Below are 44,013 nucleotides of genomic sequence, written 5' to 3' on the forward strand. Positions count from 1 at the left end.
CCAACCCGCCCCGCCGCGGCGGTTTGGCGCTGCGGTGCCGGCCCGTCCCCCCCCCCCCCCGGGGCCGGGGCCTGTCTCCGCGTGTGACTCTTTTCGCTTTTGAATTCGCGGAGAGAGACCCCTCATCCGGCGCTTCGCGCCACCTTCTCCCACAGGGGGAGAAGGGAAGAGGCAGCTACACCGGTATCCGCACGCTCGCCCTTAATCCGCCCATCGGACTGTCGCCAAGCGTAATGTCGCCGCCGTGCGAACGGGCGATGTCGCGGGCGATCGCGAGGCCAAGACCCGTGCCGCCTTCGTCCTGGTTGCGGGCGTTGTCCAGCCGCAGGAACGGCTTGAACACCTCTTCGCGTAAGTGCGCGGGAATACCCGGGCCGTCGTCGTCGACTGTCACGGTCAAATAACGGTGATCGCGCTGGCCGGTGATAGCGATGGCCTTGCCGTAGCGGGCGGCGTTGGTGACGAGGTTGGCGAGGCAGCGCTTGAACGAGGCCGGCTTCACCGTGACCACGGGCAGCCCGTTGAACGCGACGGTCGCAATGTGGCCGTGGCGTTCGGCGTCGCTGCGCAGCTCCTCGAGCGCCTGCGCCATGTCGGTCGGCTGCGACTGCTCGCCGGAATCGCCGCGGGCGAACGCGAGATAGTCCTCCAGCATCATCGACATCTCGTCGACGTCCTTGCGCATGCCCTCCATTTCGGGGCTGTCGCCGATCAGCGCCAGCTCGAGCTTGAACCGCGTCAGGATCGTGCGCAGATCGTGGCTCACGCCGGCGAGCATCGCGGTGCGCTGCTCCATCGTCCGCTCGATGCGCGACTTCATTTCGAGGAAGGCGACCGACGCGCGCCGCACCTCGCGCGCGCCGCGCGGACGGAAATTCGGCGCCTCGCGGCCCTTGCCAAAACTTTCGGCAGCGTCGGCAAGTCGCAGGATCGGCTTGATCTGGTTGCGCAGGAATAGCACCGCGACGATCAGCAGGATCGAGGACGTGCCGACCATCCAGAACAGGAAGATCTCCGAGTTCGAGGCATAAGCCGCGCTGCGCTGTGCGAACACGCGCATCACGGCGTCGTCGAGCTGAATCCGGATCTCGACCAGGTTGGAGCGGCCGACCGTATCGATCCAGAAGGAGCGCCCGATCTGGCGGCCGAGCTGCACTGACAGCGTCTGGTCGAGCAGCGAGAAGAACGGCTTGGGTCCCGGCGGCGGCATGTCGCCGGCCGGGAGGAAATCGACGACGAGGCCCAGGCGCTGCTGCGCGATGCGGCGGATCTGGTCGCGATCCTTGTCTTGCGGATAGCCCTTGTAGACGTCGATCAGCGCGGCGATGTCTTGCACCACCGCGGCCGACAGGCGCCGTGTCACCGTGTTCCAGTGCCGCTCCATGAACACGAAGGCAACGACCGATTGCAGGATCACCATCGGCACGATCATGATCAGCAGCGCACGCGCATAAAGGCCGGTCGGCATCCAGCCCTTGAACGCATTGCCCATCCAGCCATTGGCGGCGGAGACGCGGCCGGCGGCGCTCTTCAAAAGCGTCAGGCCGCTATCGATCGTGCTCATCGGTGGCGCTTTACTGCTTTATGGCGAGGCTACCAGCCGGTAGCCAATCCCGCGCACGGCCTGGAGGAACAGCGGATTGGCGGGATCGGTCTCGATCTTGCGCCGGAGGCGGTTGATCTGCACGTCGACGGCGCGCTCGTTGACGCTGCCATTGCCGGTGAGCGCGCTGCGCGGCACGGTCTCGCCCGGTGTCTCCGACAGGATCCGCAGCATCTCGCGCTCGCGGTCGGTGAGGTGAATGACGTCTTCGCCCTGGCGCAATTCGCCGCGCTCGAGGTGATAGATGTACGGGCCAAACGCGATCTTCTCCACTGCAGCGGCCTGCGGCGGCGGCGCAGCGCGCTTGAGGATGTTGTTGATGCGCAGCGCAAGCTCGCGCGGCTCGAACGGCTTTGCGACGTAATCGTCGGCGCCGATCTGCAGGCCTTCGATGCGCGCTTCGGCTTCATGCCGCGCCGTCAGCATCACGATCGGCACCGAGGACGAGGTCCGGATGAAACGGGCGAGATCGAAGCCGGTCTCGCCGGGCATCATGACATCCAGGATCAAGAGGTCGAAGTGCAGGCCCAAAAGCTTGGAACGGGCGTCGCTGGCGCTCGCGGCGGTCGAGACGCGATAGCCTTCGCCGGCAAGGAAGCGCGAGAGCAGATCGCGGATGCGGCGGTCGTCGTCGACCAGCAGGAGATGCGGGGCATCGTCGGCGGGGCGTGCCGGCGGGCGTGCGAGCGTTGCAGCGAGCGGCACGGTCACTCCTTGTCCTGATTGACGGTGGCAAAGATCGTCTCCAGCACCTTGTCCGGATCGTCGCGGTCGATCATCGCGCGCAGGAAGCGCTTGACGGTCTCGGCATCCTGCGGCGCCATCTCGGCGAGTGCCTTGGTGATGCGCGTGGTCTGCAGGCCGGCGAGCTTCTGCACCAGCGCCTCGCCCTTCGGTGTCGCAAACAGCAGGCGTTGGCGGCGATCATTGTCGCCGGTCTTCTGCACGATATAGCCCTCGTCCAGGAGCTGCTTGAGCACCCGGCCGAGCGATTGCTTGGTGATACGCAGGACGTCGAGGAGGTCGGCGACCTTGAGGCCGGGATAACGATAGACAAAGTGCATGACGCGGTGATGGGCCCGGCCGAAGCCGAACGCCTCCAGCTCCTGGTCGGGATCGCCGACGAAATCGCGATAAGCGAAGAACAGCAGTTCGATGATATCCCAGCGCAAATTGCCTCCGTCGTCTGCGGCCGGCCGCGGCCCGGCAGCGTCTTGAGAAGGAGTCGCGAAATTTATGTCAGGCATATTGACGTATCTTGGTCTCAATGTTACAAAACGATCAGCCCGCACGAAATTTTAGATCGTTTCGCGTCGGGTGGGCATCGAAGCAAGGCCGCCGCAGTGGGCCGGACGGGCGGCGACGGCCGGAGCAGATCTACCGTGCGATTGTCGAACGGCATTTCGGCAAAACATACTGGACTTCCGTCTTCCGCAAAAGCATGTCCTCGGTGACATGCTGGCCACGGAAACCGGCCGTAACAAGGCTGGCGGCGGTCCGGCCAGAAACCAATCGAGCCAGCCGGGCCCAAATCAGGGCAGGTGGGTGCCACAACGGCACCGCCACCGGCAGCGGGAGGCAAGGACATGAGCATGAAATTCGACATCCAGCCCGCATCCAATCCGACCCCCGAGAAGGATCGGGTCGCCAAGCTGGTCGATCCCGGTTTCGGGCGCGTCTTCACCGACCACATGGCGGTGGTCCGCTACAACCAGGCCAAGGGCGGCTGGTACGAGGCGCGTGTCGAGGCCCGCGCCAATTTCCAGATCGATCCGGCCGGCGCCGTCCTCCACTACGCCCAGGAAATTTTTGAAGGCCTCAAGGCCTACAAGCGCGACGACGGCGGCGTGAACCTGTTTCGCCCCGACGCCAATGCACGGCGCTTCAAGGACTCGGCGGACCGCATGGCGATGGCGCAGCTCCCCGAAGACGTCTTCATCGAGGCGGTCGAGCAAATCGTGCGCATCGACCGCGCCTGGATGCCGGGCGGCGAGGGCAGCCTTTACCTGCGCCCCTTCATGATCGCGAGCGAGACCTTCCTCGGCGTCAAGCCGTCGTCCGAATACATTTTCGCGGTGATCGCCTCGCCGGTCGGCTCCTACTTCAAGGGCGGCCCTGCGCCGGTCTCGATCTGGGTGTCCGAGAATTACACGCGCGCCGCGGTCGGCGGCACCGGCGCCGTCAAATGCGGCGGCAACTATGCCGCGAGCCTGCGCGCCCAGGCCGAAGCGATCCAGCACGGCTGCGACCAGGTCGTGTTCCTCGATGCGATCGAGCGCCGCTATATCGAAGAGCTCGGCGGCATGAACGTGTTCTTCGTGTTCGACGACGGCTCGCTCTCGACCCCGCCGCTCGGCACCATCCTGCCCGGCATCACCCGCGATTCCATCATCGCGCTGGCCAAAGATGCCGGCAAGACCGTGCGCGAGGAGCCGTACTCGCTCGACCAGTGGCGCAAGGATGCGGCAAGCGGCAAGCTGAAGGAAGCGTTTGCCTGCGGCACCGCCGCCGTGATCTCGCCGATCGGCACGGTGCGCTCGGTGAGCGGCGATTTCGAGATCAGCGGCGGCGCCGCGGGCCCGGTCGCCATGGGCCTGCGCAAGCAACTCGTCGACATCCAGTACGGCCGCACCAACGATCCGCACAACTGGATCCGCAATCTGTCTTGATTTTTGCCCTCTCTCTCCCCGCGCGCGGGGAGAGAGAGGCGCCATGAACGCGACACGATGATCGTGCGACAAAGTCCGAGACCTCGAATACCTGGACATCGAGTCATCCGGACATTGCGATCATGACCTCCACTCTTCCCCAGCCCCTGAAATGGGTCGTTCTCGCCGCAATCACCGGCGTCACCGTCTTTGGCATCCTGACCATCGGCCCCAAGCCGGATGTCTCCGCTGAGAGCCGTTCGCCCGTCGTCGACGTGCGCACCACCGATCCGGAGATGAACACCGCGATCGCGCGCGCCCGCGGCACGCTGCCGACATTCTGGGCCTCCTACGAGGCGCCGAAGCCGTCGGAGACGGGGCATGCCCTGAAGGTGCACTTTTCGACCCGCAAAGGCGGTGAGCACATCTGGATGGCCGAGGTGAAGAAGCTAGCAAACGGGGCTTATTCCGGCCTCTTCGCCAACGAGCCACGCGATCTGCCCGGCAAGCGGGCAGGCGACAAGGTCGAATTCACCGAAGCCGATATCTCGGACTGGATGTTCATGCGCAACGGCAAGATCGTCGGCGGCGAAACCATCAAGCCGACGCTGAAGTCGCTGCCGAAAGCGGATGCGGACGCGCTGAGGGCGCGGATGGAGCAGCCGTAGGGGCAAGCCGGCAGTTGCCGCTTCGCGCGTCGGCTGGTAAATGCCGCGCATGGCCGAAAAACCCAAAAAATCGCAGAAACTGAAGGCGCGCCTGCCGCGCGGGCTGGAGGATCGCGATGCCGCCGCGATCCGGGCGACGCGCGAGATGGTGGAGAAGATCCGGACCGTCTATGAGCTCTACGGGTTCGAGCCCGTGGAAACGCCGGCGATGGAATACACCGATGCGCTCGGCAAGTTCCTGCCCGACCAGGATCGTCCGAACGAGGGCGTGTTCTCGTTCCAGGACGACGACGAGCAGTGGATCAGCTTGCGCTACGACCTGACCGCGCCGCTCGCGCGCTACGTTGGCGAGCGCTACGGTACCGACGGTCTTGTATTGCCCTATCGCAGCTATCGCGTCGGTTACGTCTTCCGCAACGAGAAGCCCGGCCCCGGCCGATTCCGCCAGTTCATGCAGTTCGACGCGGACACGGTGGGCTCGGCAACACCGGCGGCCGATGCCGAGATCTGCATGATGGCGGCCGACACGATGGAGGCGCTGGGCGTTGCGCGCGGCTCGTATGTCGTGAGGGTGAACAATCGCAAGGTGCTTGACGGCGTTCTGGAAGCAATCGGGCTCGGTGGCGAAGAGAACGCAGCACGCAGACTGACCGTGTTGCGCGCGATCGATAAGCTCGACAAGTTTCCCGCCGAGGAAGTTCGCAAGCTGCTCGGTCCCGGCAGATGGGATGGCGGCGAAGAAGGCAAGGGCGACTTCACGAAGGGCGCCAATTTGAGCGCGTCGGAAGCTGACGTCGTTCTCGCCATCACCAAACCGCACGACGACTGGAAAGAGGCGATCGCCGCGGCGGAAACCTATCTCGCCAAGAGCGAAGTCGGTCAGGCCGGCGTGAGCGAGCTGGAAGAAATCGCCAAACTGGTGACGGCTTCGGGATACGGCGCAGACCGCATCCGCATCGATCCCTCCGTCGTGCGCGGCCTCGAATATTACACCGGCCCCGTCTACGAGGTCGAACTGCTGCTCGAGACCAAGGACGACAAAGGCCGTCCGGTCCGGTTTGGCTCGGTCGGCGGTGGTGGCCGCTATGATGGTCTGGTCTCGCGCTTCCGCGGCGAGCCGGTGCCGGCGACCGGATTCTCGATCGGCGTGTCCAGGCTTCAGGCCGCGCTGACGCTGCTTGGCAAGCTCGACACGAAGCCAGAGTTCGGCCCCGTCGTTGTCACCGTGTTCGACCGCGACCGCGTCGCCGACTATCAGAAGATGGTCGCATCGTTGCGAACCGCCGGCATCCGTGCCGAGCTCTATCTCGGCAATCCCAAGAACATGGGCAACCAGCTCAAATATGCCGACCGCCGCAAAGCGCCCTGCGTCATCATCCAGGGGTCGGATGAAAAAGCGCGTGGCGAAGTGCAGATCAAGGATCTGATCGAGGGCGCGAAGGCGGCGGCCGCGATCGCTTCCAACCAGGAATGGCGGGAGAGCCGCCCGGCGCAGTTCTCGTGCAGCGAGGCCGACCTCGTCGCCAAAGTGCGCGAGGTGTTGGCGCGCCATGACGTGAGCTGGGGCTAGCTATTCGCTGGTGCGCCATGCCCGGGCTTGTCCCGGGCATCCACCTCCTGTTTGATGACGACCGTCAATGGCCGGTGTGCGGCCCAAGGGAGAGAAAAAATGCCTGAGATCACTGTCAGCATGGCCGTGGGCCGCACCGACGAGCAGAAGGCCGGCATGATGCGCGACATCACCCAGGCGCTGGTGAAGAATCTCGGCGTCGATGCCGACGCCGTCGTCATCCAGATCAACGAAGCCCCGCTCGCCCATAAGATGAAGGGCGGCAAGACGTTCGTGGAGCGCGCGGCGGCTGCGAAGAAGTAGCCATCGCTGTAGCTGCAAACGCAACTGTCGTCCTGGCCTAGTGCGCAATTGCGCACGGGGGCCAGGACCCATTACCCCAAGCGGCAGTTGTTGCAGCAGGTCGAGTTCAGACCGCGCATAAAAATGTTGTGTCGGGGTAATGGGTCCTGGATCGGCGCTCGCTTTGCTCGCTTGTCCAGGACGACGGGGGAGGCCCCATGGACGCACGCGACTTCATCAAGGCCGGCATGAGCGCCGAGCGCACGCTGGTGGTGCCGGTGGAGCGCACGGTCGGGCATTTCGTGCCCGGCATGCCGATGGTCTATGCGACGCCGATGATGATTCTGGAAATGGAGATGACGTCGGGCGATGCGATCCGTAGCGTCCTTCAGCCCGGCTGGGTCACCGTCGGCACCGAGGTCGACATCCGCCATCTTGCAGCAGCTCTCGTCGGTGCGACGGTGCGGACTACCGCGAAGGTGGTCGCGGTCGAGCGCCGCGTCATCCGCTTCGAGGTCGAGGCCTTCGAGGGCTCGCGAAAACTCGGCGAAGGCCGCCACGCGCGCGGGCTCATTAATGTCGCGATGTTCAACAAGCGGCTGGCTACAGGCTCGAAATCGTAGGGTGGGCAAAGGCGCCTAGCGCCGTGCCCACCATCTTTCCGCGGCTGCATTCGAATTGGTGGGCACGCTTCGCTTTGCCCACCCTACGGCACTTCCTTACTTCGCCAATTCCTTCGACCGTTTCGTCGCCGCCGCGATCGCACGGATCATCAGATCGCGCAGGCCGGGCTCGCCCATCAGCACGCCGAGTGCCGCAGCCGTGGTGCCGCCGGGCGAGGTGACGTTCTGGCGCAGCGTGCCGGAGGCAAGCTCCGACTGGTGGAGAAGTTCACCGGAGCCGGCGACGGTTTCGCGCGCGAGTTTTGTCGCGAGCGCCTCGGGCAATCCCGCCTCGACACCGGCGCGCGCGAGCTCTTCGGCCAGCAGAAACACATAGGCCGGGCCCGAGCCGGACACCGCGGTCACCGCGTCCATCAGGCTCTCATCGTCGACCCATTCGACCGAGCCGGTGGCGCGTAGCAGCGCATCGGCCACCGCGCGTTGCTGTGCGCTGACATTGTTCGCGGCGACAGCCACCGTGATGCCGCGACCGATCGCGGCCGGTGTGTTCGGCATCGCGCGCACCACCGCGCCGCCGCAGACCTCCTCGAGGGAGGCGATCGTGGTTCCCGCCATGATCGACACCACCGCGGTCTTGTCGGAGACGAATGGCTTCAGCTTGGCGCCGGCCTCGCGGAACATTTGCGGCTTCACCGCGACGATCAGCGTCTCGACCTGGCCCGCCGTCGTCACGTCGGGATTGAGCGCAATCCCCTTGGCGGCAAGTGCGGTGATCTCGGCCGAGATGTGAGGATCAATCACCGCGACGCGGCGCGGGTCGAGCCCACCCGAAAGCCATCCGGTCAGCATCGCGCCGCCCATCTTGCCGGCGCCGGCGAGCAGGATGGTGCCGGTGATGTTTTGGAGAGTGCTGTTCGCCATCGCTGTCGCCACCGCCGTCGTCCTGGCCTAGTGCGCAATTGCGCACGGGGGGCCAGGACCCATTACCACGGCTGGTTCTAGTGGAAGGATGGCAGGGCAACAAGCACCGCGAGACACGGAGAGACCTCGCGATATGGTCCTGGCTTTCGCCAGGACGACGATGAGGAGGGAGGTGTGGCTCCCTCACTTGCTGAGAGGCCTTAAGCCTCGCCCACCGTGTCGAACATGGCCGCGTCCATGGCTTCCGCCGTGGACTTGCCGGCCCACACCACGAACTGGAACGCCGGGAAATAGCGTTCGCAGGCGTGGATGGCGCCGGCGAGCATGGCTTCGCACTGGCCGGTGGAGGCGATGAGCCCGCCCGGCAGCACCAGGGCCTGCCGGTGCATGATCATGCCGGTGGTGGTCCACAGGTCGAAGTGCCCGACCCACAGCTGCTCGTTGACCGCGGCGACGAGCCGCTGGACCTCAGATCGCCGCGCAACCGGAATCTTCATGTCGAATGCGCAGGCCAGATGCAGCGCCTCGATCTCGCCCATCCAGGTGAAGGAGATCTGGTAGTCGGTCCATTGTCCCTTGGAGACAATCGTGAGTTCGTCTTCGCCGGAGCGTTCGAACGGCCAGTTGTTGCTGGCAGCGATATCCTCGACCACCGCGAGCGGATGGTTTTTGGAATCGATAGTGCCTTCGAGCAGGGACATGCCGTCTCGACCTCTTGCCTTTTTGTTGTCTTTGATACGCACGCGGTTGGTCCGGCGCGCGCTCCCTTAAATTTGCTAAGGCGATCCGTTCGGATCAGCGCGGGCTTGTCGCGGATCAACTGATGTGATTTGCGGAATCTGCGCAACTGGCTGCCGAGTCCGTCCACAAGTCAGGACTCGTTCGTCCACAGCTCATCTCGGCCACAATTATTAACGGGAAGAACAAATCGGAATCGGATTCGGCGGCCGCCCCCGATCGTTAATTCCGCGGCGTGCCCCCTGGACCGCCTTCGCGGTATGGGACCATGCGATTTTCCCATGCGGAACCCGCTTGCCGCGGCCCCGAACCGGCGTCATATTTCGGTCAGGCCGTTCATTCCGGACGGCCGATGTTCTCAGGGCGGGGTGAAAGTCCCCACCGGCGGTAAGGGCCGTAAGGCCCAAGCCCGCGAGCGCCTTCCTCAAAGCCTGTTGCTGCGGGGAAGGGTCAGCAGATTCGGTGCAACTCCGAAGCCGACGGTTAAAGTCCGGATGAAAGAGAACGGTCGGTGGCAGACGCATCGCAGGATGCGGCTGTTTGTCGTTCCGTGTGCCCTGATTCTGGTCCTTAACTGAGGAAAGCCATGAATCAGATGTTGCAAGATCCCCAAGCCGAAACCTCCCAACCAACCCAAACGCCACCGCCGGTTCCACAGGACCCGGCGCCCGACCACCCGCGCTTCGCGAAACCGCAGCGGGTGGCCTTCGTGCAGGCCTGCTGGCACCGCGACGTGGTCGAGGAGGCCCGTATCGCCTTCGTGAAGGAGGCAGAAGCGCGCCACCTCAATCATGTCGACGTGTTCGAGGTGCCGGGCTCGTTCGAGATCCCGCTGCATGCGCAGATCCTCGCCAAGACGCGGCGCTACACCGCGATCGTCGCGGCCGGCCTCGTCGTCGACGGCGGCATCTACCGCCATGAATTCGTCGCCGACACCGTGATCAAGGCGTTGATGGACGTGCAGCTGCGTACCGAGGTGCCCGTGTTCTCCGCGGTGCTGACGCCGCAGCAATTCCACGAGACCGAGGTGCACTACGATTTCTTCCGCAGGCATTTTGCGATCAAGGGCGTCGAAGTGGCGGCCGCCTGTGCGGAGACATTGCTCGGGCTCGAACGCCTGCGCGGCCAGGTCGCCGCGGGAATCGTGTAACGCCGCGCAACGACCATCCCTCATCCCGAGGGGCGCGAAGCGCGTCCCGAAGGATGAGGGGTGATCGCAGCCGTCATCACCCCAATGACACGCCCGCTTTGGCGCGGCTGATTCCGAGCGCCAGGATGCGCTGCAGGAGAGCCGGATATTTCAGCCCGTCATGTAGAGCGGCCGTGGCGAATTCCTGGCTCTTGGCGATCTCGGGATTTGGATTGGCTTCGATGAAATACGGCGTGCCGTCGGCGGTGAGACGAAAATCGATACGAGCGTAGCCGTCGAGGCCAAGCACCCGGTAGATGCGTTTCGCGGCCCGCTGGATCCTGGCGGTCACTTCCGGCGCCAGATCCTTCGCAGGCCCGTCGACGATGCCGACCTTCTCCTGATAGTCGGTGTCGTGCTTGGCTTTCTCCGTGGCGATGTGCCGTGACGAGCGGCCGCCCATGCTGCCGAATTTCAACTCCCAGACCGGCAGGACTCGTAAGCGGTTGTTGCCGAGCACGCCGACGTAAAGCTCTCGTCCTTCGATGAACTGCTCGGCGATGGCGGCGGATTCGACCCGTTCGTGGATGAAGGCGACCCGCTCGGCCAGCTTCTCGTCGGTGTCGACGATCGATGCTTGCGAGATGCCGAACGAGCCATCCATGTTCAGGCTCTTGACGATCAGCGGCAGCGCAAGACGCGTCGGGCGTTTCACCTTGCGGCGCATCGGGAAGACGGCAAAGGCCGGCGCGGCGATCCGGCGGTGATGCACCAGCGTCTTGGACAGATCCTTGCCGCGGGCCAGGGTCAGGCCGCGCGGATTGCACCCGGTATAAGGGACCTTCATCAGCTCGAGATAGCTCGCGATGTGCTGGTCGAAGGCCACGTTGTTGTGGAATTCCTCCAGCAGCGTGAAAACCACGTGCGGCTTGAACTCCTCGATCGCCTCGCGCACCGGCTTGATTTCCTCCTGCGCGCCTAGCGGGCGAACCTCATGGCCGGCTGCGCGCAAGGTGCTCACCACGTCGTATTCGGTTTTCCACGCATTGATTTCCTGCGCGGTGTGCCCGTCGCTGGAGTCCGGCGGCACGAAGTCCGGATGCATGAGCACCAGAATGCGCAGACGTCTCATAGCGCGATCCATTTTCGTCGAGATGGGCCAAACATCGTGTGCATCGTCTTGGCGGTCACGAGGACGATGAAGTCGAGAACGAGCTTCTGTTCAGGACCGACGGCGCGCAGGTCGAGCTCGCGGCAGCGGGAGATCATCTCGTCAAGCACGGCATCGAGCGTAAGCTGATTCTCGCCGGTCCATCGCGCGACCAATTGCCTGATCTGGGAGCGGTGGCGCCTGATCAGGGTCGAAGCCGGCTTTGAGCGGTGATGCCGCGGATCGGCCGAAAACAGCCGGGAGAGATCGCGGTCGTAGGTCTTGGGAGGCGTGAAGGCGTAGAACGCCTGCTTCTTCTTGTAGTGCTCTTCGAGCGTTTGGCTGAGCCGACCCAGCGGATCGACACGCTCCCGCGTCGTGATCGGCGGCCGCTTTCCCGCGATCTCGCCCATCAGCTCGTCGACATATTCGAGCTTCTTCAGTGCCGGCCAACCAGCGTATCGCGTCCGCCAGTTCGAACGGGGCCGTAGCCACACCGCAAACGTCTCGGCGAAATCCTCGTCCGGATGGCTCTGCGCGTACCAGAGCCGCAGATGCTGGACATAGCGCCGGCTCGCCGGATTGGGCCGGTAATAGCGCGGATAATGTTTCGACGACGGGCCGAACAGTTGCTGCCAGCGCCGGCGGCGCTGCAACTGGTAGCCGTGCTGTATGGCGTGGCCCGCTTCGTGACGGAGGATGGCCATGCATTCGCGCCAGGTTCCGCCCTCGACGTCGAACATCATCTTCTTCTCGAGCTTCATCAGGCGGGGATGAGCGAGATAGAACGGAATGGCGATGCCGGGAACGCCGCCCGGGCTGAACCATTCGCTCGACATCCAGGTGTGCGGCCGCAGCCGGATGCCGCGCTCCTCGAGCTCCTCGTACAGCGTGCTGACGCAATCCTCGAGCCAGGTGCCTTCGACCGTAACCCTCAGGCTGGAGAGGCGTTGCTTGAGCAACTCGTCATCCGCCAGCTTCTCCCAGGCAAATTTCCGGCGTGGCATCGGGCATCCAGAGGGCAGAGATGACTCGGGATTCGGATGATGTCATGGGCGGTCGTTGGCAACAATGGGGAGCGGCGGCGCGTGAGGGAGCCGTAGGGTGGGTTAGGCGCAGCCGTAACCCGCCTCTTACTTTCCGCGGGGGTAGAAGTGGTGGGTTACGCCGAGCGGTCTGCGCTTCGCGCAGTCCGCAGGGCTAACCCACCCTACGAGGTCAGCGTGCTCAGTCGAACAGGCTCGACACCGACTCTTCCGCGGCGGTGCGCGCGATCGCGTCCGAGATCAAGCTGGCGATCGGCAGCGTGCGGATGTTCGGGGCCTTGCTCACCGCCTCGGTCGGCAGGATCGAATCGGTGATCACCAGTTCCTTCAGCCTGGAGTTCGTGATCCGGGCGGCCGCGCCGCCGGAGAGCACGCCGTGGGTGATGTAGGCGTAGACGTCCTTGGCGCCCTTGGCGATCAGCGCGTCGGCCGCGTTCACCAGCGTGCCGCCGGAGTCCACGATGTCGTCGATCAGGATGCAGGTGTAGCCGGCGACGTCGCCGATCACGTTCATGACCTCGGATTCACCCGCCCTCTCGCGGCGCTTGTCGACGATCGCAAGCGGTGTGTTGATGCGCTTGGCGAGACCGCGTGCGCGGGCCACGCCGCCGACGTCCGGCGAGATCACCATCGTCCTGGAGAGGTCGAACTTGTCCTTGATGTCGCGCACCATCAGCGGCGCCGCGTAGAGGTTGTCGGTGGGGATGTCGAAGAAGCCCTGGATCTGGCCGGCATGCAGGTCGAGCGTCATGACGCGGTCGACGCCGGCCTGCGTGATCAAATTGGCGACGAGTTTAGCCGAGATCGGCGTGCGCGAACCCGATTTGCGGTCCTGCCGGGCGTAGCCGAAATAGGGCAGCACCGCAGTGATGCGGCGCGCCGAGGAGCGGCGCAGTGCGTCGGTGATGATCAGCAATTCCATCAGATGGTCGTTCGCCGGGAACGAGGTCGACTGGATGACGAAGGCATCCGAGCCGCGCACGTTCTCCTGGATCTCGACGAAGATCTCCATGTCGGCGAAGCGCCGTACCACCGCCTTGGTCAGCGGCAGGTCGAGACCTTGCGCGATGGCCTGTGCGAGAGCCGGGTTGGAGTTGCCGGCGACGAGCTTGATGGAGCCGTTCTTGGCCGACATGGACGCTTCCTCCCGCGCTTTGCTGGACACGATGTTCAACATCAAACAATACCCACTGGAAGCACGGTTACGACGGGCGAGGAAATATCAGGCCGGGGGCTGCAATGGCAACCCGGGACGCTACGTTTTCCCTGCGAAATCCCGAATCCGGCCAACGGTTTGGCCGGAAGTTGGGGCCGTGGTTTCGCGGGGGTTATCGCTCGGCATAGCCCAGCGCCGAGGCCGGCATCCCGGTCGCCGGAGCCTCCGGGATCACGCTCGCCACAGCCGGCCCGCGCAAGCCGGGAGCCGAGTTCGGCGCATCCGGCGTACCGTTGATCATGTTGGAAAGTCCGCTGAATCCGGCCTGGGCGATCTTCCGCAGCACGAGATCGTCGGCAGCTCCCCAAGGATCCCGGGCAGCGTCGCGGCCGCCCTTGGCCGCCGTAGGTTCCTCGCCGGAAAGGCGCAGCGCCCGCTGCTGGTTGGCGTCGTAGACGTCCCAGACCCAGGCGATCACGGTCTTGCCGCGCACGATCTGGGCGGAGAGGTAGCTGCGCACGCGGTAGGCAGCCGTCCCCTCGCGGGAGACCACGGACAGGCTGCGCAGCTTGGATTCGGTGTCGAGCACGCCGACCATGCGGTCGAACACTTGCGGCGGCGGCCCGTCGATCGATTCGAACGCGACTGTCGCCCCGGAGCCGGCGCTCGGCGCCATGGCGTAGGAGTTTGCGGCACCACCGCCACCGGCACAGCCGCCAAGCGCGGTCGCAGCCGTCAGCAGCATGACCGCCAGCACGCGCGAACCTGCGCGGCGCAAGATGAATGACGCGTCCCTCATTATGGAGGGCAGCGATATCGTTAAAACGCATTAACGTCTAGGGCGGGGGCGCCACAGCCCACTGTCATCGCGCGCAGGCATAGCCCCGGAATGACACGGGGTTGCCTTTGTGTTCACGCTTCGAGCGCGATCGCGTGAACGTGGCGGCCGTAATCCGGCTCGTTGCGATGCACCGAGCGGCGGTAGCTGAAGAAGCGTTCGTCGGCGTAGGTGTCCAGACCGAGATCGTCGATCATCAGGATGCCCGCGGCTTCCAGACGCTCGCGGATGAAGCCGGCGAGGTCGAACATCGCGTGTCCCTCGCGCACCGATGGGATGAAAAACATCGTGTTGTCCGCATCCGCCTCGATGAAGCGCGCCACGAACTCGTTGCCGACTTCATAACTGTCCTGGCGGATCAGCGGGCCGATCGCGGCGATGATGCCGCTCCGCGAGGCGCCGAGTTTTTCCATCGCTGAAATGGTCTGCTCCAGCACGCCGGTGAGCGCGCCCTTCCAGCCGGCATGCGCGCCGCCGATCACGCCCGCATTGGGGTCGACGAACAGCACGGGCCCGCAGTCGGCGGTGGAGACGCCGAGCGCGATGCCGGGCACCTTCGTCACCAGCGCATCGCCCTTCGGTCGCGGCCCGCTCGGCCACGGAGCGTCGGCCACTAGCACGTCGGGCGAATGGATCTGGTGCAGGCTGAGAAAGCGTTCCGGCGCGACGCCGACATGCTCGGCCATGCGGCGGCGGTTCTCCGCGACAAGGGCCTGATCGTCGTTGGAGCCGAGCCCGCCGTTAAGCGCGGAATAGATGCCGCCCGAGACGCCGCCCTCGCGGGTGAAAAAGGCGTGGCGCAGGCCGGGCACCGCTGAGAGCAGCGAGGAGGCAAGCGTCATGAATGGTCTCCGGCGCGTTCGAGATCGCTCAGTCCCGCAAGGCCCGTCAAGCGCGGCTCAGAGATGCCGAGCACCTTGAACATCGAACCCATGCCGCTGCGCCCGGTTTCAGTCAGGCGCTTGAGCGCGATCGAAATGTCGGTGGCAACGTCGGGCGCCGCCTTCTGCATCAAGGCGGCGGCACGGGTCTCGATGCCGACGCGCTTGAGGAAATCGCCCTGCGTCACCGGCCCGTGCACGCGGGCGCCCACGTCCTCCGCCCCGCGCGCGAGCGCCTGGAAGTCGACATGGGCCGTGACGTCGGCTTGGCCCGGCGCCTTCAGGGGATCGGTGAAGGTGTGGCGCGCGATCGCCTGGAAGGTGTCGCCGGCATCGCTGCGCAGATGGCCGTAATCGATGATCAGCGCCGCGCCGTCCTGGTCGCGCACGCGGCTGGCGAGCTTCATAATCTCGGCATCGGGCCGCCACTCGAACACGGCCCCGACGGGCGCGGCGCGCACCAGAGGCGGCAGCAGCACCTCGAAGCGTGGGGTCGGCTCGGCCGCCGCGCCGAATTGAAGTTTTCCGTTGGCGTCCACCTCGATCACGCGCTCGTGCCAGCCGTTCTCGTGACGGACCATCTGGTGGATCGGCAGCACGTCGAAATATTCGTTGGCGAGGATGATGCTCGGTCCGTCCGGCACGTCGTCGATGCTGTCGTGCCAGGCAATGTTGCGCACGCCCGACAGCGTCGCACTCTGCCGCTCGCGCAGGACCGGATTGACCTCGACCATGTGGATGTGGAGCGCCTGGTAGAGCGGCGGCAGCACGCGGAGCGCACGCAGCGCATCGGCCATCATGGTGCCGCGGCCAGGACCGAGCTCGATCAGCCGCAGGAATTGCGGCGAGCCCATCTGCTTCCACACCGAGGCGGTCCATAGGCCCAACAGCTCGCCGAACATCTGGCTGACCTCGGGCGCGGTGGTGAAGTCGCCTTCTCGTCCCAACGGATCGCGCGAGACGTAATAGCCATAGCGCGGATGCATCAGGCACAGTTCCATGTACCGCCAGACCGGCATGGGGCCTGAGGATTTGATCAGCGCCTTGATCTCGTCGAGTAACGGCTGGTCGGTCACGGCCTATCTTCTCAAAAGGAATTAACGAATAGCCCCTGCGGGCTCGGGCGCACCGCGCCTCACTGCCAATACAATAAGTATGCCGCCCACAATAAGCATCGGAATCGACAACAGCATGCCCATGGTTAATCCGCCCCAGAGGAAGCCGAGCTGGACGTCCGGTTCACGGAAATGCTCGCCGGCGATCCGGCTCAGACCATAGATCAGGATGAACGCGCCGAGGATCATGCCCGGCCGCTTCAGGGCGCCGAAGCGGATCATGATCGCGAGCACCGTGAACAGCAAAATGCCCTCCATGCCGGCCTCGTAGAGCTGGCTCGGATGACGCGGCAGTTGGGTGGGATCGTTGGGGAAGATCATCGCCCAGGGCAGCTCCGGCCCGGCGGTGCGGCCCCACAATTCGCCATTGATGAAATTGGCGATGCGGCCGAGCAGCAGCCCGACCGGGGCGACGGCGGTGGTGATGTCGCCGAGCGACAGGATCGAGATGCGGTTGCGATAGGCGAACCACATCACCGCGACGACGCAGCCGAGGAAGCCGCCGTGGAAGGACATGCCGCCTTCCCACAGCCTGAAGATCGCGGCGGGATGGTCGATGAAGAAGGGCAGATTGTAGAACAGCACATAGCCGGTGCGGCCGCCGAGGATGATGCCGAGCGTGACCCACAGAATGAAGTCGTCGATCTGCACCAACGACATCGGCGCCGGGCCGCCCCACAGCCGCTCTTTCTTCAGGAGCGAGCGCGCATAGAGCCAACCGAACACGATGCCGCAGATATAAGCCAGCGCATACCAGCGGATCGCGAACGGACCGATCTCGATCGCGATCGGCTTGAAGGCGGGAAAGTCGATGAGCAGAAAGGGCATCGCGCCTTCTATGTCTAGACGAGATTGCGGCGATAGAGCGCCAGCAGACGCTCCCAATGCCGCTCGGCGGCGTCGCGGTGATAGACCGGACGCTTGGGGAAGGCGAAGCCGTGATGGGTGTCGGGATAGATCTCGACTTCGGCTTTGGCGCCGCTCATGCCCTGCTTCACCTGCTCGATGATCTCGGCCGGTGCGTAGATGTCGGTCTCGGCGCAGGCGAAGTAGAGTTCGGCCTTGGTCTTGGCGGCCGCGAGATGCGGGCTGTCGTCCTGGTCGGTTGCGAGTTGCGTGCCGTAGACCGAGGCAGCGGCTTTGACGCGATCGGGAAAATGCGTGGCGGCGTTGATCGCGTAGCGGCCGCTCATGCAGTAACCGACAGTGCCGATCAGTTTGGTGTTCGCGGCCGCCTGGCCCTCGGCATAGGTCAGCAGCGCCCGCGTGTCGTCCATGATCATGGGGATCGTGAGCGATCCCATCAGCGCAAACATGCGCTTGCGTTCCGGAGCGTTCGGATCGGCCGGCAGCGCGCCGAGCTCCATCACGCCGGAACGGTAATAGAGGTTCGGCAGCATCACGTAATAACCCGATGTCGCGAGCCGGCGTGCCATGTCGCGCAGCTCCTCGCGGATCGCCGGCGCGTCCATGTAGAACAGGACGACCGGAAACGGCCCGCCGCGTTCGGGATGGCTGATGAAGGTTGCGGTGTGACCGTCCTTGGTGGGGATCGCGATCTGCTGGTCGATCATCTCGAGCGCCTTTTGTGATTCTTCTTATGCCGGGACGTTGAATACGATTGCAAGGAAACCGGGGCATGACAAGGATACCGCCGATCGGCCCTTGAACCGGCCCCATCGGATTGCCATTGTCTCCCCGCGCGTTCGCGCAGAGTTCATCGAAAGCCGCCAGGAGACCGACATGACCCAGACCAACAACCGGTTTTTCGACGAGATCGGCCGCCTGATGAACGACGCCGCCGGTGCCGCGCAGGGCGTCAAGCGCGAGTTCGACACGGTGATGCGCACCCAGGCCGAAAAATTCCTGCGCGACATGGACCTCGTCAAGCGCGAGGAGTTTGAGGCGGTCAAGGACATGGCGCGCCTGGCGCGTGAGGAGAACGAGGCTCTGAAGGCGCGCATCGCGGCGCTGGAGGCCAAGCTCGGCGGCTAACTCCGCCGGCTCCATCCGGGCGATCCGGTTCCGCCCGGCGGCCCATTCTCCTTGTCATTTCCGCGTCTTCCGGGTAAAAGCCCGCCACGTCCGCAGCCCCCGCACCCCTGGAGGCTTGCTGCGGCGTATGCCATGGGCCGCGTTGCGGCCCATTAACTTTTGCAAAAACAAGGACTTAACGTTATGGCGACCGTCAAGGAATTGAAGGCGACCGCACGTCCGAAGAGCGGCAAGGGGGCCGCCCGGGCTGAGCGTCGCGCCGGGAGAGTGCCCGGAGTGATCTATGGCAACAACCAGCCCCCGCTGACCATCTCGGTTGACGATCGCGAACTGCGCTCGCGCATCCTCGCCGGCCGGTTCCTGACCACGCTGGTCGACATCGACCTCGAAGGCAACAAGCACCGCGTGATTCCGCGCGACTACCACCTCGATCCGGTCAAGGACTTCCCGATCCACGTCGACTTCATGCGGCTCGGCGAAGGCGCCACCATCCGCATCAGCGTTCCCTTGCACGTGGTGAAGGCTGAAGGTTCGCCCGGCGTGAAGCGCGGCGGCGCCGTGAACATCGTTGCGCACGCGATCGAGCTCGAGTGCGGCGTGGAGAACATCCCGCAGTTCATCGAGGCCGACGTCGGTTCGCTCGAGATCGGCCACTCGCTGCATCTCTCCGACATCAAGCTGCCGGCCGGCGTGAAGGCGCTGACCTCCGAGGACGCGACCCTCGTCACCATCGTGCCGCCGTCCGGCTACGCCGAAGAGCTGAAGGCCGCGGCTGCTGCTCCTGCTGCGGGTGCTGCTGCTCCGGCGGCTGGTGCTGCTCCGGCTGCGGGTGCTGCTGCTCCGGCAGCGGCTGCCAAGGCCCCGGCTGCCAAGGCCCCCGCCGGCGGCGACAAGAAGAAGTAATCTCTCAAAGCTGGCGCGCGGTCCCTGACCGCGCGCCGAGCGAGGGGCGCGCCGCGTCATGCGACTGTTTGTTGGGCTCGGCAATCCCGGCCCGAAATTCGCACGTAACCGGCACAATGTCGGCTTCATGGCCGTCGACGAGATCGCGCGGCGTCATGGGTTCGCACCCTGGCGCCGCAGGTTTCAGGGCGAGACCTCGGAAGGCACGCTCGGCACCGAGCGCGTGATCCTGCTCAAGCCGATGACCTACATGAACGAGTCCGGCCGCAGCGTTCAAGAAGCGGCAAGCTTCTTCAAGATCGCGCCGGGCGACGTCACCGTATTCCATGACGAACTCGAACTGCCGCCGGGCAAGGTGCGGGTGAAGATCGGCGGCGGCATCGCCGGCCACAATGGCCTGCGCTCGATCTCCGCCCATATCGGCAACGACTACCGCCGGGTGCGGCTCGGCATCGGTCATCCCGGCGTGAAGGAATTGGTGCACGGCCACGTGCTGTCGGACTTCGCCAAAGCGGACAACGACTGGGTGGCGACGCTCTGCGACGCGGTGGCCGAGCACGCGGCACTGGTTGCCAAGGGCACGGACGCGACTTTCGCCAACAGGGTGCACCTCGCCATGCAGGCGAAGGGATTTTTGACCAAGGACGACAACGGCAAGGATTAACGCTCGTGGGATTTAAATGCGGGATCGTCGGATTGCCCAATGTCGGCAAATCGACCTTGTTCAACGCGCTGACCGAGACGGCCGCGGCGCAGGCGGCGAACTATCCGTTCTGCACGATCGAGCCGAATGTCGGCGAGGTCGCTGTGCCGGATCCGCGGCTCGATAAGCTCGCAGCGATCGCCAAGTCGGGCCAGATCATCCCGACCCGGCTGACCTTCGTGGACATCGCCGGCCTCGTGCGCGGCGCGTCCAAGGGTGAAGGCCTCGGCAACCAGTTCCTCGCCAACATCCGCGAGGTCGACGCCATCGCGCATGTCGTGCGCTGCTTCGAGGATTCCGACATCACCCATGTCGAGGGCAAGATCGCCCCGCTCGCCGACATCGAGACCATCGAGACCGAGCTGATGCTCGCCGATCTCGACAGCCTCGAAAAGCGCGTCGACAATTTGGCCAAGAAGGCCAAGGGCAACGACAAGGACGCCAAGGAGCAGCTCGACCTCGTCAATCGCACCCTGGTGCTGCTGCGCGAGGGCAAGCCCGCGCGTCTTGTCGAACGCAAGGCCGAGGAGGAGCGCGCCTTCGGCATGCTCGGCCTGCTGTCGTCCAAGCCCGTGCTCTACGTCTGCAACGTCGAGGAAGGCTCGGCCGCATCAGGCAATTCGTTCTCGAAGGCGGTGCAGGACCAAGCCGCCAAGGAAGGCGCCATTGCCGTCGTCATCTCGGCAAAAATCGAATCCGAGATCGCCACCATTTCGCGTGACGAACGCGCCGACTTCCTGGAGACGCTGGGTCTCGAAGAGGCCGGCCTCGATCGCCTGATCCGCGCCGGCTACACGCTGCTCGACCTCATCACCTATTTCACGGTGGGCCCGAAGGAAGCGCGCGCCTGGACCATCTATCGCGGCACCAAGGCGCCGGGCGCGGCCGGTGTGATCCACACCGACTTCGAGAAGGGGTTTATCCGCGCCGAGACCATTGCGTATGAAGACTACGTCGCGCTCGGCGGCGAAGCCGGCGCCCGCGATGCCGGCAAGCTCCGCCTCGAAGGCAAGGAATACGTCGTCGCCGACGGCGACGTGATGCATTTCAGGTTCAATACGTAAGACATCGATAGGTTCGTAGGGTGGGTTAGCGCAGCGTAACCCACCATGCCTCCTCTTTTGCCGAACGGCGCCGGTGCTTGCCTCACCGCACCCCGCCGCCCTGATCCCTGATCGCGCCGAGGTGCTCGTTGATGCGGAAGATGATCAGGATCAGCTCCGCGATGATGCGCGAGAACACGATCCCGACGACAACGCTCGCGATCGACGACAGCAGCATCAGGAAGCCGCCGAACGGGCTGATCGCCATCATCGCGAGGCCGGAGAAGATGCCGGAGAGGCCGAACAGGCAGATCAGCGCGATCACCAGCCAGTAGAAGGTCTTGATGATCGTCGGCGTGATGAAGCGGTCCCATTGAAACAGGTCGCTGAATGAAAACATTGCTCTCCCCAGGGCAATTCGGGTGTTGTCGGGCCTTGCAAATGGATCGTGGCCCCTGATCGATCCGACTCAAGACCGACGCCGGCGCGCCGAATGTAGCACGAGCCATGCGGGCCGGCGGGTTGAGATTGCCGTAAAGTGCGGCCACAATCTGTCATTCCCTCAAACCTTTCCCAAGATGACCCTGACCTTCGAAGATTTCCCGCCCGGCCGGTTCGGAACATTCGGCCCGCGCCATGTCACGCGCGACGAGATCCTGGCCTTTGCCGCCGAGTTCGATCCGCAGCCGATGCATCTCGACGAGGAGGCCGCCGGCAAAAGCATGCTGCGCGGCCTGTCCGGCTCGGGCTGGCATCTCTGTTCGCTGATGATGCGGATGATGGCCGACGGTTTCATCACCCGCGCCGCTTCGCTGGGATCTCCCGGCGTCGATGAAGTGCGGTGGTTGTCGCCCTTGAGGCCAGGCGACGACCTCATGCTCGATGTCGATGTCGTGGAGGCCCGCACCTCGAAGAGCCGCCCGGAGCTTGGCATCGTCAAGTTCAAATGCACCGCGCGTAACGCCGGGGGCGATGCGCTGTGCGAGATGACGTCGCCGATCCTGATCAAGCGGCGCGAGGGGGCGGTCTGATGCCGTTTTTCGAGGAGATCGAGATTGGGCATCGCCGCGAGATCGGCGCCTATACGTTCACGGCGGAGTCGATCAAGGCATTCGCCGCAAAGTTCGATCCGCAGCGTTTTCACCTCGACGAGGAGGAGGGCAAGAACTCCTTGTTTGGCGGGCTCGCGGCCTCGGGCTGGCATGTCGGCTCGGCCTGCATGAGCCTGCTTGTCGCCGACGGCCAGCGTCTGGCGCGGGAAGCCGTTTCGCGCGGCGAGGAGGTCGCGGTGTGGGGCCCGTCGCCCGGCTTTCGCGATTTGCGCTGGATCAGGCCGGTGCTCGCCGGCGACATCGTCACGTATGCCAATGTCGTCATCGACAAGCGCAGCTCCGCCTCGCGACCTGGCTGGGGCATCCTGACCGCGCGCACCACCGGCACCAACCAGCGCGGCGAGGACGTCTACGCCATCACGGCCAGCGCCTTCGTGCCGATGCGTGGGAACGGCGGTTAGATTCGTTCCAGGATGAACGACGAAAACAGCGCGCGAGTGTTGCCTCCGCGCTATGGACGCGATTCCGGGTGGCTGCCATAAGCCTGCGCAACATGGTTTGCCCGCGAAGCAGTTGGCGGAACCATCGAGTTGCTAACCAATTATGAACCTGTCGCTGTCTATTTGAACGAACTGGGCAGAGTACAGGGGACGAGGACCATGGCAGACCGCGGCGCACTCAAGCTGGTCGGATTCATCTTTGCTACCGCCACGCTGGCCGTGATGCTGGTCGCCGGCATGGTGGTGAAGGGCTATGCCGATGGTGCCTACACCCTGGAAGCTTCGACCGTGGAAGCCGCCCGGTAAGACTTCGTTAACTCTGCGGGGCCGCAACGCGGCCTCCGCCCTCAGCGGCTATAGACGAACGCCAATATCGCGATCGCAACCGCCAGCAATCCGACAAAACGCAGCATGATCGTGCCGAACTGGTTCGGCGCGGGCCGCAGCGGTATCGGGTCGGTGGTGTCGGGCCGAATGCTTTCCATGACATGTCCCCGGGCCCGCCGCGATGGCAGGAGCGCTTGGCGTTAGTCGTCGGGGCAATGCGGAAAGTTCAAAATCCTCCGCTGTCATGCTCCGCGAAAGCGGGGCATCCGGTACGCCGCGGCGTCTCGGTTCCAGCCTCGCTGCCTCTGGAATACCCGATCACCCGCTTTCGCGGGTGATGACACTTTTCATGGGGCGCGTGCGCACTCCTTACACCCCCCAGAATCAAAACCGCCGCGCCCCTTTCGGAACGCGGCGGCCGGTGATGCGTGATGTCAGCGATCAGCTGTTGCGCAGGCCGTCGGCGGCGCGCTTCCACTGCGAGACGTTGTCGGCGATCATGCGGGTCGACTTCATCGCGGCCTGGCTGAGCTGGGCGTAGCCGGAGATCTCGCGCTGGACGCGCTGGCCTTCGGCGTGGAGCAGGTCGCGCAGGCTCTCAAGCTCGGAGATCAGATTCTCGATCTCGGCGAGCGAGGTGCCGGCGACGCGCTGGATCAGCGAGTTGACGTTGGTGACGGTGGCCTCCGCGCTCGGATCGAGCGGCGGCGCGTCCGTGGCGGTCGCTGCCGGACGGCGCAGATAGGCGATGTCGTTGCGGACGAAGTCACGGATGCCGGCTTCGACTTCCGTCACGGCGGCGAGGTTGGTGTCGATGGTCTCGGTCTCGGTGGTTTCGGTCTTTTCCGGACGCATGGCGTTCATCGTTATTCCCCTGTTCGCGTTGAGCGCAGCGCGAGTGTCCCCCGCACGACGACGTCAGCCTGGGACTAGGGCGTCGGATTTTGGCCGCAACTTGGCCGAGGTGCGGCAAGGGCGGTCCATTCGGGGGCTTTGCCGTGGCGTATGGTTACGGAAGTCTGAACGCGGCCGCACCGGCGAACTTTGTACCTCCTCATGGTGAGGAGCGCGAAGCGCGTCTCGAACCATGCAGGCCCAACTGTAGCAGCGGGGGCCTCGATCCTTCGAGACGCGCGCAAGAGCGCGCTCCTCAGGATGAGGAGAAAGATTAGCGCCCAACTACCAGCTCTTCTTGAAACCCGCCGTCAGGCTCTTGTTGATCGCCCCTTGCGAGGTTTCGCCGACCGAGCCGGAGACGGTGACGTTGTCGAACAGCTTTTGCTCGGCGCCGACCTTGCGCAGCCATTTGTCGTCGGTGGTCGACAGCGACTGGCCCGCGGTGATGCTGGTGCCGGTGTCGGTGAGAGTGACCTTGGCCGACTGCTCGGTCTCGTAATTCCGCGTGATGTGACCGCCGACTCCGGGGAGCGCCGTGGTGCCCTGCTGGTTGACGCTGTAGCCGTTCTGGAGCGTCAGCGACGTGTCGCCCGATAGCGGCACCGATTTGATCAGCGCCGCCCCGAGTTTGCTCTGTTCGGCGCCGGGATCGACGCGGGCCTCCACCGCGGTCTTGTCCCAGATCGCGCCTGCGCCCGGCGCGGTCGCAGCCGCCCAGGCGCTGCCGGACGATTGAGGCACGTTGCCGCCATTGGTGGCCTTCTGTGCCAGCAGCTCGGACATCGTCCGCGGCTCGCTCGTCACCGTCATGTCGGCGCCGATGCGGGCGTCCCAGAATGAGGATACCGACTGCTTCACCGTCACGGCCGAGGTGCCGTTGGCGTTGGCGTTCGTCGCCCAGTTCAGCCCGTCCTTGGCGGCGGCCTGCGCGCGCTTCTTGGCGGCGATGATGTCGTTGAGCGTGCCGGCGTCGATCGCGAGCTGGCCCCAGTCGAGCTTGTCGACGTCGATGCCGCGGAGCACGTCGGGATCGTTGACATCAGGGGCCTCCGCCGTCTCGGCCTCGTCGTCGGGCGCTGCGGCCGGGCCGGGGGAGAAGGGCGGAATGATCTGCGCCGACACCGTCAGCACCGATCCCAAGATGAAAGCGGCCGCCAGCATCGGCAGCCTGGTCCAGCCAAACCCTGTCGAGAATTCCATCGTCCTGCCCGTCAGCCCAGTTCTCGCCGAGGATGCGGAACCATCGTCGCGAAATTGTGGCGGCTCCATCAAGCGCGAACCAACGGGCCGCGCGAAAGGCGCGCGCCCGATGACGAGCTTCTCCACGATTGCATCCGGCGGGGCTGGAGGCCAGGACGCGTCGCGGGGAGCATCAGCCATCGGTCCCGAAGTGCGGGGCCCGTTGGTGTTCCGTTCAGCCGACGCCGGTCATCTTCGGCAGATGAATGGCGCGGCCGAGTGCCTGCTCGACCAGATCGAATGTATCGATCAGCACGCGCATGCTGGTGAGTTTGCCCGCCTTGAACTGGGCGAACTGCGCCACCCGCAAGCTGATCGGCTTGTTGGAATCCAGCGCGGTCAGCGAATAGCGCAGCATCGAGGCGGCGGAATCGACGCCGAGCATGATGCTCTCGCGGTCGAAGCGGCGGACCTGGAAATTGTCGGCGAGTTGGTGGATGACATCGAGCACGGCGTCCTTGCCCTGGCGCGCGCCGAGGAACGGAAACATGTCGATCGGGCCGTACAGCGCCCATTCGACGTCGTCGTCGATCAGGGCCTCGATGTCCTCGAAATGCCGGTCGTTGATCGCGCGGTGCAATGCGCGCGAGAAACGCCAGAGGCTGTGCTCTGTCATCTTGGGCAGTCCTGAAAGCTGGCTTGCGAAAAAACGAAAAATAACCCCAAGCGCACAGGATAGGTGCCGCGGGGTCGCTCAACTCATTTGTATACGAACAAAATACGCCAATTCGGCCAAAACGCAATTCACGTTTTCGCAATGCACAATTGATCCCGGCGTGTGAGATTTACAATAGAACTCCGTATTTTCCCGGTCCGGGCCGGTTTTTGGAGAGAGCTAGCCCCCGTCCGCCCGCTCGCCCACGATCAGCGGGCCGATCTCACGTTCCAGCACCTGCTGCACCAAATCGTAGGAATCGATGATCTCGCGGATCTGCGCCACCTGGCCGTTGCGGAAAGTGTAGAATATGGCCATGTCGACCTGAATGGTGCGGTCGTGGCTGCGCTTCCTGAGGAACACGCGCAGATAGGCCGCGACCGTGTCGCCTTCGGCGACGATCTGCGGCACCTCGTAGCGGATTTCGGCGTATCGCTCCTGTACGGTGCGCCAGAATTCGCCGAGCTCCTTCTTGCCGTGGCAGGGGCCCATGTCCGGCAGCACGTCGATCGGCGCGTGGGTGAGAAAGTCGACGTCGTCGGTGCAGCAAGACAGCGCGGCCTCGAGATCGCTGCGCCCGATGGCGTCGAGCAGGTGCAGCACGCGCTGGCGATTGAGCTTCTCGACCGTCATTCCGCCCGTCCTCATTGGCCGTGTGGAGTTTGCGCAAGGCTAACGCGCGGCTTCGGACACCGGCAATCCGCAAAACCACAGGGGACGTTGCAGACCATTTGACGCGCAAACGCAATGCCAGGTTCACGGCTGCAACTGGCGGTTGAGTTGCCGTGCGCCTGCACGAATTCGCACGGCGTTCGGCTGCATGGGCTCGCGCTGCCCAACGCGCGGCAGCGAACACGGGAACAGGGACGGGTCCGTGCCCGTTGAGATTGCGACACCGATCCGGAGACATCGATCCATGAAATCCCTCGCCGCAATCGCCGCCGCACTTCTCATGGTTGGCGCGACCTCCGCCGCCAATGCCAAGGGCTGCATCAAGGGCGCCGTCGTCGGCGGCGTCGCCGGCCACTATGCCGGCCATCACGGCGTCCTCGGCGCCGCCGCCGGCTGCCTCTACGGCCGCCACCATGCCAAGGAGCAGCAAGAGCAGGAGAGGCAGCGGCAACAGCAGAGCCAGGTGAACGGGCAGGGCAAGCTGTAACGGCACGGAAAACTGTGCTCCCGCCGTCTTCTATCCGGCATGCTTCGATGGTAAATTCCATTCGCGAACGCTGGGATTGAACCAGGCGAGGGAACGATGGACGTCGGGAAGTCCTTGTGGGGTTTAGTCCTCGCAATCCTGTTCCTGTATTTCGTCGTCGCTTTCGTGGGGAAGGCTTCCCGTTCTGCGGGCGTCAAGTACAATTGGGTCGGCGTTCTGCTGTCATTCTCGACGATCGGCCTCGCCATCTATCTCGTTTTCTTTCGCCAGCTTTGAGCCGGTCCCGGCTGCCTCACGTCCCGGGCTCTCGGACGGGCGTGAGCCAGCTCACATCGCGCGCCTTCCCCTGTGGCTATCGTCCTCCCCATGTCATCAGGGAGACGCGCCATGGCCGCCATCGCCACAGTCAGAAAGTCCAGCCTGCACAACGCGCTTGAAGGCCTCGCGCTGACTGCGACGCTGCAGAGCTTCCCGACCTTCGCCGCCGCGGCTTTCCTGCTCAAGCTGGTCGGCAATCACGACCTGGTCGGCGATCCCGGCGTCGCCATCTTCGTCGCCATCGCCTCACTCGCCCACGCGCTGCTTGCGGTGACCTTGGGGCCGAACTTCCCGCATTTGTTCAAGACCGTCTACGAGCCGAAGTTCTTCGAGGCCCATCTGTCGCTCACTGAGAAGATCACGGCATGGCGCACCCAGCCGGTCGCCTCGCTCCAGCTCATGACCATCGTGCTGCTGCTGTCGGTGATGGCGGTGGTGACGGCGAGCGTGGGGTGATCGCATCATGCCCTTCGTCACCGCGTCGAAATCCGGCCCGCTCAACTGGCTCGAAGGCTTTGCCCTCACCACGATCCTTCAGGGCTTCCCGATCTTCGCCGCGGCGTCGCTGATGGTGAAGCTCCTGGGACATGACCGCGGTGGCAGTCACGCACTCACCATCGCGATGGCGTCGATCTTCTACAGCTGTCTCGCCATCTGGGCCGGATCGACATTCCCGGGATTTGCAAAGAACGCCTACGAACCGCTGTTCTTCGACGCCAGCCTGTCCTTCTCCGAGAAGATCGCCCGCTGGCGCGCCAAGCCGGCGACGTCGATGCAGCTGGTGGCCTCAGTGCTGCTGCTGTCGCTGCTCGCGGCGAGCGTGGAGTGAGTGCGCGTTCTCATCATTCTCGGATGCCGCCATCAATAACCATGGGCGGCGCCGGCGCTCCGCGCCCCCTATCTCTTCTTCCAACCACCTCTATGCCCCGGCGCCCCTCCGCTCGACCGCGGCGATGGCCCAAACTCCGGGCCTGACTGCCGCGAATCCGTCGGCTGGATGATGCGGCTTTCGCCGCCGAACGGTTTTGAGGGCAGCGCGCGGTCGCCCCGATACGGCAACGACTCCGGGCCGTGCATCTCGTCGAGATGCGGCTTGTGGATTCGCGAGCCCTTGCTGCCGCTCGCCTTGAGTGCCGTGGCAGCGCTCTTGTTCTTCAGCGCGCTGACCGGCAGGTTAGCGGCGTCGCCGTATTTCTTCGCGCCCGCATAGGCGCCGGCTTTACCCTGCACCGTGCGCTGCTTGACGGTGGGATCGTCGACCACCGCGAGTTCGGTGGCGCGCAGGCGCTTGACCTCGTCGCGCAGCCGGGCGGCTTCCTCGAAGTTCAGATCGGCGGCGGCCTCGCGCATCCTTGTTTCGAGATCGCCGAGCACGGCCTCGAAATTGTGGCCGATCGAGATGACGTCGTCGGTCATGTCATGGCCGCCGATCTCGACCAGCACATGATCGCGCTCGTAGACGCTGTTCATGATGTCGCCGATCGACTTCTTGATGCTCTCCGGCGTGATGCCATGCGCCGTGTTGTACTCGACCTGCTTCTCGCGGCGGCGGTCGGTTTCGGCGATGGCGCGCTCCATCGAGCCCGTCATCTGGTCGGCATAGAGGATCACCTTGCCGTCGACGTTGCGCGCGGCGCGGCCGATGGTCTGGATCAGCGAGGTCTCGCTGCGCAAAAAACCTTCCTTGTCGGCGTCGAGGATCGCAACCAGCGCGCATTCGGGAATGTCGAGGCCTTCGCGCAGCAAATTGATGCCGACCAGCGCATCGAACGCGCCGAGGCGCAGATCGCGGATGATCTCGATGCGTTCGATGGTGTCGATATCGCTGTGCATGTAGCGGACGCGAATGCCCTGCTCATGCAGATATTCGGTCAGGTCCTCCGCCATGCGCTTGGTCAGCACCGTGATCAGCGAGCGATAGCCGGCCTGGGCGGTGGCGCGGACCTCGCCGACGAGATCGTCGACCTGGGTGCGGGCGGGGCGGATGTTCACGGGAGGATCAATAAGCCCGGTCGGCCGGATCACCTGCTCGACGAACACGCCGCCGCTCTCGTTGATCTCCCAGGCGCTGGGCGTGGCGGAGACCGCGATCGTCTGCGGCCGCATCATGTCCCATTCCTCGAAGCGCAGCGGGCGGTTGTCCATGCAGGAGGGCAGCCGGAAACCATATTCGGCGAGCGTCGCCTTGCGGCGGAAGTCGCCGCGGAACATGCCGCCGATCTGGGGCACGGTGACGTGGCTCTCGTCGGCGAACACCAGCGCGTTGTCGGGCACGTATTCGAACAGCGTCGGCGGCGGCTCGCCGGGCAGGCGCCCGGTGAGATAGCGCGAATAGTTCTCGATGCCGGCGCAGCTTCCGGTCGCCTCCATCATCTCGAGGTCGAACGTGGTGCGCTGCTCCAGCCGCTGCGCTTCCAGCAGGCGACCCTGGTCGTGGAGCTGGTCGAGCCGCATCTTCAATTCGGATTTGATCGACTTGATCGCCTGCACCAGCGTCGGGCGCGGCGTCACATAGTGCGAGTTGGCGTAGATCTTGATGAATTCGAGCTCGTCCTGCTTATGCCCGGTGAGCGGGTCGAACTCCTCGATGGTCTCGACGGTGTCGCCGAACAGATTCACCCGCCAGGCGCGGTCTTCATAGTGCGCCGGGAAGATGTCGATGACGTCGCCGCGCACGCGAAATGTGCCGCGGGTAAAATCGGCCTGGGTGCGCTTGTATTGCAGGGCGACGAGGTCGGCGATCAGCTGGCGCTGGTCGATCCGCTCGCCCTTCTTCAGGGCAAAGGTCATCGCGGTGTAGGTTTCGACTGAGCCGATACCGTAGATGCACGACACCGAGGCAACGATGATGACGTCGTCGCGTTCGAGCAGCGCGCGCGTCGCCGAGTGGCGCATGCGGTCGATCTGCTCGTTGATCGAGGAATCCTTTTCGATGTACGTGTCCGTGCGAGGGACATACGCTTCCGGTTGGTAATAGTCGTAATAGCTGACGAAATACTCGACCGCGTTGTCGGGGAAGAAGCTCTTGAACTCGCCATAGAGCTGGGCGGCGAGCGTCTTGTTCGGCGCCAGGATGATGGCGGGGCGCTGTGTCGCCTCGATCACCTTGGCCATGGTGTAGGTCTTGCCGGAGCCGGTGACGCCGAGCAGCACCTGCGAGCGGTCGTTGCGGTTGATGCCCTCGACCAGCTCGGCGATCGCGGTCGGCTGGTCGCCGCGCGGCTCGTAATGCGACTTGATCTCGAAGCGCACGCCGCCTTCGGACTTTTCCGGGCGCGGCGGCCGATGCGGGGTCCACACCCTGGTGGAGCCGTCGTCCTTACGGAACTCCGGCCGGCCCTCGCGGATCAGCGATTCCAGCGCGTCGGCGGTCGCCTTGACGCCGAGCGCCTCCATCTTGCTGCGCGGCGGGCGCGCCAGGGCTTCGGCATCGTCCTCTTCGGTGGGAAGGCCGAGTTGACGCGCCAGTTCAGGATCGAGCGTCGGGATCGTGGCCGCGGTTCCGTAATTGGCCTGCGGCGCCTCGCCAAGACCTTCGGCCTCTCTGCTCCCTCCCCCCTTGTGGGGGAGGGTCGGGGAGAGGGGTAAGCCGCGAGTCGCGCTGCCCGTTGCGGTGTCCTGCGGAAACTCCTTCGGCGTCGAAGCGCGCGCGCGATGCGCGGCAGCCTCGCCCCCGGAGCGGCGGTCGCGCGAATTGTCCGGCGGCGGCTGCAGGCCGGTGCCCGATCCGAGCCCGGCATCGCCGCGATTGATCGCGGGATTGAGCAACTCGGCCAGCGCCGGCCCGATTGGCTGCACGTCCGGGCGTGACGCCTTGGAGTTTGGCGCCTTCGCGTTCGGAGCCTTGGCCTTGGGGGATTTGCCGGATTTTTCGGGGGATGCAGGTTTCTTCGCCATGCTCCGAATATGGGGCGAGTCCGCCTCGCAATAAAGGGCGAATGCCCTTCCCGGATCAGACTGCTGACAGCAGGTTGGCAGCAGGCCTTGGGATCACGGCAGGCCTTGAGATCCCGGATCTCGCGATTAGGCCGCCGGCGACGGTCCCTCATCGTCCCCGGCTGCCTGATGCGGCTCGAGGATGTCGAGATGGATGCCGCCGCAATCGGTGCAGCGCATGGCCCAATACTCGCTTCCGGCACGGCCGCCGATCACGCGGAGCACGGCGAGATCGCCGTCGCATTCCGGGCAGCTGGACAACACATTGCGGGTGTAAATCCTCGGCCGCGGCGTGTCTTCGAATTCGATGACTGACATGATCGATTGCCCCCTTTGACCCTGCGCCGTTCCTTGGTCGCCTGCAGTCCCGCTCGCTTATTCGTCGTCGCTGTCGTCGGCCCGCCGGCGGAAGCGATCGATGTGATGCTTGGCATGGGCAATCGCGGCATCGGGATCGGGCCAGGCGAAGCCGACTTCCATGGCCGGAAACAGCACGCCGTCGATGGCAACCGGGCTGAAATCGGCACGCCTGATACGGGCGTGCCACAGCCCCTGGCCAGCTTCGAAGGATTCGATGTCAAAGCCGTCGTAGAGGGTCGTCATTGCAGTCCCCAAAATGTTTTGTTCGAGCGCCTTGTTGGAGGGTCAGGGGACCACGTTTGCGGATTTCAGAATGTGAAGCCGTTCACAAGCGGCGGGCTTTTTTGTCTGCGGACCAATGAATTCGGTTCCGCAAACCCGGTGCGCTCCCTCTCCCGCTTGCGGCGAGGGTTGGGGCGGGGGTGTTTCCACAGAGAGATTCCCCAACGTGGAGGGAACCCTCACCCGGCGTTTCGCGCCGACCTCCCCCGCAAGCAAGCGGAGAGGTGCACCGCATTCCGGGCGCGCGGCTTCAGCAAACCTGTTCGTGTGGATGATCAGTTCCGCGGGCTGGTGCGGCCGGTCCGCCGGATGGGACGGGCGGCCGGTTCCGACGCCGCGCGCATGATCCAGCGGCGGAACGCGGCAAAGTCGCGCTGCTCGGTCTGGAAGCTGCGATAGAGCAAATACCAGCGCATGCCCTTGGGCACCGAGAGATCGAATGGCGCGACCAGCCGGCCGGCGGCGAGATCGTCATCGATATAGGGCCGGATGCCCATGGCGATGCCGAGCCCGTCGGCGGCAGCCTGAAGCGCTTGGCCGTAGAACTGGAACTCCGGACCCCGCGCGTTGATGCGCGCGAGGTTCGCGGCCTTGAGCCAGATCGGCCAGTCCTCGGGCGAATGCGCGACGCGGATCAGGCTCGGTCCCCTAAGATCGGCCGGGCGCTTCAGCGAGGACGCGAGGCGGGGCACGCAGACCGGTGTGAGGTCGCCGGCGAACAGCGGCTCGGCGACCAGCCCCGGCCAGTCGCCGGTCCCGAGCTGGATGCCGCAGCTCCAGTCCTCGCCGAACGGCACCGACGCGCCGCCGGTGGTGAAGCGCACCTCGATGTCGGGCTCCTCGTTGCGAAACTCCGACAGGCGCGGGATCAGCCAGCGCATCGCAAAGGTGTGGCCGATGCCGATGGTGAGCACGCGGACGCTCGAGGGCGCCGTCACCTGGGCGGTGAGGCTTGCGAGCGCGTCGAAGATCGGCGTCAGCCCGCTCTGATAGGCGCGGCCGGCCTGCGTGAGCAGCAGCTTGTTGGCCTTGCGCTCGAACAGCGCGACGCCGAGCCGCTCTTCCAGGATGTGCACCATGCGGCTGACTGCGGCCGCCGATACGCTCAGCTCGAGGCCGGCCGCGGCAAAGCTGCCGGCCCGCGCCGCGGCTTCGAATGCCTTGATGCCGTTGAGAAACAGCAAGCGCCGCAAATGACCGACCCTCAGGAAAGCTGATGCCAGGCCAAGATAACTCAGTTTGCGTAGACGGGGCAAGCGGGGCACGTTTCCCTTCGCTTCGCGCCGCGAGCGGGGAGAAGGCCAATCGGAGATTTTTGCGTGACGCCCATCATGATCGCTGCCCTTGGATTGCTGATGGTCGGCACCGCGTTCCTGTCGGGGCTGTTCGGGATGGCGGGCGGGCTGATCCTGATCGGCGTGCTGCTGGCTCTGATGCCGCTGCCGACAGCGATGGTGTTGCATGCGATCACGCAGATGGCCTCGAACGGCTGGCGCGCCTTTCTCTGGCGCGCGCATATCCGCTGGCGGCCGGTCGCGAACTATATGGTCGGCGCCGCCGTCGCGCTTGCGGCGTGGTCGCTCACGCGCTACGTGCCGGACAAGCCGGTCGCGCTGCTGCTGCTCGGAATCACCCCGTTCATGGCGCGGCTGCTGCCGTCGAACATCAAGCCGGATCCGGACCGTCTCTGGCAGGGCACCGTCTACGGCACGATCTGCATGGGTCTCATGCTGATGACCGGCGTATCGGGGCCGCTGCTCGACACTTTCTTCCTCGGCGGCGATTTCGGCCGGCGCGAGAAGGTGGCGACCAAGGCGATGTGCCAGCTCGTCAGCCATTTCACCAAGCTGATTTATTTCGGCAGCATCATCGACCAGGCGGCGACGCTCGATCCCGTGCTCGCCGGGGTCGCGATCGCGGCGTCCATGCTCGGCACCACGCTGGCGCGGCGCATCCTCGAAGCCATGACCGACCAGCAATTCGTGGCCTGGTCGATGAAGCTGATCACCACTATCGCCTGCTACTATATTGCCTATGGCGGCTGGCTGCTGGTCCGCACGCCCGTGCTGGCCGCCTTCGACAAGGGAGGTTTGCAATGAGCGAGACTGCCGACCCGCTGGTGCTGGACTTCGTCGAATGGGTTGCGCGTGAGCCCCGCGCCTATGCCGAGGTGATCGCGACCTGGAAGACCTCGTGCCCGCGCCTCACCATCTGGGAAGACGCCGCCGACCGCGGCTATGTCGCGCGCGAGACGCTGCCCGGAATGGGGCTGGTGATCGCGGTGACGGAGGACGGCGAGAGGCTGCTGCGCACGAACGGGCGCTAGCTCTCTCTACATCCGTCATTGCGAGCGCAAGCGAAGCAATCCAGAATGTTTCCGCGGCGGCAGTCCTGGATTGGGTCGCTTGGCGCGGCAAGACCGCATACCGGGGGACCCCCTTCATGTGGCGCACACAGGTCGCGACAGGCCGGCCCCCACCCCCACACAAACCTCTGGGTCGCGGGGGGGGGCGGCCGGTTTGGGGGCGCGGCCCCCCAACTGCCGCAATACCGGGAGACCACTTTCATGTCGCTCAAACTGTTCGAACTCGTCGGCACCGATCCCTCGCGACCGTTCAGCCCGTTCAAGCTGCTGGAAGCGGACGACCCGGTCTACGCCTGGCGCGAAAAGCTGCTGGATGGGTTTGATGGAATGGCTCGGAGATCGCCGGGGCACGCGGTGTAGTTGTCGCGAGCTGTCTCTCCTCAGCGTCGTCCTGGCGAAAGCCAGGACCCATACCGCGGAATCTGTCGATGGCGTTCGGTAGACGTTCCGAACGACGAGTCTTCGCCAAACAACTCCGTGGGGTAATGGGTCCTGGCTTTCGCCAGGACGACGCGGAGGATTACGTTGCCTCCGCCGCCTCGCGCAAGCACGCCCGGCACAAACAATCCTCGCCCTTGACCGGCATCGGCAGCCGCGCCGTTTCTTCCGCGCACCAACAGGTGCCCGACAGGTCGCAGCCGAATTCGGCGCCGCAGCGGGAGCAGGCGAGGCGGCGCGGTTCCTGCACTGGAATGTCTTGCGGATTTGTCATGATTTGCGCAAAAGCCGTGCTGTCATTTTCATGTCGGGTTCATCTCCCCCTGCGGTATATTACGCCTCGCGCACGTATCAGGAAAGCGGTTGGCAACGCGCGAAGGACACATCGATGGCCCGCGATTCCCAAGCCGCGCTCGTCGCGCTCAACCGTTTCGGCTTCGGCGCTCGCGGTGGCGCATCCGGCGATCTCATCAACGCCGCGTCCGATCCTCGCGGTTTTGTGAAGGCGGAACTGGCTCGTCCTATCGCTGTGCTGCTGGAGGCGCCGGGCCTGCAATCCACGCCGCAGCTCGGGCAGGCGGTGTTTGCCTATCAGGATCAGGTCAAGCAGGCGCGCGAGGCCGCCGCCAAAGCCGGCGCGCCGACCGAAGCGCCGCCGCAAGCGCCGGCAGATCAGAAACCCGGACTGCGCCGCAACCTCTCGCTGAACGTTGCGGCAACCGAGATCGCCGGCCAGATGGCCGAGGCCAAGCCTACTGACAACAAACCGACCGATAATAAGCCGGCGGACGATATGGCGAAGCCGGACACCATGCAGCCCAACGCGGCCGCGCCGGCTACCGCAAAACCCGCCCCGCAGCCGCTCAACGTGATCCAGAAGACCTTTCGCGCCGAGGCGTTGGCGCGGTTGCAGCGCGCGACCCTGGTCGAGTGCGGCTTCACCGAACGCCTGGTCGTGTTCTGGTCCAACCATTTCTGCATCTCCGCCGGCAAGGGCGAGCTGGCACGGATATGGGCCGGCGCGTTCGAGCGCGAGGCGATCAGGCCGCATGTGCTCGGGCGTTTCGCCGACATGCTGAAAGCGGTGGAGCAGCATCCGGCGATGCTGTTCTTCCTCGACAACCAGCAATCGCTCGGACCGGACTCGCGCGCGGGCCAGAACCGCAAGCGCGGGCTCAACGAAAATCTCGCGCGCGAGATCATGGAGCTGCATACGCTCGGCGTCGGCGGCGGCTACACGCAGGACGACGTCACCTCGCTCGCGCGCATCATCACCGGCTGGACCTTTGCCGGCCGGCAGGGACAGCTGGGAGCGCCCGGTTCGTTCGTGTTCAACGTCAATGCGCACCAGCCCGGGCCGCAAATGCTGCTCGGCAAGACCTACGAGCCGACCGGCCTTGCGCAAGGCGAAGCCGCACTCGCGGACATCGCACGCCATCCCTCGACCGCGAACTTCATCGCCACCAAAATCGTCCGCCACTTCGTCGCTGACGATCCGCCGCCGGCGCTGGTGGCGCGATTGCGTGATGTCTTCATCAAGACCGACGGGGATCTCAAGGCGCTCGCAACGGCACTGGTTGATTCCGACGAGGCGTGGAAGGCGCCGCTGACGAAGATGCGCAGCCCCTATGATTTCCTGGTCGCGAGCGGCCGGTTGCTCGCGCGCGTGCCGGAGGATCCCGGCGCCTACCTCAACAACCTCAATCTGCTGGGCCAGCCGCTGTGGTCGCCGGCCGGCCCGAATGGTTTCGCCGACACCAGCGCCGCGTGGGCTGCGCCGGAAGGCATCAAGCTCCGCCTCGACATCGCCGCGCAAATGGGCGCGCGGCTCGGGCCCAACATCGATCCGCTCGATTTGTTGGAATTTGCCGCCGCAGATGCGGCCTCGATCGAAACGCGGCGCACCATCGAACGGGCGGAGTCGCGGCAGCAGGCACTGGCGCTGCTGTTGATGTCGCCGGAAATGCAGAGGAGATGATGATGATCGACTGCGTCGAGAACCGGCTCCTCACCTCGCGCCGCGGCCTCCTGCTCGGCGGCGCCTCGTTCGCGGCCTGGGCGTACTTGCCGAAATTCGCACGCGCGGCTGACGGCCGCGATCCCAGGCTGATCGTGGTGATCCTGCGCGGCGCGCTCGATGGTCTCTCGACCGTCGCGCCGGTCGGCGATCCCGATTATGCCGGCCTGCACGGGGCGATCGCGCTCACGGCGGACGGCGCCCATCCCGCCATCATGCTCGATGCTTTCTTCGCGCTGCATCCGTCGATGCCTGAGTTCGCACGCATGTATCGCGACAAGCATGCCGCGGTGATCCACGCGGTGGCGACGCCCTATCGCGACCGTTCGCATTTCGACGGCCAGGACGTGCTCGAAAGCGGCTATGCCGGCCCGGGTCGCGTGCAATCCGGCTGGCTCAACCGCGCGCTGGAGGCGCTGCCGCGCGGCGAGCGGGTGTCGAGTGCTCTTGCCGTCGGCCCGACCACGCCGCTGGTGCTGCGCGGCAATGCGCCGACCGTCGGCTGGGCGCCGGTGGCGCTGCCGCAAGCAGACGACGACACCGCGATGCGTCTGGTCGAGCTCTATCGTCACCGCGATCCCGCGCTGGCGGCCGTGCTGTCGCAGGGCCTTCAGTTGGAAAAGGCCGCGAGCGGCGACGACATGAAGCCGAAGCCGGGCAATGCGGTCGCGCAGATGCGCCAGGTCGCGCGTGGCGCCGCAAAACTGATGGCGTCGGACGACGGCCCGCGCATCGCGGCGCTCGCGTTCGATGGCTGGGATACGCACGCCAATGAAGGCGGGCCGGTCGGTCGCCTCGCATTTCTGCTCGGCGGGCTCGACGGCGCGCTCGCCGAATTCGAAAGCGGCTTAGGGGAACGCTGGCGCGACACCGTCGTGGTGGTCGCGACCGAATTCGGCCGCACCGCGCGCATCAACGGCACCGACGGCACCGATCACGGCACGGGAACGATCGCGCTGCTCGCCGGCGGCGCGGTGAAGGGCGGTCGTGTCGTCGCCGACTGGCCAGGTCTCAAGCCCGCCAATCTCTTCGAGGCCCGCGATCTCAAGCCCACCACCGATCTGCGCTCCGTGATCAAAGGCGTGCTGCAGGGCCAGTTCGGCCTGTCCGATCGCGTGCTGGCCGAGACGGTGTTTCCGGACAGTGCGGGAGCACGGCCGATGAAGGGGCTGGTTGCTTAAACTGCGATTCCGGGCCCGCGCCTTGCGGCGCGTCTCGGAATGACGACATGATCAGCCGAACATCAGGAGACCATCATCCATGTACATCGCCATGAACCGCTTCCGCGTCGCCAAGGGCTCCGAGGCCGCCTTCGAGCAGGTCTGGCTTTCGCGCGATACCCATTTGGACAAGGTGCCGGGTTTCGTCGAGTTTCATCTGCTGCGCGGCCCCGAGCTCGAGGACCACACGCTGTACGCCTCGCACACGGTGTGGGCGAACCATGCGGCGTTTGAGGCCTGGACCAAATCGGATGCTTTTCGTGCCGCGCATGCGCGGGCCGGCGATACCAAGCCGACCTATCTCGGCCATCCCCAGTTCGAGGGCTTCGAGGTGATGCAGACGGTGGGGCGCGGCGCCAAGTAGCGCGCCACGCCGTAACGATCAGCCCAGCGTGATCTTGTCGATCTCCGCCATCTCCTCCGGACTGAGCTTCCAGGCAATCGCCTTCACGTTCTCCTCGACCTGCTCGACGCGGGTGGCGCCGGCAATCACGCTCGACACTTGCGGGCGCGCGGCGAGCCAGGAGAAGGCGAGCTCGAGCATGCTGTGCCCGCGCGCTTTCGCGAATGCCGTGAGCTTCTCGACGATGTCCTCATTGCGCGGCGTGACATAGCGGTCACGCAACGCCGGTACCTTGCCGAAGCGCGTATCGGTCGGGGCGGCCGCGCCGCGCTGGTACTTGCCGGTGAGGAGCCCGCTTGCGAGCGGGAAGAACGGCAGGAGACCGAGCTTGTACTCTTGTGCGGCCGGCAGCAGGTCCTTCTCGATGTCGCGCACCAGCAGGCTGTATTCGTCCTGGCAGGAGACGAAGCGGCTGACATTCATCGCGCGCGCGGTGAATTCGGCCTCCGCCATGCGCCAGGCCGGAAAGTTGGAATTGCCGATGTAGCGCACCTTGCCCTGACGGACGAGATCGTCGAGCGCGCGCAGCGTCTCCTCCATCGGCGTCAGCGGGTCGTAATCGTGCTGCTGATAGAGATCGATGTAGTCGGTCTTGAGCCGCGTCAGGCTCGCCTCGACTGCGTTCATGATGTAGCGGCGCGAAGCGCCCTGCTTGGTTCCGTCGGTCGCCATCGGCTTGGAAAATTTGGTGGCGAGCACGATCTCCTTGCGGCGGTCGCCAAGCACGGTGCCGAGCACCGTTTCCGAACCGCCCATGCCGGCATAGATGTCGGCGGTGTCGAACAGCGTGATGCCGAGATCGAGCGCGCGATGGATCACCTTGCGCGAGGTCTCCAAATCCGTGCGCTGGCCGAAATTGTTGCAGCCGAGCCCGACCGCAGACACGCGCAGGCCGGAGGCGCCGAGATTACGAATTTCCATGGGAGATCCCTGTCGGAGATGGGCAGGGGCTTATTGTGACTGCGGTACGCCGCCGCAGCAAGCCGCGCGCCGCGTTGCTGCCATGCTGACAAGGAACTGCGGACAACGACTGCCGACAAAAAAATGCGGCCCCTGTCAGACGCGGCGACTGACGGGGACCGCTTTGGGGCGCTTGATCGGTGACGGGGGGCTGACCAGACGCAGCTGCAGCCTAGTCCCGCTATGTTACGCGCGGGTGACAGGCAGAGTTATCCACAGGCGTCGCGATCGCGAGGATCAGAAGATCTTGCGATAGACGATGAACCCGGAACGCTCGGCGACCTTGTCGTACAGGCGCTGCGCCGTGACGTTGGTCTCGTGCGTTTGCCAGTACACGCGCGGCGATCCCACGAGCTTTGCGCGCTCGTAGACGCCGTGGATCAGCGCCGAGCCGACACCCTTGCCGCGTGCGGCCTCGGTCGTGAACAGGTCCTGCAAATAGCAGGACGGCTCGATCGCGGTGGTGCTGCGGTGAAACAGGTAATTCGTCATCCCGAGCAGGCGGCCGTCGCTCTCGGCGACCAATCCGTGCACCGGCTCATAGGCATCGAAAAAGCGCTGCCATGTCGCGCGCGTGATGTCGGGCGAGAGCGCGGTCGGACCGGAGCGGCCGTAGAAGGCGTTGTAGCCGTCCCACAACGGCAGCCATTGTTCGTAGTCCTGCCTCGTGACGGAGCGAATGGTGAGCGACATATGGATTCCCGCGATCGATGAGGTGTCCTTCATACGTGATGAGGGACGTGCTGATCAATCGCGCATCACTCCGCGACGCGCAGATACCGGATCAGCTTGCGGCCTGTGGGATCGCGCAGTGAGCGGTAGTAGTCGGCGCGGGACGGCGCATCGGTGTGGCGCACGAGGTCGGTCACGGGCGTGTAGCTCAGCATGCGCCCGCCATCGGGCAGCGCAGCACAGACGAAGCGCAACACCGCGCCATTGCGCAAGGCGATGTCGATCGGCGTGGCATCGCCGATCCGCACCATCTCCATGCGCTGTGCGATGAAAGTGCCGAGCTCGTCCTCGGGCAATTCGAACGCGCCGGTGTCGCGGCCATGATACATCAGCGCGATGAACGGCGGCTTGTCGTCGGCGATGTCGTCCGGCACCGCAAAATAATCGCGGAACGCGCGGTTGATGAATTCGGCGCGCGTCTCGGCATCGAGCAGCACGATGCCGATATCGACCTGGTCGAGCGCGGCCGACAGCCGCGCGGCGGTGGCGTGGCTCCGACGTTCGGCGGCAAACGTGCCGAGCAGCCGCTGGCGCATCAGGCCGGTGATGGCTGCGGTGCCCGCGGCCGTCGCGGCCAGGACGCCGAGCCGGATCATATCCGCGGTGGTAAGACCTGCAACGCCGTGTCGGCTGAGGAGCAGCAGTGCCGCGCCGATGACGGCGATGGCTGCGCTGGCGACGGCGGAAGCGGGACCCGAGAGCGCGCCGGCGAGCGCCACGATGCAGACGAGCAGCGGCGCGGGCGAGGGAGTGGGGACGAAGCGATCGAAAAACATCGCCAGCAGCAAAGTCGCTGCCGTCAGCGCCGGACCGGAGATCGCACGCCATCCCAACCGCATGGGCCTGTCTAGCTCCTCCCTGAACGCGGTAAGGCGGCAACACTGACTGATTATCGCGCCAGTGCGATGCGGTTTCGCGCGGTGTGCTTAAGGTGCGCTTTGATTCATGCGCAAAGCTTTCGGATGATTTTAGACCAAGTGCGCGTGCTTGAGACGTTGTTGCAGCGCGGGCGCATTCAGCGTCGACGTCCCCTGGCCCTTGCGCGTGCCGACGAAGATCAACAGCGACGCCGCGACCAGGATGGCCGCGGTCAGGGTGATTGCAACGATGACCACAGGTGATTTCATCGAAATCCTGTCGCGATGCCGGTCGGCGCGGGCGACGCTTCGCCTTGAAGGCGTGTCCAGGATGAAGCGGGAATCAGACCGGCAGGCCCATCGCCATGGTCGCCTTGGTCGACAGCACCGTCAGGGTGACGATCAGGCACAGCGAGAGCGCGGCGACGGCGAGCGAGGCCGCGACCGCGTTGGTCAGCCGGGAAGACGAAACGGTTGCGGGTTGGCCTTGAAAGCCCGCCGTGCCGGACGCCCGAATCATGGTCTAAATCCTTCAACGCGCGAGCGAATCACCCGCGACATCGAACAATTTCACTGTTGCAATCGGCAATATTGCGGCGGCCAATCGGGTGAAAATGGCGAGATTGCGGCAATGGCGACCCTTATGCCCGCTATTCGCCAGAGCGCGATCGCCCCTCAGGCGCCGGCGGCGATGCTGGCGGGGTCCTCGATGTCGGCCGGCCGCCAGTCCATCGCGACGAAGCCGGGGGCGGCTTCCACGCGCTTCAGCCAGTCCCGGATCGCCGGGAAGGTCGAGAGGTCGAAGTCGCAGCGGTCGGCGAGGTGGGTATAGCCGTACAGCGCGATGTCGGCGACCGTGAGCTGGCGGGCGGCGAAATAGGCGTTGGTCTTGAGGTGATTCTCCATCACCTGGAGCGCGCCATAGCCGCGCTCCATCCAGTCCTCCAGCGAATGAGTCTGGAGGTCGCGGCCGCCCCTCACCAGCGACAGCCAGAAATAGGCCGCGCCGATGTTCGGCTCCAGCGCGTGCTGCTCGAAGAACATCCATTGCAGCGCGTCGGCGCGATCGATGCGGTTCTCCGGCGCGAGCGGCGTGCCGACGGCGACATACCAGAGAATGGCGTTGGACTCGGCGAGATAGCGATCGTCGCCGACCTCGAGCAGCGGCACCTGACCGGATGGGTTCTTGGCCAGGAAGTCCGGGGTGCGGCTCTCGCCGCGCAGAATGTCCACCTCGACCGCTTCGTAAGGCAAGTTCAGCAGCGCCAGCGCAAGGCGGACCTTGTAGCTGTTGCCCGAGCGCTGCATCGAATAGAGCTTGTACATTCTAGGGATGATTCCGGAAGACGGGAGGGCGCGGCGCTTGTTGCCCCGCAACGCGGCTAAACAATGATGCCGATGCGAATCCGCCGCAAGACCCGGCCAATAGAAAAACTCGAAAACCCTACCGCATTGCAATGCGGCGGAAGATCATTTCCGTGCGACCATCCAACTCAGTTCACGCTTGCGTCAATGCGGCCGCATTGCTCGGCGCATTTGTGTGAGAGGGTTGAAGGTCGTGATCGCCTCGGCCGCTGGTCTCTCAAGCGCCGGACTGCCGTCAGCTTTATGGGCGTCTTGAAGCGCGCAAAATTGCTCCGAGGACACGCCTTGTCGGATATGTGGGATTTGCCCGGCAAAGTTGCGGAAAATTGCGGAAAGTCACGCCTTTATGCGCGCCAGACACGTAAACTTTTGCGGGATCGGACCGAAGTTTCTTGCGGCGCAACGGCACTCGTTTTAGGGTGGCTCATTCCCACAATCGGAGTCGTGAAGCCAAAGGGTTCACGACGCTTGTCAGGAGATGACGATGTCCTTCCTTGCCGCTGCGCTCGACCGTGTGAAGCCGTCCGCGACCATCGCGGTCACGGATAAAGCACGTGCGCTGAAAGCGGCGGGCCGCAACGTCATCGGCTTAGGTGCCGGCGAGCCCGACTTCGACACGCCCGCGAACATCAAGCTGGCCGCGATCCACGCCATCGAAGCCGGCAAGACCAAGTACACCGCGGTCGATGGCATTCCCGAGTTGAAGGAAGCCATCATCGCCAAGTTTCAGCGCGAGAACGGCGTCGTCTACAAGGCGAACCAGATCATCGTCGGCACCGGCGGCAAGCAGGTGCTTTACAACGCGCTGATGGCAACCATCAATCCGGGCGACGAGGTGATCATCCCCGCACCGTACTGGGTCAGCTATCCCGAGATGGTGGCGCTCGCCGGCGGCGAGCCGGTGCCGGTGGTCTGCACCGCCGCGACCGGCTTCAAGCTCCAGGCCGAGGCGCTCGAGCGCGCGATCACGCCGAAGACCAAATGGGTGATCCTGTGCTCGCCGTCGAATCCGACGGGAGCTGCCTACACCAGGACCGAGCTGAAGGCGCTCACCGACGTGCTGGTGAAGCATCCCCACGTCTGGGTCATGACCGACGACATGTACGAGCATCTGGTCTATGACGACTTCCAGTTCACCACGGTCGCGCAGGTCGAGCCGAAACTCTACGACCGCACGCTCACCGTGAACGGCGTGTCGAAGGCCTATTGCATGACCGGCTGGCGCATCGGCTATGCCGGCGGTCCGGCGCAGCTGATCAAGGCGATGTCGACGATCCAGTCGCAGTCGACCTCGAACCCGTCGTCCATTGCGCAATGGGCCGCGGTCGAGGCGCTGAACGGTCCGCAGGACTTCATCCCGGCCAACAACAAGGTCTTCAAGGAGCGTCGCGACCTCGTCGTCTCCATGCTCAACCAGGCCAAGGGCATCGAATGCCCGCGGCCCGAGGGCGCCTTCTACGTCTATCCGTCCTGCGCCGGCACCATCGGCAAGACCGCGCCGTCGGGCAAGGTGATCGACAATGACGAGACGTTCGTGACCGAACTGCTGGAGACCGAAGGTGTCGCCGTGGTGCAGGGCTCGGCGTTCGGCCTCGGCCCCGCGTTCCGTATCTCCTACGCGACCAAGACCTCCGACCTCGAAGACGCCTGCAAGCGCATCCAGCGCTTCTGCGGCAATCTGCGGTAAGGCTGTCGTGACAGTGCAAATTGGAAAGGCCCGCTTCGCGCGGGCCTTTTTTATGCGTGCTTCGATGAGTGAAGTTGGATGGACTATTGCTTGGGCCGATGCTGTGCCGGGGCCCCCCCCCCCCGCGGGGGGGGGGGGGGCCGGCGGGCCCCCCCCCCCCCCACCCCACCCCACACACCGGCGGGGGGGGGGGGGTGGGGGGGAGCGGGCGGGGGGAGGAGGGTGGGGGGCG

53 protein-coding genes, 1 pseudogene and 1 riboswitch are annotated in these 44,013 nt (G+C 65.0%); of the genes and pseudogenes, 24 read left to right on the forward strand and 30 right to left on the reverse strand.

The genetic code is table 11. The annotated features are described in order from the left end of the window. Positions 1-175: 175 nt before the first annotated feature. From AC0L3K_RS23560 to AC0L3K_RS23570, 3 genes are read right to left on the reverse strand one after another with little or no spacing between them, the layout of a single operon-like run. Positions 176-1,564, reverse strand: a complete 1,389-nt coding sequence (locus AC0L3K_RS23560; RefSeq protein WP_007596850.1) for an ATP-binding protein — start codon at positions 1,562-1,564, stop codon at positions 176-178. An 18-nt stretch (positions 1,565-1,582) separates the two neighbouring features. Beyond that, positions 1,583-2,314, reverse strand: a complete 732-nt coding sequence (locus tag AC0L3K_RS23565; RefSeq protein WP_035993624.1) for a response regulator — start codon at positions 2,312-2,314, stop codon at positions 1,583-1,585. Then, entirely contained in the window at positions 2,311-2,850 is a 540-nt protein-coding gene (locus AC0L3K_RS23570; RefSeq protein ID WP_007596846.1) for a MarR family winged helix-turn-helix transcriptional regulator, read from the reverse strand. Before AC0L3K_RS23570 ends, AC0L3K_RS23565 begins: the two co-directional genes overlap by 4 nt. 339 nt (positions 2,851-3,189) lie before the next feature. Between AC0L3K_RS23570 and AC0L3K_RS23575 the strand changes: the two genes are divergently transcribed. The 5 genes from AC0L3K_RS23575 (at position 3,190) to AC0L3K_RS23595 (ending at position 7,394) form a co-directional block, all read left to right on the forward strand. Further along, positions 3,190-4,272, forward strand: a complete 1,083-nt coding sequence (locus AC0L3K_RS23575; protein WP_007596844.1) for a branched-chain amino acid aminotransferase — start codon at positions 3,190-3,192, stop codon at positions 4,270-4,272. 122 nt (positions 4,273-4,394) lie between these two features. Beyond that, positions 4,395-4,919 (forward strand): YegJ family protein, encoded by a 525-nt coding sequence (locus AC0L3K_RS23580; protein ID WP_473366998.1) that lies wholly within the window; start codon positions 4,395-4,397, stop codon positions 4,917-4,919. Between the two features lie 49 nt (positions 4,920-4,968). Beyond that, positions 4,969-6,489, forward strand: a complete 1,521-nt coding sequence (hisS, locus tag AC0L3K_RS23585; RefSeq protein WP_473366999.1) for a histidine--tRNA ligase — start codon at positions 4,969-4,971, stop codon at positions 6,487-6,489. A gap of 99 nt (positions 6,490-6,588) precedes the next feature. Next, positions 6,589-6,792 carry a tautomerase family protein gene (locus tag AC0L3K_RS23590; protein WP_007596840.1) on the forward strand — a complete coding sequence of 68 codons (204 nt, stop codon included), beginning with the start codon at positions 6,589-6,591 and terminating at the stop codon, positions 6,790-6,792. Between the two features lie 197 nt (positions 6,793-6,989). Beyond that, the gene (locus AC0L3K_RS23595; protein ID WP_007596834.1) at positions 6,990-7,394 is read left to right on the forward strand and encodes a thioesterase family protein; all 405 of its coding nucleotides are present in this window, start codon (positions 6,990-6,992) and stop codon (positions 7,392-7,394) included. 96 nt (positions 7,395-7,490) lie between these two features. On the opposite strand, the gene proC is transcribed toward AC0L3K_RS23595, so the two are convergent. After that, positions 7,491-8,315: a pyrroline-5-carboxylate reductase gene (gene proC, locus AC0L3K_RS23600; RefSeq protein ID WP_473367000.1), complete on the reverse strand. Its 825-nt coding sequence runs from the start codon at positions 8,313-8,315 to the stop codon at positions 7,491-7,493. Positions 8,316-8,515: 200 nt separating this feature from the next. Further along, on the reverse strand, positions 8,516-9,016 hold the full coding sequence (locus AC0L3K_RS23605) for a type III secretion system chaperone family protein (protein WP_007596830.1): 501 nt from the start codon (positions 9,014-9,016) through the stop codon (positions 8,516-8,518). A gap of 387 nt (positions 9,017-9,403) precedes the next feature. Next, a riboswitch (FMN riboswitch) is annotated at positions 9,404-9,563 on the forward strand. Between the two features lie 76 nt (positions 9,564-9,639). Between AC0L3K_RS23605 and AC0L3K_RS23610 the strand changes: the two genes are divergently transcribed. After that, entirely contained in the window at positions 9,640-10,203 is a 564-nt protein-coding gene (locus tag AC0L3K_RS23610; protein ID WP_007596828.1) for a 6,7-dimethyl-8-ribityllumazine synthase, read from the forward strand. 76 nt (positions 10,204-10,279) lie between these two features. Here the strand turns inward: AC0L3K_RS23610 and AC0L3K_RS23615 are convergent, their stop codons facing one another. From AC0L3K_RS23615 to AC0L3K_RS23650, 8 genes are all read right to left on the reverse strand, one after another. After that, complete coding sequence (locus tag AC0L3K_RS23615; RefSeq protein ID WP_007596826.1) at positions 10,280-11,314, reverse strand: D-alanine--D-alanine ligase family protein; 1,035 nt, start codon at positions 11,312-11,314, stop codon at positions 10,280-10,282. Continuing rightward, positions 11,311-12,339 (reverse strand): putative zinc-binding metallopeptidase, encoded by a 1,029-nt coding sequence (locus tag AC0L3K_RS23620; protein WP_354172455.1) that lies wholly within the window; start codon positions 12,337-12,339, stop codon positions 11,311-11,313. Before AC0L3K_RS23620 ends, AC0L3K_RS23615 begins: the two co-directional genes overlap by 4 nt. Positions 12,340-12,559: 220 nt before the next feature. Further along, positions 12,560-13,513 carry a ribose-phosphate pyrophosphokinase gene (locus AC0L3K_RS23625; protein WP_007596822.1) on the reverse strand — a complete coding sequence of 318 codons (954 nt, stop codon included), beginning with the start codon at positions 13,511-13,513 and terminating at the stop codon, positions 12,560-12,562. A 193-nt stretch (positions 13,514-13,706) separates the two neighbouring features. Next, a complete protein-coding gene (locus AC0L3K_RS23630) occupies positions 13,707-14,333 on the reverse strand; it encodes a hypothetical protein (RefSeq protein WP_354202665.1) in 627 nt (208 codons plus the stop codon). A 113-nt stretch (positions 14,334-14,446) separates the two neighbouring features. Beyond that, on the reverse strand, positions 14,447-15,214 hold the full coding sequence (gene pgeF / locus AC0L3K_RS23635; protein ID WP_007596819.1) for a peptidoglycan editing factor PgeF: 768 nt from the start codon (positions 15,212-15,214) through the stop codon (positions 14,447-14,449). After that, entirely contained in the window at positions 15,211-16,329 is a 1,119-nt protein-coding gene (locus AC0L3K_RS23640) for a class I SAM-dependent methyltransferase (RefSeq protein WP_007596817.1), read from the reverse strand. Before AC0L3K_RS23640 ends, pgeF begins: the two co-directional genes overlap by 4 nt. Before the next feature lie 21 nt (positions 16,330-16,350). Then, positions 16,351-17,196, reverse strand: a complete 846-nt coding sequence (lgt, locus tag AC0L3K_RS23645; protein ID WP_007596816.1) for a prolipoprotein diacylglyceryl transferase — start codon at positions 17,194-17,196, stop codon at positions 16,351-16,353. A 14-nt stretch (positions 17,197-17,210) separates the two neighbouring features. After that, positions 17,211-17,942, reverse strand: coding sequence for a dienelactone hydrolase family protein (locus tag AC0L3K_RS23650; protein WP_007596814.1), 732 nt, complete (start codon positions 17,940-17,942; stop codon positions 17,211-17,213). A 169-nt stretch (positions 17,943-18,111) separates the two neighbouring features. On the opposite strand from AC0L3K_RS23650, the gene AC0L3K_RS23655 reads away from it, so the two are divergent. The 4 genes from AC0L3K_RS23655 to ychF all read left to right on the forward strand — a co-directional run bounded on the left by AC0L3K_RS23655 (position 18,112) and on the right by ychF (position 21,033). After that, positions 18,112-18,363: an accessory factor UbiK family protein gene (locus AC0L3K_RS23655; RefSeq protein WP_007596812.1), complete on the forward strand. Its 252-nt coding sequence runs from the start codon at positions 18,112-18,114 to the stop codon at positions 18,361-18,363. A 183-nt stretch (positions 18,364-18,546) separates the two neighbouring features. Continuing rightward, positions 18,547-19,266 (forward strand): 50S ribosomal protein L25/general stress protein Ctc, encoded by a 720-nt coding sequence (locus AC0L3K_RS23660; RefSeq protein WP_018453521.1) that lies wholly within the window; start codon positions 18,547-18,549, stop codon positions 19,264-19,266. Between the two features lie 58 nt (positions 19,267-19,324). Then, complete coding sequence (pth, locus tag AC0L3K_RS23665) at positions 19,325-19,930, forward strand: aminoacyl-tRNA hydrolase (protein WP_007596809.1); 606 nt, start codon at positions 19,325-19,327, stop codon at positions 19,928-19,930. A gap of 5 nt (positions 19,931-19,935) precedes the next feature. After that, complete coding sequence (ychF, locus tag AC0L3K_RS23670) at positions 19,936-21,033, forward strand: redox-regulated ATPase YchF (protein WP_007596807.1); 1,098 nt, start codon at positions 19,936-19,938, stop codon at positions 21,031-21,033. Between the two features lie 82 nt (positions 21,034-21,115). Here the strand turns inward: ychF and AC0L3K_RS23675 are convergent, their stop codons facing one another. Then, positions 21,116-21,412, reverse strand: a complete 297-nt coding sequence (locus tag AC0L3K_RS23675; protein ID WP_007596805.1) for a DUF4282 domain-containing protein — start codon at positions 21,410-21,412, stop codon at positions 21,116-21,118. Positions 21,413-21,590: 178 nt separating this feature from the next. On the opposite strand from AC0L3K_RS23675, the gene AC0L3K_RS23680 reads away from it, so the two are divergent. The 3 genes from AC0L3K_RS23680 (at position 21,591) to AC0L3K_RS23690 (ending at position 22,870) form a co-directional block, all read left to right on the forward strand. Further along, positions 21,591-22,043, forward strand: coding sequence for a MaoC family dehydratase (locus AC0L3K_RS23680; RefSeq protein ID WP_473367033.1), 453 nt, complete (start codon positions 21,591-21,593; stop codon positions 22,041-22,043). Further along, positions 22,043-22,525, forward strand: a complete 483-nt coding sequence (locus tag AC0L3K_RS23685; protein WP_473367001.1) for a MaoC family dehydratase — start codon at positions 22,043-22,045, stop codon at positions 22,523-22,525. Before AC0L3K_RS23680 ends, AC0L3K_RS23685 begins: the two co-directional genes overlap by 1 nt. Positions 22,526-22,723: 198 nt before the next feature. Further along, entirely contained in the window at positions 22,724-22,870 is a 147-nt protein-coding gene (locus AC0L3K_RS23690) for a hypothetical protein (protein WP_007596790.1), read from the forward strand. Positions 22,871-22,911: 41 nt separating this feature from the next. Here AC0L3K_RS23690 and AC0L3K_RS23695 read toward each other — a convergent pair whose 3' ends face one another. The 5 genes from AC0L3K_RS23695 to AC0L3K_RS23715 all read right to left on the reverse strand — a co-directional run bounded on the left by AC0L3K_RS23695 (position 22,912) and on the right by AC0L3K_RS23715 (position 26,315). After that, positions 22,912-23,049, reverse strand: coding sequence for a hypothetical protein (locus AC0L3K_RS23695; RefSeq protein ID WP_007614812.1), 138 nt, complete (start codon positions 23,047-23,049; stop codon positions 22,912-22,914). A gap of 283 nt (positions 23,050-23,332) precedes the next feature. Continuing rightward, positions 23,333-23,755 carry a hypothetical protein gene (locus AC0L3K_RS23700; protein ID WP_007596788.1) on the reverse strand — a complete coding sequence of 141 codons (423 nt, stop codon included), beginning with the start codon at positions 23,753-23,755 and terminating at the stop codon, positions 23,333-23,335. A 315-nt stretch (positions 23,756-24,070) separates the two neighbouring features. Next, positions 24,071-24,988 (reverse strand): hypothetical protein, encoded by a 918-nt coding sequence (locus AC0L3K_RS23705; protein ID WP_473367002.1) that lies wholly within the window; start codon positions 24,986-24,988, stop codon positions 24,071-24,073. Positions 24,989-25,202: 214 nt separating this feature from the next. Continuing rightward, the gene (locus AC0L3K_RS23710; protein ID WP_473367003.1) at positions 25,203-25,643 is read right to left on the reverse strand and encodes a nuclear transport factor 2 family protein; all 441 of its coding nucleotides are present in this window, start codon (positions 25,641-25,643) and stop codon (positions 25,203-25,205) included. Between the two features lie 219 nt (positions 25,644-25,862). Next, the gene (locus AC0L3K_RS23715; RefSeq protein WP_473367004.1) at positions 25,863-26,315 is read right to left on the reverse strand and encodes a nuclear transport factor 2 family protein; all 453 of its coding nucleotides are present in this window, start codon (positions 26,313-26,315) and stop codon (positions 25,863-25,865) included. A gap of 283 nt (positions 26,316-26,598) precedes the next feature. Between AC0L3K_RS23715 and AC0L3K_RS23720 the strand changes: the two genes are divergently transcribed. The 4 genes from AC0L3K_RS23720 (at position 26,599) to AC0L3K_RS23735 (ending at position 27,988) form a co-directional block, all read left to right on the forward strand. Then, complete coding sequence (locus tag AC0L3K_RS23720; RefSeq protein WP_473367005.1) at positions 26,599-26,841, forward strand: hypothetical protein; 243 nt, start codon at positions 26,599-26,601, stop codon at positions 26,839-26,841. A gap of 96 nt (positions 26,842-26,937) precedes the next feature. Then, positions 26,938-27,117, forward strand: a complete 180-nt coding sequence (locus AC0L3K_RS23725) for a hypothetical protein (RefSeq protein ID WP_007596783.1) — start codon at positions 26,938-26,940, stop codon at positions 27,115-27,117. 111 nt (positions 27,118-27,228) lie between these two features. Then, complete coding sequence (locus tag AC0L3K_RS23730) at positions 27,229-27,615, forward strand: hypothetical protein (protein WP_007596782.1); 387 nt, start codon at positions 27,229-27,231, stop codon at positions 27,613-27,615. Positions 27,616-27,622: 7 nt separating this feature from the next. Continuing rightward, positions 27,623-27,988: a hypothetical protein gene (locus AC0L3K_RS23735; RefSeq protein ID WP_354172471.1), complete on the forward strand. Its 366-nt coding sequence runs from the start codon at positions 27,623-27,625 to the stop codon at positions 27,986-27,988. A 68-nt stretch (positions 27,989-28,056) separates the two neighbouring features. On the opposite strand, the gene uvrB is transcribed toward AC0L3K_RS23735, so the two are convergent. The 4 genes from uvrB to AC0L3K_RS23755 form a co-directional block, all read right to left on the reverse strand. Further along, the gene (gene uvrB / locus AC0L3K_RS23740; RefSeq protein WP_473367006.1) at positions 28,057-31,056 is read right to left on the reverse strand and encodes an excinuclease ABC subunit UvrB; all 3,000 of its coding nucleotides are present in this window, start codon (positions 31,054-31,056) and stop codon (positions 28,057-28,059) included. 126 nt (positions 31,057-31,182) lie between these two features. Beyond that, positions 31,183-31,413: a hypothetical protein gene (locus AC0L3K_RS23745; RefSeq protein ID WP_007596779.1), complete on the reverse strand. Its 231-nt coding sequence runs from the start codon at positions 31,411-31,413 to the stop codon at positions 31,183-31,185. A 57-nt stretch (positions 31,414-31,470) separates the two neighbouring features. Beyond that, positions 31,471-31,698, reverse strand: a complete 228-nt coding sequence (locus tag AC0L3K_RS23750; RefSeq protein WP_007596778.1) for a hypothetical protein — start codon at positions 31,696-31,698, stop codon at positions 31,471-31,473. A 314-nt stretch (positions 31,699-32,012) separates the two neighbouring features. Continuing rightward, complete coding sequence (locus AC0L3K_RS23755; protein WP_354128950.1) at positions 32,013-32,930, reverse strand: LysR substrate-binding domain-containing protein; 918 nt, start codon at positions 32,928-32,930, stop codon at positions 32,013-32,015. Positions 32,931-33,056: 126 nt separating this feature from the next. On the opposite strand from AC0L3K_RS23755, the gene AC0L3K_RS23760 reads away from it, so the two are divergent. From AC0L3K_RS23760 to AC0L3K_RS23770, 3 genes and pseudogenes are all read left to right on the forward strand, one after another. Next, positions 33,057-33,836, forward strand: coding sequence for a sulfite exporter TauE/SafE family protein (locus tag AC0L3K_RS23760; protein ID WP_007596772.1), 780 nt, complete (start codon positions 33,057-33,059; stop codon positions 33,834-33,836). Then, complete coding sequence (locus tag AC0L3K_RS23765; protein WP_018453537.1) at positions 33,833-34,063, forward strand: hypothetical protein; 231 nt, start codon at positions 33,833-33,835, stop codon at positions 34,061-34,063. Before AC0L3K_RS23760 ends, AC0L3K_RS23765 begins: the two co-directional genes overlap by 4 nt. A gap of 279 nt (positions 34,064-34,342) precedes the next feature. After that, positions 34,343-34,462, forward strand: a pseudogene (locus AC0L3K_RS23770) (glutathione S-transferase family protein); the annotation flags it as partial. A gap of 160 nt (positions 34,463-34,622) precedes the next feature. Here AC0L3K_RS23770 and AC0L3K_RS23775 read toward each other — a convergent pair. After that, positions 34,623-34,814, reverse strand: coding sequence for a cysteine-rich CWC family protein (locus AC0L3K_RS23775; RefSeq protein ID WP_007596767.1), 192 nt, complete (start codon positions 34,812-34,814; stop codon positions 34,623-34,625). A 114-nt stretch (positions 34,815-34,928) separates the two neighbouring features. Between AC0L3K_RS23775 and AC0L3K_RS23780 the strand changes: the two genes are divergently transcribed. The 3 genes from AC0L3K_RS23780 to hmuQ all read left to right on the forward strand — a co-directional run bounded on the left by AC0L3K_RS23780 (position 34,929) and on the right by hmuQ (position 38,141). Continuing rightward, positions 34,929-36,518, forward strand: a complete 1,590-nt coding sequence (locus AC0L3K_RS23780; protein ID WP_473367007.1) for a DUF1800 domain-containing protein — start codon at positions 34,929-34,931, stop codon at positions 36,516-36,518. Positions 36,519-36,520: 2 nt separating this feature from the next. Next, positions 36,521-37,738, forward strand: a complete 1,218-nt coding sequence (locus AC0L3K_RS23785) for a DUF1501 domain-containing protein (RefSeq protein ID WP_219683664.1) — start codon at positions 36,521-36,523, stop codon at positions 37,736-37,738. Between the two features lie 79 nt (positions 37,739-37,817). Continuing rightward, positions 37,818-38,141 (forward strand): heme-degrading protein HmuQ, encoded by a 324-nt coding sequence (gene hmuQ, locus AC0L3K_RS23790; RefSeq protein WP_007596764.1) that lies wholly within the window; start codon positions 37,818-37,820, stop codon positions 38,139-38,141. Between the two features lie 18 nt (positions 38,142-38,159). Here hmuQ and AC0L3K_RS23795 read toward each other — a convergent pair whose 3' ends face one another. From AC0L3K_RS23795 to AC0L3K_RS23820, 6 genes are all read right to left on the reverse strand, one after another. Next, complete coding sequence (locus tag AC0L3K_RS23795; RefSeq protein ID WP_007596763.1) at positions 38,160-39,101, reverse strand: aldo/keto reductase; 942 nt, start codon at positions 39,099-39,101, stop codon at positions 38,160-38,162. 276 nt (positions 39,102-39,377) lie between these two features. Next, entirely contained in the window at positions 39,378-39,833 is a 456-nt protein-coding gene (locus tag AC0L3K_RS23800) for a GNAT family N-acetyltransferase (protein ID WP_007596758.1), read from the reverse strand. A gap of 65 nt (positions 39,834-39,898) precedes the next feature. Next, on the reverse strand, positions 39,899-40,711 hold the full coding sequence (locus AC0L3K_RS23805; RefSeq protein ID WP_354169283.1) for a PAS-domain containing protein: 813 nt from the start codon (positions 40,709-40,711) through the stop codon (positions 39,899-39,901). Positions 40,712-40,840: 129 nt separating this feature from the next. Beyond that, positions 40,841-40,999: a hypothetical protein gene (locus AC0L3K_RS23810; RefSeq protein WP_007596748.1), complete on the reverse strand. Its 159-nt coding sequence runs from the start codon at positions 40,997-40,999 to the stop codon at positions 40,841-40,843. Between the two features lie 73 nt (positions 41,000-41,072). After that, on the reverse strand, positions 41,073-41,249 hold the full coding sequence (locus AC0L3K_RS23815) for a hypothetical protein (RefSeq protein WP_007596747.1): 177 nt from the start codon (positions 41,247-41,249) through the stop codon (positions 41,073-41,075). A 155-nt stretch (positions 41,250-41,404) separates the two neighbouring features. After that, positions 41,405-42,055, reverse strand: a complete 651-nt coding sequence (locus tag AC0L3K_RS23820; RefSeq protein ID WP_007596746.1) for a glutathione S-transferase family protein — start codon at positions 42,053-42,055, stop codon at positions 41,405-41,407. A gap of 523 nt (positions 42,056-42,578) precedes the next feature. On the opposite strand from AC0L3K_RS23820, the gene AC0L3K_RS23825 reads away from it, so the two are divergent. Continuing rightward, entirely contained in the window at positions 42,579-43,781 is a 1,203-nt protein-coding gene (locus AC0L3K_RS23825) for a pyridoxal phosphate-dependent aminotransferase (RefSeq protein ID WP_007596745.1), read from the forward strand. Positions 43,782-44,013: the final 232 nt, after the last annotated feature.

This window comes from Bradyrhizobium sp. MI1.10, assembly GCF_055811035.1.

Coding starts and splice junctions, on each gene's coding strand:
- AC0L3K_RS23560 (WP_007596850.1), bottom strand. CDS start 1,564: ATGAGCACGATCGATAGCGGCCTGACGCTTTTGAAGAGCGCCGCCGGC.
- AC0L3K_RS23570 (WP_007596846.1), bottom strand. CDS start 2,850: ATGCCTGACATAAATTTCGCGACTCCTTCTCAAGACGCTGCCGGGCCG.
- AC0L3K_RS23575 (WP_007596844.1), top strand. CDS start 3,190: ATGAGCATGAAATTCGACATCCAGCCCGCATCCAATCCGACCCCCGAG.
- AC0L3K_RS23580 (WP_473366998.1), top strand. CDS start 4,395: ATGACCTCCACTCTTCCCCAGCCCCTGAAATGGGTCGTTCTCGCCGCA.
- hisS (WP_473366999.1), top strand. CDS start 4,969: ATGGCCGAAAAACCCAAAAAATCGCAGAAACTGAAGGCGCGCCTGCCG.
- AC0L3K_RS23590 (WP_007596840.1), top strand. CDS start 6,589: ATGCCTGAGATCACTGTCAGCATGGCCGTGGGCCGCACCGACGAGCAG.
- AC0L3K_RS23595 (WP_007596834.1), top strand. CDS start 6,990: ATGGACGCACGCGACTTCATCAAGGCCGGCATGAGCGCCGAGCGCACG.
- proC (WP_473367000.1), bottom strand. CDS start 8,315: ATGGCGAACAGCACTCTCCAAAACATCACCGGCACCATCCTGCTCGCC.
- AC0L3K_RS23605 (WP_007596830.1), bottom strand. CDS start 9,016: ATGTCCCTGCTCGAAGGCACTATCGATTCCAAAAACCATCCGCTCGCG.
- AC0L3K_RS23610 (WP_007596828.1), top strand. CDS start 9,640: ATGAATCAGATGTTGCAAGATCCCCAAGCCGAAACCTCCCAACCAACC.
- AC0L3K_RS23615 (WP_007596826.1), bottom strand. CDS start 11,314: ATGAGACGTCTGCGCATTCTGGTGCTCATGCATCCGGACTTCGTGCCG.
- AC0L3K_RS23620 (WP_354172455.1), bottom strand. CDS start 12,339: ATGCCACGCCGGAAATTTGCCTGGGAGAAGCTGGCGGATGACGAGTTG.
- AC0L3K_RS23625 (WP_007596822.1), bottom strand. CDS start 13,513: ATGTCGGCCAAGAACGGCTCCATCAAGCTCGTCGCCGGCAACTCCAAC.
- AC0L3K_RS23630 (WP_354202665.1), bottom strand. CDS start 14,333: ATGAGGGACGCGTCATTCATCTTGCGCCGCGCAGGTTCGCGCGTGCTG.
- pgeF (WP_007596819.1), bottom strand. CDS start 15,214: ATGACGCTTGCCTCCTCGCTGCTCTCAGCGGTGCCCGGCCTGCGCCAC.
- lgt (WP_007596816.1), bottom strand. CDS start 17,196: ATGCCCTTTCTGCTCATCGACTTTCCCGCCTTCAAGCCGATCGCGATC.
- AC0L3K_RS23650 (WP_007596814.1), bottom strand. CDS start 17,942: ATGATCGACCAGCAGATCGCGATCCCCACCAAGGACGGTCACACCGCA.
- AC0L3K_RS23655 (WP_007596812.1), top strand. CDS start 18,112: ATGACCCAGACCAACAACCGGTTTTTCGACGAGATCGGCCGCCTGATG.
- AC0L3K_RS23660 (WP_018453521.1), top strand. CDS start 18,547: ATGGCGACCGTCAAGGAATTGAAGGCGACCGCACGTCCGAAGAGCGGC.
- pth (WP_007596809.1), top strand. CDS start 19,325: ATGCGACTGTTTGTTGGGCTCGGCAATCCCGGCCCGAAATTCGCACGT.
- AC0L3K_RS23675 (WP_007596805.1), bottom strand. CDS start 21,412: ATGTTTTCATTCAGCGACCTGTTTCAATGGGACCGCTTCATCACGCCG.
- AC0L3K_RS23680 (WP_473367033.1), top strand. CDS start 21,591: ATGACCCTGACCTTCGAAGATTTCCCGCCCGGCCGGTTCGGAACATTC.
- AC0L3K_RS23685 (WP_473367001.1), top strand. CDS start 22,043: ATGCCGTTTTTCGAGGAGATCGAGATTGGGCATCGCCGCGAGATCGGC.
- AC0L3K_RS23690 (WP_007596790.1), top strand. CDS start 22,724: ATGGCAGACCGCGGCGCACTCAAGCTGGTCGGATTCATCTTTGCTACC.
- AC0L3K_RS23695 (WP_007614812.1), bottom strand. CDS start 23,049: ATGGAAAGCATTCGGCCCGACACCACCGACCCGATACCGCTGCGGCCC.
- AC0L3K_RS23700 (WP_007596788.1), bottom strand. CDS start 23,755: ATGAACGCCATGCGTCCGGAAAAGACCGAAACCACCGAGACCGAGACC.
- AC0L3K_RS23705 (WP_473367002.1), bottom strand. CDS start 24,988: ATGGAATTCTCGACAGGGTTTGGCTGGACCAGGCTGCCGATGCTGGCG.
- AC0L3K_RS23710 (WP_473367003.1), bottom strand. CDS start 25,643: ATGACAGAGCACAGCCTCTGGCGTTTCTCGCGCGCATTGCACCGCGCG.
- AC0L3K_RS23715 (WP_473367004.1), bottom strand. CDS start 26,315: ATGACGGTCGAGAAGCTCAATCGCCAGCGCGTGCTGCACCTGCTCGAC.
- AC0L3K_RS23720 (WP_473367005.1), top strand. CDS start 26,599: ATGAAATCCCTCGCCGCAATCGCCGCCGCACTTCTCATGGTTGGCGCG.
- AC0L3K_RS23725 (WP_007596783.1), top strand. CDS start 26,938: ATGGACGTCGGGAAGTCCTTGTGGGGTTTAGTCCTCGCAATCCTGTTC.
- AC0L3K_RS23730 (WP_007596782.1), top strand. CDS start 27,229: ATGGCCGCCATCGCCACAGTCAGAAAGTCCAGCCTGCACAACGCGCTT.
- AC0L3K_RS23735 (WP_354172471.1), top strand. CDS start 27,623: ATGCCCTTCGTCACCGCGTCGAAATCCGGCCCGCTCAACTGGCTCGAA.
- uvrB (WP_473367006.1), bottom strand. CDS start 31,056: ATGGCGAAGAAACCTGCATCCCCCGAAAAATCCGGCAAATCCCCCAAG.
- AC0L3K_RS23745 (WP_007596779.1), bottom strand. CDS start 31,413: ATGTCAGTCATCGAATTCGAAGACACGCCGCGGCCGAGGATTTACACC.
- AC0L3K_RS23750 (WP_007596778.1), bottom strand. CDS start 31,698: ATGACGACCCTCTACGACGGCTTTGACATCGAATCCTTCGAAGCTGGC.
- AC0L3K_RS23765 (WP_018453537.1), top strand. CDS start 33,833: ATGAGCGAGACTGCCGACCCGCTGGTGCTGGACTTCGTCGAATGGGTT.
- AC0L3K_RS23775 (WP_007596767.1), bottom strand. CDS start 34,814: ATGACAAATCCGCAAGACATTCCAGTGCAGGAACCGCGCCGCCTCGCC.
- AC0L3K_RS23780 (WP_473367007.1), top strand. CDS start 34,929: ATGGCCCGCGATTCCCAAGCCGCGCTCGTCGCGCTCAACCGTTTCGGC.
- AC0L3K_RS23785 (WP_219683664.1), top strand. CDS start 36,521: ATGATCGACTGCGTCGAGAACCGGCTCCTCACCTCGCGCCGCGGCCTC.
- hmuQ (WP_007596764.1), top strand. CDS start 37,818: ATGTACATCGCCATGAACCGCTTCCGCGTCGCCAAGGGCTCCGAGGCC.
- AC0L3K_RS23795 (WP_007596763.1), bottom strand. CDS start 39,101: ATGGAAATTCGTAATCTCGGCGCCTCCGGCCTGCGCGTGTCTGCGGTC.
- AC0L3K_RS23800 (WP_007596758.1), bottom strand. CDS start 39,833: ATGTCGCTCACCATTCGCTCCGTCACGAGGCAGGACTACGAACAATGG.
- AC0L3K_RS23805 (WP_354169283.1), bottom strand. CDS start 40,711: ATGCGGTTGGGATGGCGTGCGATCTCCGGTCCGGCGCTGACGGCAGCG.
- AC0L3K_RS23810 (WP_007596748.1), bottom strand. CDS start 40,999: ATGAAATCACCTGTGGTCATCGTTGCAATCACCCTGACCGCGGCCATC.
- AC0L3K_RS23815 (WP_007596747.1), bottom strand. CDS start 41,249: ATGATTCGGGCGTCCGGCACGGCGGGCTTTCAAGGCCAACCCGCAACC.
- AC0L3K_RS23820 (WP_007596746.1), bottom strand. CDS start 42,055: ATGTACAAGCTCTATTCGATGCAGCGCTCGGGCAACAGCTACAAGGTC.
- AC0L3K_RS23825 (WP_007596745.1), top strand. CDS start 42,579: ATGTCCTTCCTTGCCGCTGCGCTCGACCGTGTGAAGCCGTCCGCGACC.